The 57,671-nt window shown below is 61.7% G+C and carries 50 protein-coding genes and 1 tRNA gene (1 of these 51 running past the window's edge); 20 read left to right on the top strand and 31 right to left on the bottom strand.

The features are described 5' to 3' along the window. The 8 genes in view from bamD to NZ746_06110 are tightly spaced (at most 44 nt apart) and all read right to left on the bottom strand, a layout consistent with a single transcriptional unit that may run on beyond the window. On the bottom strand, positions 1 to 922 hold the 5' portion of the coding sequence (gene bamD / locus NZ746_06145) for an outer membrane protein assembly factor BamD (protein MCS6816945.1). It extends 239 nt beyond the left edge of the window; 922 of the gene's 1,161 nt are visible here — the first part of the coding sequence; its start codon is at positions 920 to 922; its stop codon lies off the left edge, out of view. An 8-nt stretch (positions 923 to 930) separates the two neighbouring features. Beyond that, on the bottom strand, positions 931 to 1,608 hold the full coding sequence (gene rpe / locus NZ746_06140) for a ribulose-phosphate 3-epimerase (protein MCS6816944.1): 678 nt from the start codon (positions 1,606 to 1,608) through the stop codon (positions 931 to 933). Further along, positions 1,605 to 2,135, bottom strand: a complete 531-nt coding sequence (locus tag NZ746_06135; GenBank protein ID MCS6816943.1) for a PASTA domain-containing protein — start codon at positions 2,133 to 2,135, stop codon at positions 1,605 to 1,607. The genes rpe and NZ746_06135 overlap by 4 nt, the downstream gene beginning before the upstream one ends. Before the next feature lie 35 nt (positions 2,136 to 2,170). Continuing rightward, positions 2,171 to 3,352, bottom strand: a complete 1,182-nt coding sequence (locus NZ746_06130; GenBank protein MCS6816942.1) for an endonuclease/exonuclease/phosphatase family protein — start codon at positions 3,350 to 3,352, stop codon at positions 2,171 to 2,173. A gap of 44 nt (positions 3,353 to 3,396) precedes the next feature. After that, positions 3,397 to 4,218: a TatD family hydrolase gene (locus NZ746_06125; GenBank protein MCS6816941.1), complete on the bottom strand. Its 822-nt coding sequence runs from the start codon at positions 4,216 to 4,218 to the stop codon at positions 3,397 to 3,399. Beyond that, the gene (gene metG, locus NZ746_06120) at positions 4,215 to 6,164 is read right to left on the bottom strand and encodes a methionine--tRNA ligase (GenBank protein ID MCS6816940.1); all 1,950 of its coding nucleotides are present in this window, start codon (positions 6,162 to 6,164) and stop codon (positions 4,215 to 4,217) included. The genes NZ746_06125 and metG overlap by 4 nt, the downstream gene beginning before the upstream one ends. Next, positions 6,164 to 7,372 carry a nickel pincer cofactor biosynthesis protein LarC gene (gene larC, locus NZ746_06115; protein MCS6816939.1) on the bottom strand — a complete coding sequence of 403 codons (1,209 nt, stop codon included), beginning with the start codon at positions 7,370 to 7,372 and terminating at the stop codon, positions 6,164 to 6,166. Before larC ends, metG begins: the two co-directional genes overlap by 1 nt. Next, entirely contained in the window at positions 7,372 to 8,133 is a 762-nt protein-coding gene (locus NZ746_06110; GenBank protein MCS6816938.1) for an NAD-dependent deacylase, read from the bottom strand. The genes larC and NZ746_06110 overlap by 1 nt, the downstream gene beginning before the upstream one ends. Positions 8,134 to 8,332: 199 nt before the next feature. Here NZ746_06110 and NZ746_06105 point away from each other — a divergent pair, with 199 nt between their 5' ends. From NZ746_06105 to NZ746_06070, 8 genes are read left to right on the top strand one after another with little or no spacing between them, the layout of a single operon-like run. Further along, positions 8,333 to 8,800 carry an Rrf2 family transcriptional regulator gene (locus tag NZ746_06105; protein ID MCS6816937.1) on the top strand — a complete coding sequence of 156 codons (468 nt, stop codon included), beginning with the start codon at positions 8,333 to 8,335 and terminating at the stop codon, positions 8,798 to 8,800. 51 nt (positions 8,801 to 8,851) lie between these two features. After that, positions 8,852 to 10,303 carry a Fe-S cluster assembly protein SufB gene (gene sufB, locus NZ746_06100; GenBank protein MCS6816936.1) on the top strand — a complete coding sequence of 484 codons (1,452 nt, stop codon included), beginning with the start codon at positions 8,852 to 8,854 and terminating at the stop codon, positions 10,301 to 10,303. Continuing rightward, on the top strand, positions 10,300 to 11,079 hold the full coding sequence (sufC, locus tag NZ746_06095) for a Fe-S cluster assembly ATPase SufC (protein ID MCS6816935.1): 780 nt from the start codon (positions 10,300 to 10,302) through the stop codon (positions 11,077 to 11,079). The genes sufB and sufC overlap by 4 nt, the downstream gene beginning before the upstream one ends. After that, positions 11,040 to 12,425 (top strand): Fe-S cluster assembly protein SufD, encoded by a 1,386-nt coding sequence (gene sufD / locus NZ746_06090; GenBank protein ID MCS6816934.1) that lies wholly within the window; start codon positions 11,040 to 11,042, stop codon positions 12,423 to 12,425. The genes sufC and sufD overlap by 40 nt, the downstream gene beginning before the upstream one ends. Then, on the top strand, positions 12,422 to 13,678 hold the full coding sequence (locus tag NZ746_06085) for a cysteine desulfurase (GenBank protein ID MCS6816933.1): 1,257 nt from the start codon (positions 12,422 to 12,424) through the stop codon (positions 13,676 to 13,678). The genes sufD and NZ746_06085 overlap by 4 nt, the downstream gene beginning before the upstream one ends. After that, complete coding sequence (locus tag NZ746_06080) at positions 13,675 to 14,127, top strand: SUF system NifU family Fe-S cluster assembly protein (GenBank protein ID MCS6816932.1); 453 nt, start codon at positions 13,675 to 13,677, stop codon at positions 14,125 to 14,127. The genes NZ746_06085 and NZ746_06080 overlap by 4 nt, the downstream gene beginning before the upstream one ends. A gap of 22 nt (positions 14,128 to 14,149) precedes the next feature. Beyond that, entirely contained in the window at positions 14,150 to 14,548 is a 399-nt protein-coding gene (locus tag NZ746_06075; protein MCS6816931.1) for an SUF system Fe-S cluster assembly protein, read from the top strand. Positions 14,549 to 14,568: 20 nt separating this feature from the next. Beyond that, a complete protein-coding gene (locus NZ746_06070) occupies positions 14,569 to 15,423 on the top strand; it encodes an aldo/keto reductase (protein MCS6816930.1) in 855 nt (284 codons plus the stop codon). A gap of 1 nt (position 15,424) precedes the next feature. Here the strand turns inward: NZ746_06070 and NZ746_06065 are convergent, their stop codons facing one another. The 3 genes from NZ746_06065 to NZ746_06055 all read right to left on the bottom strand — a co-directional run bounded on the left by NZ746_06065 (position 15,425) and on the right by NZ746_06055 (position 20,612). Beyond that, positions 15,425 to 16,918, bottom strand: coding sequence for a tetratricopeptide repeat protein (locus NZ746_06065; GenBank protein MCS6816929.1), 1,494 nt, complete (start codon positions 16,916 to 16,918; stop codon positions 15,425 to 15,427). Positions 16,919 to 17,019: 101 nt separating this feature from the next. Further along, complete coding sequence (locus tag NZ746_06060; protein MCS6816928.1) at positions 17,020 to 18,375, bottom strand: sigma-54 dependent transcriptional regulator; 1,356 nt, start codon at positions 18,373 to 18,375, stop codon at positions 17,020 to 17,022. Continuing rightward, positions 18,357 to 20,612 (bottom strand): ATP-binding protein, encoded by a 2,256-nt coding sequence (locus tag NZ746_06055; GenBank protein MCS6816927.1) that lies wholly within the window; start codon positions 20,610 to 20,612, stop codon positions 18,357 to 18,359. Before NZ746_06055 ends, NZ746_06060 begins: the two co-directional genes overlap by 19 nt. A gap of 283 nt (positions 20,613 to 20,895) precedes the next feature. Here NZ746_06055 and NZ746_06050 point away from each other — a divergent pair, with 283 nt between their 5' ends. Beyond that, positions 20,896 to 23,892 carry a TonB-dependent receptor gene (locus tag NZ746_06050; protein ID MCS6816926.1) on the top strand — a complete coding sequence of 999 codons (2,997 nt, stop codon included), beginning with the start codon at positions 20,896 to 20,898 and terminating at the stop codon, positions 23,890 to 23,892. A 106-nt stretch (positions 23,893 to 23,998) separates the two neighbouring features. On the opposite strand, the gene rplI is transcribed toward NZ746_06050, so the two are convergent. From rplI to NZ746_05985, 13 genes are all read right to left on the bottom strand, one after another. After that, the gene (gene rplI, locus NZ746_06045) at positions 23,999 to 24,469 is read right to left on the bottom strand and encodes a 50S ribosomal protein L9 (protein MCS6816925.1); all 471 of its coding nucleotides are present in this window, start codon (positions 24,467 to 24,469) and stop codon (positions 23,999 to 24,001) included. Positions 24,470 to 24,504: 35 nt separating this feature from the next. After that, positions 24,505 to 24,768 carry a 30S ribosomal protein S18 gene (gene rpsR / locus NZ746_06040; GenBank protein MCS6816924.1) on the bottom strand — a complete coding sequence of 88 codons (264 nt, stop codon included), beginning with the start codon at positions 24,766 to 24,768 and terminating at the stop codon, positions 24,505 to 24,507. Positions 24,769 to 24,800: 32 nt separating this feature from the next. Beyond that, positions 24,801 to 25,223, bottom strand: coding sequence for a 30S ribosomal protein S6 (gene rpsF / locus NZ746_06035; GenBank protein MCS6816923.1), 423 nt, complete (start codon positions 25,221 to 25,223; stop codon positions 24,801 to 24,803). A gap of 73 nt (positions 25,224 to 25,296) precedes the next feature. Then, positions 25,297 to 25,908: an aminoacyl-tRNA hydrolase gene (pth, locus tag NZ746_06030; protein ID MCS6816922.1), complete on the bottom strand. Its 612-nt coding sequence runs from the start codon at positions 25,906 to 25,908 to the stop codon at positions 25,297 to 25,299. Beyond that, entirely contained in the window at positions 25,905 to 26,546 is a 642-nt protein-coding gene (locus NZ746_06025) for a 50S ribosomal protein L25/general stress protein Ctc (GenBank protein ID MCS6816921.1), read from the bottom strand. Before NZ746_06025 ends, pth begins: the two co-directional genes overlap by 4 nt. A gap of 28 nt (positions 26,547 to 26,574) precedes the next feature. Then, a complete protein-coding gene (locus NZ746_06020; protein MCS6816920.1) occupies positions 26,575 to 27,513 on the bottom strand; it encodes a ribose-phosphate pyrophosphokinase in 939 nt (312 codons plus the stop codon). Between the two features lie 103 nt (positions 27,514 to 27,616). Continuing rightward, positions 27,617 to 27,691, bottom strand: a tRNA-Gln gene (locus NZ746_06015). A 35-nt stretch (positions 27,692 to 27,726) separates the two neighbouring features. Continuing rightward, entirely contained in the window at positions 27,727 to 28,674 is a 948-nt protein-coding gene (gene ispE, locus NZ746_06010) for a 4-(cytidine 5'-diphospho)-2-C-methyl-D-erythritol kinase (GenBank protein MCS6816919.1), read from the bottom strand. Then, positions 28,674 to 29,192, bottom strand: a complete 519-nt coding sequence (locus NZ746_06005; GenBank protein ID MCS6816918.1) for a CAP domain-containing protein — start codon at positions 29,190 to 29,192, stop codon at positions 28,674 to 28,676. Before NZ746_06005 ends, ispE begins: the two co-directional genes overlap by 1 nt. A gap of 38 nt (positions 29,193 to 29,230) precedes the next feature. Then, positions 29,231 to 31,255: a tetratricopeptide repeat protein gene (locus NZ746_06000; GenBank protein ID MCS6816917.1), complete on the bottom strand. Its 2,025-nt coding sequence runs from the start codon at positions 31,253 to 31,255 to the stop codon at positions 29,231 to 29,233. Positions 31,256 to 31,265: 10 nt separating this feature from the next. Then, positions 31,266 to 31,739: a hypothetical protein gene (locus NZ746_05995; protein ID MCS6816916.1), complete on the bottom strand. Its 474-nt coding sequence runs from the start codon at positions 31,737 to 31,739 to the stop codon at positions 31,266 to 31,268. Between the two features lie 12 nt (positions 31,740 to 31,751). Beyond that, positions 31,752 to 32,357, bottom strand: coding sequence for a type II secretion system protein GspG (locus NZ746_05990; GenBank protein MCS6816915.1), 606 nt, complete (start codon positions 32,355 to 32,357; stop codon positions 31,752 to 31,754). Between the two features lie 129 nt (positions 32,358 to 32,486). Continuing rightward, positions 32,487 to 33,002: a hypothetical protein gene (locus tag NZ746_05985; protein MCS6816914.1), complete on the bottom strand. Its 516-nt coding sequence runs from the start codon at positions 33,000 to 33,002 to the stop codon at positions 32,487 to 32,489. A 214-nt stretch (positions 33,003 to 33,216) separates the two neighbouring features. On the opposite strand from NZ746_05985, the gene NZ746_05980 reads away from it, so the two are divergent. From NZ746_05980 to NZ746_05960, 5 genes are all read left to right on the top strand, one after another. After that, positions 33,217 to 33,792 (top strand): hypothetical protein, encoded by a 576-nt coding sequence (locus NZ746_05980; protein MCS6816913.1) that lies wholly within the window; start codon positions 33,217 to 33,219, stop codon positions 33,790 to 33,792. A gap of 19 nt (positions 33,793 to 33,811) precedes the next feature. Further along, positions 33,812 to 37,384, top strand: a complete 3,573-nt coding sequence (locus NZ746_05975) for a DVUA0089 family protein (GenBank protein ID MCS6816912.1) — start codon at positions 33,812 to 33,814, stop codon at positions 37,382 to 37,384. A 456-nt stretch (positions 37,385 to 37,840) separates the two neighbouring features. Next, complete coding sequence (locus tag NZ746_05970) at positions 37,841 to 39,475, top strand: NAD(P)H-hydrate dehydratase (protein MCS6816911.1); 1,635 nt, start codon at positions 37,841 to 37,843, stop codon at positions 39,473 to 39,475. Beyond that, positions 39,435 to 39,917 carry a tRNA (adenosine(37)-N6)-threonylcarbamoyltransferase complex ATPase subunit type 1 TsaE gene (tsaE, locus tag NZ746_05965; GenBank protein MCS6816910.1) on the top strand — a complete coding sequence of 161 codons (483 nt, stop codon included), beginning with the start codon at positions 39,435 to 39,437 and terminating at the stop codon, positions 39,915 to 39,917. Before NZ746_05970 ends, tsaE begins: the two co-directional genes overlap by 41 nt. Positions 39,918 to 39,969: 52 nt before the next feature. Beyond that, complete coding sequence (locus tag NZ746_05960; GenBank protein MCS6816909.1) at positions 39,970 to 40,938, top strand: methylenetetrahydrofolate reductase; 969 nt, start codon at positions 39,970 to 39,972, stop codon at positions 40,936 to 40,938. 314 nt (positions 40,939 to 41,252) lie between these two features. Here the strand turns inward: NZ746_05960 and NZ746_05955 are convergent, their stop codons facing one another. From NZ746_05955 to NZ746_05945, 3 genes are read right to left on the bottom strand one after another with little or no spacing between them, the layout of a single operon-like run. Continuing rightward, positions 41,253 to 41,858, bottom strand: a complete 606-nt coding sequence (locus NZ746_05955) for a hypothetical protein (protein ID MCS6816908.1) — start codon at positions 41,856 to 41,858, stop codon at positions 41,253 to 41,255. 13 nt (positions 41,859 to 41,871) lie between these two features. Next, positions 41,872 to 42,996: a metallophosphoesterase gene (locus NZ746_05950; protein MCS6816907.1), complete on the bottom strand. Its 1,125-nt coding sequence runs from the start codon at positions 42,994 to 42,996 to the stop codon at positions 41,872 to 41,874. A 5-nt stretch (positions 42,997 to 43,001) separates the two neighbouring features. Continuing rightward, a complete protein-coding gene (locus NZ746_05945; protein MCS6816906.1) occupies positions 43,002 to 44,228 on the bottom strand; it encodes a cytochrome-c peroxidase in 1,227 nt (408 codons plus the stop codon). Positions 44,229 to 44,425: 197 nt separating this feature from the next. On the opposite strand from NZ746_05945, the gene NZ746_05940 reads away from it, so the two are divergent. The 4 genes from NZ746_05940 to argF are packed head-to-tail and all read left to right on the top strand — an operon-like array spanning position 44,426 to position 48,993. Next, the gene (locus NZ746_05940) at positions 44,426 to 45,739 is read left to right on the top strand and encodes a sugar phosphate nucleotidyltransferase (protein ID MCS6816905.1); all 1,314 of its coding nucleotides are present in this window, start codon (positions 44,426 to 44,428) and stop codon (positions 45,737 to 45,739) included. Positions 45,740 to 45,783: 44 nt separating this feature from the next. After that, positions 45,784 to 47,112, top strand: a complete 1,329-nt coding sequence (locus tag NZ746_05935; protein ID MCS6816904.1) for a cyclic 2,3-diphosphoglycerate synthase — start codon at positions 45,784 to 45,786, stop codon at positions 47,110 to 47,112. Further along, positions 47,112 to 48,053 carry a carbamate kinase gene (gene arcC / locus NZ746_05930; GenBank protein ID MCS6816903.1) on the top strand — a complete coding sequence of 314 codons (942 nt, stop codon included), beginning with the start codon at positions 47,112 to 47,114 and terminating at the stop codon, positions 48,051 to 48,053. The genes NZ746_05935 and arcC overlap by 1 nt, the downstream gene beginning before the upstream one ends. Positions 48,054 to 48,066: 13 nt before the next feature. After that, positions 48,067 to 48,993 (top strand): ornithine carbamoyltransferase, encoded by a 927-nt coding sequence (gene argF, locus NZ746_05925; GenBank protein MCS6816902.1) that lies wholly within the window; start codon positions 48,067 to 48,069, stop codon positions 48,991 to 48,993. 242 nt (positions 48,994 to 49,235) lie between these two features. On the opposite strand, the gene NZ746_05920 is transcribed toward argF, so the two are convergent. Further along, positions 49,236 to 50,933, bottom strand: coding sequence for a D-aminoacylase (locus NZ746_05920; GenBank protein MCS6816901.1), 1,698 nt, complete (start codon positions 50,931 to 50,933; stop codon positions 49,236 to 49,238). Positions 50,934 to 51,133: 200 nt separating this feature from the next. On the opposite strand from NZ746_05920, the gene NZ746_05915 reads away from it, so the two are divergent. Further along, the gene (locus NZ746_05915; GenBank protein ID MCS6816900.1) at positions 51,134 to 51,460 is read left to right on the top strand and encodes a carboxymuconolactone decarboxylase family protein; all 327 of its coding nucleotides are present in this window, start codon (positions 51,134 to 51,136) and stop codon (positions 51,458 to 51,460) included. Between the two features lie 30 nt (positions 51,461 to 51,490). On the opposite strand, the gene NZ746_05910 is transcribed toward NZ746_05915, so the two are convergent. The 3 genes from NZ746_05910 to NZ746_05900 are packed head-to-tail and all read right to left on the bottom strand — an operon-like array spanning position 51,491 to position 56,006. Then, a complete protein-coding gene (locus NZ746_05910) occupies positions 51,491 to 52,831 on the bottom strand; it encodes an amidohydrolase family protein (protein MCS6816899.1) in 1,341 nt (446 codons plus the stop codon). Further along, a complete protein-coding gene (locus tag NZ746_05905; GenBank protein MCS6816898.1) occupies positions 52,828 to 54,291 on the bottom strand; it encodes an amidohydrolase in 1,464 nt (487 codons plus the stop codon). Before NZ746_05905 ends, NZ746_05910 begins: the two co-directional genes overlap by 4 nt. After that, a complete protein-coding gene (locus NZ746_05900; protein MCS6816897.1) occupies positions 54,288 to 56,006 on the bottom strand; it encodes an amidohydrolase family protein in 1,719 nt (572 codons plus the stop codon). Before NZ746_05900 ends, NZ746_05905 begins: the two co-directional genes overlap by 4 nt. Positions 56,007 to 56,389: 383 nt before the next feature. Here NZ746_05900 and NZ746_05895 point away from each other — a divergent pair, with 383 nt between their 5' ends. Next, the gene (locus NZ746_05895) at positions 56,390 to 57,661 is read left to right on the top strand and encodes a S1 family peptidase (GenBank protein ID MCS6816896.1); all 1,272 of its coding nucleotides are present in this window, start codon (positions 56,390 to 56,392) and stop codon (positions 57,659 to 57,661) included. The last annotated feature ends 10 nt before the right edge of the window (positions 57,662 to 57,671 follow it).

Genomic DNA, 57,671 nt, shown 5'->3' with positions numbered 1-57,671 from the left:
GCCTGAGCAGCACCCCCTCTTTGGGGACATCCAAATCCACGATCCCCAACACCGTCTTCATCTTCCCCCACATCGCGCTGAGGAAGCCCTTGTTCGCCGATCCGTCGGCACGAGCGATCTCGGCTGGATCCACTTCGGGCACAGGCTTGCCGATACGCTCCAGCATCTCAGCCGCCTGACGCCGATATTCGCTGTTGGGGAACTCGCGCACCAACCACGCGAAATATTTGGCGGCTTCCTCCGGCTCCTCTTCCTGGAAGAGGACCGTACCAAGCCGGTAGAGCGCTTCGTCGAATTTCGAGTACGTGGGATAGCGCTCGATGATCGTCATCAACCGACGCTTCGCCCCGCGCGGACGCTCGCGGATCATGTAGTGGCGGGCGACGTACATCTCGTGCTCGGCGAGGACGTCTCGAACGGCCTTCAGCCACTGCTGAACCTCGTCCTTGCGATCCGTGTTCGGATAGCGCTGCAAGACGGCCAACAATCGGCGCTCGGCCTCACGCGTCGGCTTCTGATCGCGATCCGGCGGCTGAATGCGTCGCATCTTCGCCAGTGCCACCTGCAAGAGCGCGTCATCCGCCAACGGGTGCGTGGGGAAGAAATTGGCGAAATCGGTGTATTCGACTTCCGCCTGCGCGAGCGCTTCCGACGTTCCCTCCAGATAGAACGAATCGGCAATGGCGAGTTTGGCGATCGGCAGATAGGGACTATCCGGATACGTCGTGATAAGCGTTTGCAGCAGCAAACGCCCGACGATGAATTTGTTCTTGCTCAACTCCGTCAATCCCTGCTCGAACAGCTCCTTATCGCGCCCAGGTCGCGCTTCCTCCAAGACGACCTTCTTGCCACGACCGCATCCGCCAAGGAGCAGGGCGGCGGAAGCGAGCAGGATGATCAACGCAAGCCGTTTGTCCCTCATGATCCCCCTCAACACGTTGTTCGCCTCTCGAAGCGTCGAGCTAATTCTACCATCTCTGCGACGACTTGGGCAGGGTCGGGCGCCGCGAAAATCGCCGATCCGGCTACGACCATCTCGACCCCGCCTTCCAGGACCTCCATGAGGTTCTCCACACCGATCCCTCCATCCATCTCGATCCGCGTCAGAAGACCGCGCTCGCGGATCATCGCGCGTAAGCGCCGCGCGCGATCGAGCGATGCGGGGATGAATCGCTGTCCTCCCCATCCCGGATTCACCGACATGAGCAGGACGAAATCGGCATACTCCAGCGCTTCCTCGATGGCCCACAGGGGCGTGGCGGGATTCAAAGCGATGCCCGCGCGGCAACCCAGCTCGCGAATTCGCGTGAGCGTCCGATGTAAATGCGGACTCGCCTCCACATGGACCGAGATATAGTTCGCCCCAGCGCGCGCGAAGTCCTCCAGGTAACGCTCCGGCTCGACGATCATCAGATGCACGTCCAGCGGCAACGTCGTCACTCGACGAACGGCCTCCACCACCAGCGGTCCGACGGTGATGTTGGGAACGAAGCGCCCGTCCATCACATCAATGTGAATGAGAGAAGCCCCGGCTCGCTCCACCAAAGCGATCTGCTCCCCCAAACGCGCGAAATCCGCTGAGAGAATGGATGGGGCGATGTGAATCATCGCTCCGGCCTCCTCTGTGGCGAAGGCTCGGATGGCTCGCCACGCGCTTTCAACTCCGGCGAGGCGAACGGCGGGCGCTCCTCAGTCAACGGAGGAGACGAAGCGTGAGGTTGTGCCTCTCCCGCTTCGAGAGAAGCCGGCTCCGATGATGATCGTTCGCCGGAACCAGGGGCTTTTCGCTCCATGGCTTCCGGCGACGGCGCGCGATCGGAAGGACGCGGTCCCAAGCTCACGTTGACGCGCAGTGGCTGACCGCGCTTGACGCTCATCCCCGGCGGCGGCCATTGCTCAACGATGAACTGGGCCGGATAGCGCTCGTCGTAGACGGTGCCTTTCACCTGAAGCTTCAAGCCCGTGCGCTCGGCCATGCGTTCAGCTTCCGAGAGCGGCTTGCCCACCAAAGCCGGAGTCCGCACGACCGGCTGACGCAGCACAAGATACATCGCGACCGAAGCGCTCAGGACGAAGACGACGAGCGCGCTCACGACGATCGAAAGCTCGCGCCCCAGGTTCAGCAACCGCCGCATCACCCCTCCCTTGCTCGGGAAGTGTAGCACGGCCCTTACGGAAGCGCCACATCCACGACGATGGGCGCGTGATCCGAGACCGGTTGCTCCTGATACGTCAAGCCCGAGAGCGTCTGCGGACGCACGCTCGACACTCCGGACTCCCCATCTTGAACTTCTCCCTCAGCGAGCGGACGCAACGCGCGCGCGGCGAACCAATCGAGCCGAAGTCCGATCCGACAGCCATACGGCTGGTACTTGCGGATCACCCACGCGTGCGAGAATCCCGGCACGTAGTGCGCATCTTCGGCGACTTCGACCGGAAGGATGTGTGTCGGCGTTTCGTCATTCCACTCGCGGTAGTGATAGCCGCGCTGGCGCAATACGTCGAAGAGCGGCTCGCGCCCGCGATCGGGATAGCGAAGGTCGCGTTGCATGCGCTCGGCCGAACACAACAGAATGCGCAACAATTCCCGAAGCGCGCGCCATCGCGTGCCTCGCGCGAACGTGCTCGTATTCCAATCGCCAGCCAGCAGCACGGGGACGTCCGTCCCCTCCAAGGCATCGAGGATCGCCGCCATCTGTCGCGCGCGCTCGCGCGGCGTCGTGCGCGTCTCCAGGTGCGTGCAGACGGCGCGCAAAAGTTTCCCTCCCGGCAGCTCTACATCCGCGATCAGGGCGATCCGCCGACCGAAGCGCTTCTCACCAAACTCGAAATATTCGAAGCACTGCGGGAGCGAGAGAATCCGCGCCGCGCGCACGGGATAGCGCGACAAGATGGCATTGCCCTGCAACGCCGTCGTATTCTCCCCGGGCAGCTCGCGTTCGGCCCCGACGCCTTTAGTCAACTCCACATACGCGGGCGCGAAGACGCCGTGCATCCCGAGCGAGCGACTGAGCGCCTCGGTGATGTCTCGATTCCCCGATCGGTTCATACCGTGATCCACTTCGTTGAGGAAGAGCAGATCGGCCTCTCGCAAAATGGGATGCGTCTCCAGAAGATGGCGCAGACCTTCGAAGCGCTTTCCCTTCTCGATGTTCCACTGAACAGCGCGCAAGAACGCGCGCACGCGCGGCCGCACGCCATCGCGCACGTACCACTGCACGGTCTCCAGAAGCGCGCGCAGTCGCTCGGCGTGCCGACGGTAGAAGTCCGAAGCATAGAGCGCCCGCAACGTCGCGAATTGTCTCAATCCCCGAATGAGATCCGCATGCGCGATCTCCCGTTCTCCACGCATCCCCGACATCCTCGCCCGATGGAATGCGAAGAACAGCCCGAACTTCAAAACGCGCCGTCTCCCCGCAAGCGCCGCACATCGCGAGGCTGCAGACGATCGGCGAAGAGCGCGAGAAAATTCTCCGTCGTCTGCCGGGCGACAGCCTCCAGCGATTCTCCCCACACGTCGGCGAGCCGACGAGCGACCTCGCGCACAAAGAGCGGTTCGTTCCGCTTCCCGCGATAGGGGACGGGAGCCAGATAGGGGCAATCGGTCTCGATCAGGATGCGCTCGCGCGGCAATGCGCGGACCACTTCGACGAGCGCCGACGCATTCCGAAACGTGATGATGCCCGAGAACGAAATGTACAACCCCAACTCCACGCATCGGCGCGCCATCTCCAAGCTCCCCGTGAAGCAATGCATCATACCGCGCACGCGAGGCCCATGCTCCTGCAAGAGCGCGAGGGTATCGGCCTCCGCTTCGCGCGAATGGATGATGACGGGGAGCCCTCGACGTTCGGCCACCTGCAGTTGCCGACGGAAGACCTCGCGCTGCACCGGACGAGGAGAATGATCGTAGTGGTAATCGAGCCCGATCTCCCCCCAGGCGATGACCTTGGGATGAGCAGACAGCGCGAGCAATCGCTCTTCCAAGTCCGCCGTGTACGTCTTCGCATCGTGGGGATGAACGCCGAGCGCCAGATAGATCCCGTCGTGCGCCTCCGCGAGGGCGAGCGCGCGCTCGAACGTCGGCTCCGGTCCACTCAATGCGACATCGAGGATCACGGCGACGCCACCAGCGCGAGCTCGCGCGAGCACCTCGTGGCGATCAACATCGAATTCGGGAGCATTCACATGCGCGTGCGCATCCGCGAAGATGCTCATCGCAGCTTCGCCCCGCTTGGCACGTCCTCCAGGAATCCAGCGAGCACCGGACGTTCTTCCGGCCCCACGACGGCTGCCAACACCATACCCCGCGATTCGATCCCCCGGACCTTCCGTGGCTGCAAGTTCGCCACGAGGATCACCTTTCGTCCGACCAGTTCTTCCGGTCGGTAATAGGGAGCGATCCCCGCGACGACCTGTCGCGGCTCCGCTTCGCCGATGTCTACCAGCAATCGCAGGAGCTTATCCGCTCCCGCCACCTTCTCGGCGAAGACCACAGTCCCCGCGCGCAAGTCCACGCGCGCAAATTCCTCAATAGTGATCGATGACGGCGATGCCGGCGAATGACCTTGACTCTCGATCTCTGCCATAATCCTCTCCTTGTCCATCCTGGGAAAGAGTGGGCGCACCTCGCCGATGCGGGCTCCGGCCATCGGCGCCTCGAACTCGAGCGCGATCGGATTCACGTGAGCGGGCTCATCGGGAAGTCCCAGCTGCCTCCAGAGCGCGCGCATGGTCTCCGGAAGGACGGGAGCTAGCAGCACGGCCAATACCCGCAGGGCGCGCACGGCGATGGCGAGCACGGTCTCCACGCGCGCTCGCTCTTCGGGACGACGCGCCAGATCCCATGGCTTCGTGTCCGAGAGATATTTATCCACGCGGGCGATCAGCCCCCAGGCGGCTTCTAAGGCCCGGCTGAAATTGTACGCGTCGAATTCGGCGATGAATGTGCGGATCGTCGCCTCAATGGCCGCCCGAATCTCCTCCTCGTATCCCCCCAACGCGCGCGTCGAGATCGAAGGGAGACTCCCCCCGCAGAACCGCTGCACCATCGTGAGCGTGCGACTGGCGAGATTCCCCACCCCATCGGCCAGATCAGCATTCGCGCGCTCGATGAGCGCTCCGTAGGTGAAATCGGCATCCTCGCCGAAGACCATCTCGCGCAAGCAGAAGTAGCGCACGACATCGCGCGGGAAGAAGCGGCGCAGCACAGCCAGGTCAATGACGTTGCCGAGGGTCTTGGACATCTTGCGCCCCCCCGAGAGCCACATCCCGTGCGCATAGACCGTGCGCGGCAGCGGCAGTCCCGCCGCCATCAAGAACGCCGGCCAGTAGACGGCGTGGAAGCGCAGGATGTCCTTGCCCACGATGTGCACGTCGGCCGGCCAATACCGTTCGAAGATCGGGCCCTCGCTGATCCCCGCTGCCCGCAAATGTTCCCCATCGTTCCCCCAGCCCAATGCCGTGATGTAATTCGACAGGGCATCGAACCACACGTACATCGTATGCTGCGGATCCTCGGGAACCGGTACTCCCCATCGAACCGAGACACGACTGATCGAGAGGTCCTTCAACCCGCCTTTGACGAAACTCACCACCTCGTTGTAGCGCGAGGTCGGACGCACGCACTCGGGATGCTCTCGATAATAAGCCAGCAGCCGATCTTGAAACGCTGAGAGGCGGAAGAAGTAACTCTCTTCAGCCACGCGTTCCGCCGGACGATTGTGCAGCTCGCACAGCGGCGGGCGTCCCGGCTCTTCCTCCTCTTTGAATTCCGCACAGGCCGGACAGAACCAGCCCTCGTATTGTCCCTTGTAGATGTATCCGGCCTCGTGCACGCGCCGCCACAACGCTTGCGCCCCGCGGTGATGATAGGCATCCGACGTGCGAATGAAATAACTCGGCTCCAGGCCGAAATCCCGAATCATGCCCTTGAACGCTTCGGCCATCTCATCGCAATGCGCCTGTGGGGAGACGCCTCGCTCGCGCGCGATGCGTTCGATATTTTGCCCATGCTCATCCGTGCCCGTCAGGAAGAACGTGTCGTACCCGCATTGCCGCTTATAGCGGGCGAGCGTATCGGCCACCAATGTCGAGTAGAGATGTCCCAGATGCGGGAAGCTGTTGACGTAGTAGATGGGCGTGGTGACATAGAACGTCTTCATCACCCCTCCCTGTCGCGGCGCCGAAATGCCACAAGCGCCGCCAGCATGACTTCTCGCACCGGCACCCGATGGCGCTCGGCTGCCTGCCGACAGACATCGAACTCCGGGGCCGCGTTCACGATCTCACCGTCCAAGGTGGCGACCTTCACCGGGATCGGCCCATACGGCGTCTCCACCGAGACCACCTCGCGGGCCAACGCGCGCCGCTCAACCTCATAGAAGCGCACGCCGAGCGTCGGCGTCTCGCGAAAAAGGAGCGTCAAGAGCGCCTCTCGATCCTCGGGCCGACACAGGAGGGTGAGCAGCGTCCCCAATCTCCCTTTCTTCATCACGACAGGAACGGCGAAGGCCTCGAGCGCCCCTGCCTGCAACGCTCGCTCCACGACGTGGCCGAGGATCTGCGGGCTGGCATCGTCCAAGTTGGTTTCGAGCATGAGTAAGCGCTCCCGTCCCGACGCCGCACGCGTCTCCCCAAGCATCACCCGCAGGAGATTCGGAAAATCGGGGAAATCCCGGGTTCCTGCTCCATAGCCGATCCCCTCCAGACGCATCTCCGGCATCGGCCCGAAGTCCTCGCAAAACGTCGCCAGCAGCGCCGCTCCTGTCGGCGTCACCAGCTCCGCCTCAATGTCGCTCGTGTACACGCGCGCCCCTTTGAGTAACTCTGCCGTCGCTGGAACTGGAACCGGATATCGCCCATGCGCGCATCCGAGGAATCCTCGCCCCAAGTGAACCGGCGACGCGAGAAATCGCTCGATCCCCAATAGCTCGAACCCCACGCACGCGCCCACGATATCCACGATCGAATCCACGGCACCCACTTCGTGAAAGGTGACCTCCTCGACGGCACATCCGTGCGCCCGCGCCTCGGCCTGCGCCAATCGGTGGAAGACCTCCTCCGCTCGTCTCTTCACCCTCTCCGAGAGTTCTGACGCTCGAATGATTTGCACGATCTCCTCAAGCCGCCGATGCGGATGTCCCGCCCCGTGAGCGTGCGCATGATCCTCTCCCTCGATCCACACATCGAATTTCGTACCCCGCAGGTGCGCGCGGCGAACTTCGCTCCGCCGCAATTCATATCCGCGAAGCGGCAGCTTCGCTAATTCGCTTCTGAGCGCGTCGAAATCCAGACCGAGGTCGAGCAGCGCCCCCAAGATCATGTCGCCGCTCGCTCCCGCGAAACAGTCGAAGTAGAGCGTGCGCCCCATCACTCGTCCTCCACTCCACCTTCTGACGGAGAGAGCAACGGCAAGACCTCTCCTGCTCGACCGAGGATCGTGATATCCGCGATCTCCGTGATCGGCGTCGTCTCCGGGTTCACCTCGATCACCAACGCGCGATTCTGCTGGGCGAGCACAGGGAGCGCGGCTGCCGGATAAACCACGGCCGAGGTCCCAACGACGAGGAAAAGGTCGCACGTCGCCGTCGCCGCTACCGCTTGTGCGAAGATCGCCTCCGGCACAGCCTCTCCGAACAAGACGACATCAGGCCGCAAGAGCCCCCCGCACGCCGAACAGCGCGGCGGGATCTCCGGAAGCGGCACACGACGATCTTCCGCCTTCAAGTCACACCGCATGCAGCGAACCCGCCAGAGACTGCCGTGCAATTCCAGCACGTTGTGACTTCCCGCTCGTTGATGCAATCCATCCACGTTCTGCGTGATCACCGTGAGCCGCTCGAAATGTCGCTCCCAAGCGGCGATCGCTCGATGCGCCGGATTGGGCTCAGCCCGTTCGATCACTTCCCGACGATAGGCATACCATTCCCAGAACGTGACCGGATCCGCGCGAAGCATCTCTGGGGTCGCAATCTTCTCTACCGGCAGCCCCTTCCACACGGGCGCCCCTCCGCCACCGCGAAACGTCGGCACACCGCTTTCCGCTGAAACTCCTGCCCCCGTCAGCACGGCGACTGCCCACGCTTCGCGAAATCGCTCCTTGAGTTCCTCCGTAACGCGTTCGTAGATCATTACACGACCGCGCGGTATCCGCACCGCGCGAAAGCATTAATCTTATCGGCGACTCCCCGGGAAAACAAGCACACGAATGACATGGGGACGCCCGACCTCGGAGGGCCGTCCTGGCGATCACGGGGAAAGACGGTCGGCGAAACTTGACAAATTAGTCAGGTTTTGCCAGACTTGAGCGTGGTCGTTCTTGGAGGGGGCGATGCGGATTACGGCGCAAGAGGAATATGGCCTTCGCTGCCTGCTGCAACTGGCGTTGCAGCCGGAAGGGGAACCGTTGACCGTTCGGGAGATCGCCCGGCGTGAAGGGCTTTCGACGGCTTATGTGGAGAAGCTCCTGCATCTGCTCAGTCGCGCCGGTCTGACCCGCAGCGTGCGTGGACAAAGTGGTGGTTATTGCTTGAGTCGCTCGCCACAGGAGATCTCGCTCGGGGAGATCATCCGCGCGCTCGGCGGGTTCGTTTCCGACGCCGAGATCTGCAATCAGTTCACGGGGAATTTGGACTATTGCGTCCACGTGAACAATTGTGGGATTCGACCACTCTGGCGCGTGGCATTTTACATTCAAAGCATGCTCGATCGTATCCCTCTCTCGGCCTTGCTCCACGATGAGCAAAAGGTCGAGCGCGATCTCTTGGAGACGGGCCGATCGAGCTTCATCGCCGTGTGAGGTTTTTTGCGCGCAATGATGACTTTTTAGTGAGGATTCCAGGAGGTGGCTATGGCGACGCCGACGAACGTCATCGAGGAACTGGTCAACCGGGAATACCGGTATGGCTTCGTCACGCCGGTGGAGGAGGAGGTCTTCCCGCCAGGGCTGAACGAGGACATCATTCGCAGGATCTCGGCCAAGAAGAACGAGCCGGAATGGCTGCTGGAGTGGCGACTGCGCGCCTATCGGTATTGGGCGAAGCTCGTGGAAGAAGGCGCCGAGCCCCGATGGGCGAACGTTACGTATCCTCCCATTGATTATCAGGCGATCCGCTATTACGCGGCTCCCAAGCGGCGGCCGAAGAGCCTGGACGAGGTGGATCCGGAGATTCGCCGGACGTATGAGAGGCTCGGCATTCCCCTGGAAGAGCAGGAGCGGCTGGCCGGCGTGGCCGTGGATGCTGTTTTCGATAGCGTCTCGGTGGCGACGACCTTCCGTCAAAAGCTCGCCGAATTGGGCATCATCTTCTGCTCCTTCTCTGAGGCCGTACAGGAGTATCCGGAACTCGTGCGGAAATGGCTCGGCTCGGTCGTGCCCTACACGGATAACTTCTTCGCCGCGCTCAACTCGGCCGTCTTCAGCGATGGGTCTTTCGTCTATGTCCCCAAGGGGGTGCGCTGTCCGATGGAGCTTTCCACCTACTTCCGCATCAACGCCTCGCAGACGGGACAGTTCGAGCGCACGCTCATCATCGCCGATGAAGGGGCGTATGTGAGCTATCTGGAAGGTTGCACGGCCCCCATGCGCGACGAAAACCAACTCCATGCCGCCGTTGTGGAACTGATCGCCCTGGACAACGCGACGATCAAGTATTCGACCGTCCAGAACTGGTATCCGGGCGATCGTGAGGGGCGCGGCGGTATCTACAACTTCGTCACCAAGCGCGGCAAGTGCTTGGGGCGCAACTCGAAGATCTCTTGGACACAGGTCGAGGTCGGTTCGGCTATCACGTGGAAATATCCGAGCTGCATCTTGATCGGCGACAATTCGGTGGGCGAATTCTATTCGGTGGCTGTGACCAATCACTATCAACAGGCCGACACGGGAACGAAGATGATCCACATCGGGAAGAATACGCGGAGCACGATCATCTCCAAGGGGATCTCAGCGGGTCATGGGCAGAACACCTATCGCGGGATGGTGAAGATCATGAAGGGGGCTACGGGAGCGCGGAATTATTCGCAGTGCGATTCGCTGCTTCTGGGCGACAAGTGCGGCGCGCATACGTTCCCCTACATCGAGGTGCACGAGCCGACGGCGCAGTTGGAGCATGAGGCGACGACCTCGAAGATCAGCGAAGAGCAGCTCTTCTACTGTCGGCAGCGCGGGCTCTCGGCCGAAGATGCCATCTCCATGATCGTCAATGGCTTCTGCAAGGAGGTGCTGCGCGAGTTGCCGATGGAATTCGCCGTCGAAGCCCAGAAACTCCTTGGCATCAGTTTGGAGGGAAGTGTCGGATGAGCAAGCGACCACTTTTGGAGATTCGGAACCTTCGCGTTCGCGTGGACGGGCAGGAGATCCTCAAGGGGATCGCGCTGACCGTATATCCGGGAGAGGTCCATTCGATCATGGGGCCCAATGGCTCTGGCAAGAGCACTCTCGCTCAGGTATTAGCCGGACGCGAGATCTATGAGATCGTCGAAGGGGAAGTCCTCTACGACGGGGAGGACCTCTTGCTGATGCCCCCGGAGGAACGGGCGCGCCGAGGGATCTTCCTCGCCTTTCAATATCCGGTCGAGATCCCGGGCGTGAGCAACCTCTACTTCCTCAAAGCCGCCGTGAACACCATCCGCAAGCAGCGGGGGTTGCCGGAGCTGGACGCCATGGAATTTCTCACGCTCGCTCGCGAGAAGGCGAAGCTTGTCGAGCTGGACGAGAACCTGCTGCAGCGGGCGGTGAACGATGGCTTCTCCGGTGGGGAGAAGAAGCGGAACGAGATCTTCCAAATGGCGCTGCTGGAGCCGAGGCTCGCCATCTTGGATGAGACGGATTCGGGTCTGGACATTGACGCCCTTCGCATCGTCGCGCAGGGGATCAATGCCCTGCGCCATCCGGATCGCGCCATCGTCCTCATCACTCACTATCAGCGGCTGCTCAACTACGTCACCCCGGATGTCGTGCACGTCCTCTACGATGGCCGCATCGTGAAATCGGGGGGGAAGGAGCTGGCCCTGGAGCTGGAAGAGAAAGGCTACGGATGGATCGCCGAAGAGATCATCGGCTCGCTGCGCTCATGAACGACGCGATGTTCGGTCGAAGCGAAGAGAAGACGCTATATCGGGCCCATTTCGCGGAATGGAACGAAATCGTTCGTCAGCAAGAGCCGGCATGGCTGCGGGCTCGTCGAGAAGCGGCTTTTGCTCGCTTCGAGGCCTTGGGATTCCCGACGACGCGCCAAGAGGAATGGCGCTTCACGAACCTTGCGCCTATGCTGCGCGTCCCGTTTCAATTGGCCGTCGCCCGATCAGAACGCTCACTCCTGGAGGAGTGGCTCGCCCCTTATCGGGAATGGATGGCGCATCATCTCGTCTTCGTGAACGGACATTTTGTGGGAGAGATTCCGGCCGGCGATCATCCGCCGAGACTCCTCGCGCGGGGAATCCGCGCGCTCCTTCGCGAGGAACCGGATCTTGTGAAGCCCTATTTGGCCAGTCTGGAGGAAAGGACGACGAATGCCTTCGCCGCGCTGAACGCGGCTTTCCTCACTGATGGGGCGTTCGTGCGAATCCCGCGAGGTGCCATTGTGGAGACGCCTATTCATCTCCTTTTCCTCGCCCTCGACGAGGGAGCGCCCATAGTCACCCATCCTCGGAATGTGATCCTCGCCGAGGAAAATAGCCAAGCGACGATCATCGAGAGCTATGTGAGTCTCGGCGATGGCCAGTACTTCACCAACGCCGTCACGGAGATCTGGGCAGGGGAGAACGCCATCGTGCAGCATTATAAGGTGCAGCGCGAAAGCTCCGCGGCCTTCCACATCGCGAGCGTGGGCATCACGGAAGAACGCACGGCGACGGTCCTCGATTTCTCCATCGCACTCGGAGGAGCGTTGGCGCGGACGGACATCGTGGCGCTCTTGAAAGGCGAAGGCGCCGAATGCACGTTGAACGGCTTTTACTGGGCGCGGGGCCAACAGCTCGTGGATCACCATACGGTGATCGAGCATGTGGCGCCACACGGCACGAGCCGTGAATTCTACAAAGGCATCCTCGACGACGAAGCTCGTGGGGTCTTCGATGGGACGATCGTCGTGCGCCCGGGGGCGCAGAAGACCGACGCCCGACAAGTGAACAAGAACTTGCTGCTCTCGACCGAAGCGTTGGTCAACACGAATCCGCGCCTGCAGATCCTCGCCGATGATGTGAAGTGCAGTCATGGCGCGACCACCGGGCATCTGGACGAAGATGCGCTCTTCTATTGCCGCTCGCGCGGCTTGGACGCGGAGACGGCGCGCGAGATGCTCACGTATGCGTTCGCCTCGGACATCCTCAATACGATCGCCTTTGGTCCCTTGCGGCGCTCTGTCGGGGAATGGGTCTTGACGGAGTGGCCCGAAGGAGAGAAGCTCAAGGAGTTGCTATGAACGCTGTGAATCCGGCCTGTTCGTCCACGACGTCTTTTGATGTGAGGCATGTTCGAGAGGATTTCCCAGCCTTGTGGCAGCAGGTGAACGGAAAACCCCTCGTTTATTTGGATAACGCGGCCACGACGCAGAAGCCGCGCCAGGTTCTAGAAGCGGTGCGACGCTTCTACGAAGAGGACTGCTCGAATGTGCATCGGGGCGTGCACACGTTGAGTCAACGAGCGACCGAAGCTTATGAGCGCGCGCGGGAGAGCGTCCGACGATTCCTCAACGCCCGATCCGAGCAGGAGATCGTCTTCGTCCGAGGGACAACTGAAGCGATCAATCTGGTGGCCCATAGCTTCGGCCGGCGATACGTGCGAGCGGGCGATGAGATCCTCATCTCGGCCATGGAACATCACTCGAACATCGTGCCGTGGCAGATCCTCTGTGAGGAGACGGGCGCGCGGCTTCGCGTCGCTCCGATCAACGATGCGGGAGAACTGCTGCTGGAGGAATTCGAGCGACTTCTGAATCCACGCACGCGGCTCGTCGCCATCACGCACTTGTCGAATGCCCTGGGGACGATCGTTCCCGTTCGGGAGATCATCCGACTCGCCCATGAACGGGGCATCCCAGTTTTGCTCGATGGCGCGCAAGCCGTCGCCCATCTGAAAGTGGACGTGCAGGAGCTCGATTGCGACTTCTATGCGTTCTCCGGGCACAAGCTCTATGGGCCGACGGGAATCGGCGTCCTCTACGGGAAGGCGGAATGGCTGGAGGCGATGCCCCCGTATCAGGGCGGGGGGGATATGATCAGTTCGGTGACGTTCGAGAGAACGACCTACAATCGGCTGCCCTACAAGTTCGAGGCGGGGACGCCGCACATCGCAGGCGCCATTGGTCTGGGCGCCGCGATCGAATATGTGACGGCGCTCGGCCTGGAGGCCATCGCGGCTCATGAGCGCGATTTGCTCACATATGCCACGGAAGCCATCTCAGGGATCCCGGGGGTGCGCCTCATTGGCACTGCACGTGAAAAAGCGAGCATCCTTTCATTCACACTCGAAGGCATCCATCCTCACGACATCGGGACGATCTTGGATCAAGAAGGGATCGCCATTCGGGCGGGTCATCACTGCGCGCAACCGGTCATGGAGCGCTTCGGCGTGCCGGCGACGGCGCGCGCCTCTTTCGCCCTCTACAACACGAGGGAGGAAGTGGACGCGTTGGTGAGGGCTTTGGAGAAGGCGCGGGAGGTGTTCGGGCTATGACCGATCTGCGCGATCTCTATCAAGAGGTATTGCTCGATCACAGTAAGCGACCGCGAAATTTCGGTGTCCTGGAAGACGCCGATCATACGGCCGTCGGGCATAACCCGCTCTGTGGAGACAAGGTCGTCGTCTACCTGCGGATGGAAGGGGACCGGATCGCCGAGATTCGCTTTCAAGGCCAGGGATGCGCCGTCTCGCAAGCTTCGGCTTCGATGATGACCGAGAGCGTCAAGGGCAAGACGCGCGCGGAAGCGGAAGCGCTGTTCGAACGCTTCCACGAATTGCTCACGAGCAAAGATTCCGACGTCGCCGAAGCTCCCGAATTGGGGAAGCTCGCGATCTTCGCCGGCGTGCGGAAATATCCTGTTCGCGTCAAATGCGCGACGCTCGCGTGGCACACCTTGCGCGCGGCTCTCGAACAGAAGGCCGAGACGGTCTCAACTGAATGAGACCGCCGGAGGGAGGGGATCTATGGAGGAGATTCGACCGACATCGCCATCGGAACCGGTGACGACGCCTGCGGAGTCCAATGCTTCGGCGGATTCGGCCACGTCGGCAACGTCCACAGCGGAGCTGCGGGAGAAGATCATCGCGGTGCTGCGGACCTGTTACGATCCGGAGATTCCGGTCAACATCTACGATCTCGGCCTCATCTACGACATCGAGATCACGCCCGAAGGGGCGGTGACCGTGCGCATGACGCTCACGGCCCCAGGATGTCCGGTCGCCTTCTCGCTTCCCCTCGAGGTCGAGGCGAAGCTACGCGGCATCGAAGGCGTGACTGATGCTCGTGTGGAGCTCGTGTGGGATCCGCCGTGGACGCCGGATCGGATGAGCGAGACGGCGCGCTTGCAATTGGGCTGGTGGTGAACGCGCGCGAGGGCTGATCCATGCTCACGCGCGAACTGGATCGCACGGGCGTTCAGGTTCCGATCATCGGTCAAGGGACATGGCGCATGGGCGAACGCGCCGCGCGCGAGCGGGAGGAGATCGAAGCCTTGCGCTTGGGGTTGGATCTCGGCCTCACGCACATTGACACGGCCGAGATCTATGGGAACGGACGCACGGAGGAATTGGTCGGAAAAGCCATCGCGGGACGCCGTCACGAAGTCTTCCTCGTGAGCAAAGTCTATCCCGAACATGCTTCATACAAGGGAACGATTCGGGCTTGTGAGCAGAGCTTGCGTCGCTTGCGCACCGATTATCTCGACCTCTATCTCGTCCACTGGTGGAGCGATCGTCACCCGATCGAAGAGACGATGCGCGCGATGGAGGACTTGGTGGCGGCTGGGAAGATCCGCTTCATCGGGGTGAGCAACTTCACTGTCGAGCAATTGGAACGCGCTCAACGCGCGCTGGCGCGCGAGCGGATCGTGTGCGATCAAGTCTGTTACCACCTGAAGGCGCGTCACATCGAATACCGCTTGCTCCCCTATTGCGAGCAACAGGGCATCGCCATCGTCGGATATTCTCCCTTCGGGAGCGGGGATTTCCCGTCACCGAGAAGCCGCGGTGGACGCGTGCTCGCCGAGATCGGGGCGAAATATGGGAAGACCCCGCATCAGGTCGCGCTCAATTTCCTCACACGGCGACCGAACGTGTTCACGATTCCGAAAGCCAGTCGTCCCGAGCACGTTCGAGAGAACGCCGAGGCTGTCGGCTGGACGCTCGCTCCTGAGGACCTCGCAGCCCTGGATGAAGTGTTCCCCCCGCCAACGCGGGATAGCCCTCTCCCGATGATCTAGATCATCGCCGTCGAGGTCGCGGCCGCGTCTGGCGTTCCATCACGGCGAGGATGTTCTTAGCGTCCTCCAGATGCTTGGGATCCTTCCCAATTTCGACGTACTTGGTCAGGAGCACCCGCGCCCGCCCCTTGTCGGCGTTGTAGAAGTTGTAGACGCCCAATTCGTAGTAGCTCTCGGCGTGGTTCGGATTCAGCTCGAGCACGCGCTCGAAGACTTGAGCGGCCATCTCGAGCTTGTTCTCTTGAACGAGTCGTTGGCCCAACTCGAAGAGGCGCTCATCCACGGGCTCGCCCAATTGCGTGTAGGCCTCCGTGTACGCGCGAATGGCGTCGGACAAGCGCCCCTCGTTCAAATAGAGCAGCGCGAGCGCTTGATGGTATTCCGGCTTGCGCGGGTTCAGCTCGATGGCCTTGCGATAGGCGGCGATGGCCTTGTCCGTCTGCTGCAGGCCGACATAGCATCGGCCCATGGCGAACCAGATCGAAGGCTCCTCGCGCGAGATCATCTGGCGCGCCGCCTCGTACTTTTGCAACGCCTCCTGATACTTTCCATCGCGCAGCAGTTGATCGCCCTCGGCCAGGATCTCGTTCGCCTTTTGAATCGTGGCGTATTCCTTGTGTTCGAGAATTTGGCTCTTCAAGCGCTGATACTCCGCCTCTTGCGGTCGCTGCCGAATCGCCTCGTCAATGACTTCGATGGCCTTGTCGTACTGACCATCATTGGCGTAGGCGAGAGCGAGATTGTAGCGGACGTCCGTATTCTCCGGCTGCAAAGCGAGCAGCTCGGAGAACTTGGCAATAGCCGTCTTGAAATCGCGATTCTGCATCGCCCGTTGCCCCGCCTCGTGCAACTCATCGCGTTTGCGGAATTCCGGCAGTCGCTCCATCACCTCCCGATACCGGGCCTCGTTGGGATTCATCTCGACGGCCATGCGGATCTGTCGCTCGCCTTCATCCCACTTTCGCTGTTGCGCGAGCGCCACACCGTAGAAGAATCGCGCTTCGGCATTCCCCGGAGCGATTTGGAGCAGTCGTTCCAACTTCTCGGCGGCCTCGGAAAAACGTTGCTGCTGCAGGGCCTGGAAGCCCTCTTGCAAGAGCTGATTCGCTTGCTGAATGAGTGCCGGGTCCTCGAAGTAGAGCCTCTTGGTCATCTCGCCCGCTTGAAAGTGCAGGGTCACGGCCGTCTCCTTCTCTGCGATCACGGTGAGCGGTTCGCGAGAGACCGGGTCGTATCCCTTGCGTCGTCCGATCACACGATACACGCCCGGATCGAGCTTCTTGAAAACGGCCTTTCCCTCTTTATCGCTCTTGGCCTCCAGGACCCTCTGCACCTGCAAGCTCATCACCGTGACGTTCACGTCCTTGAGCGGCTGACCCGCCGCATCCACGCACGTGATGACGAGCGTCCCTGCTCCTTGCGCCAACGCCTGCGAGGCTCCCCACGCGAGGCACAAGCTCACCACAAGCCCTGCGATCTTGCCCGTCTTCCTCATAAGTCCTCCTCTTCGTCGCGAGATGTTTCGGATAAAGAGTACCCAACCCCCTCGTCGGCGAGCAAGGCGAACGGCTTCGAGGCGAACGGCGCGACAGATGTTCATGATCTTGGGGGCGAGATGCCGAGCGCGCGCATGCGCCGATAGAGATGGCTGCGATCCATTCCCATAGCTTCAGCCGCGCGCGTGACGTTGCCATGATGTTCGGCGAGCTTCTGCAAGATGTATTGGCGCTCGAAGGCCTCAACAGCTTCTTGAAAGGTCTTATACTCGGCGCGCTCGGCGAACGCCAGAGGATCGCCGAGCAGGGGAGGGAGATCGTCGGCGTCCACGACTGGGCGCGCCCACATGATGACGATGCGTTCGACGATGTTCCGCAGTTCGCGCACGTTTCCCGGCCAGTGATATTCCTGCAGTCGGGCGATGGCCGCCGGCGTGAACTCCTTCGGCGTGCGCATATAGGCGCGGGAGAATTTCCGATTGAAATGCTCCACAAGCAGCGGAATATCCTCCACGCGCTCACGCAGCGGAGGGACGACGAAGGGGATGACGTTCAACCGATAGAAGAGGTCGTCGCGAAATTCGCCGCGCTCGATGAGCCGCTGCAGGTTTTTGTTCGTTGCCGCGATGACGCGCACGTCCACGTCAATCCACACATTGCTGCCGAGCGGTTGAATCCGTCCCTCTTCGAGCACGCGCAGAATCTTCGCTTGCGTGCGAAGGCTCATGTCGCCGATCTCATCCAGAAAGAGCGTGGCGCCATCGGCCAACTCGAACTTCCCCCGGCGCGCCGTCGTCGCGCCGGTGAACGCCCCTTTGACGTGTCCGAACAATTCGGATTCCACCAACTCTTCGGGAATGGCCGAACAATTGACCTCGACGAACGGTTTCCCGACGCGCCGCGAGGCGGCATGCAGCGCGCGCGCGACCAACTCCTTCCCCGTGCCGGATTCTCCATAGATGAGCACGCGCCCGTCCGTCGGCCCCACGAGAGCGATCTGCTGCCGGAGCGCCCGCATGGGGACGCTCTCCCCGATCATCTCGTAATCCCGCACGAGACGCTCCTGCAGCTCTCGCGCCTCTCGCTCCAAGCGCTTCTGCTCGATGGCATTCTTGACCGTGAGCAACGTCCGCTCCAGCGAGAGCGGCTTCTCCAGGAAATCGAACGCGCCGAGCTTGGTCGCCTGCACGGCCATCTGAATCGTCCCGTGCCCGGAGATGATCACCACGGCCGCATCGGGCGCCACCTCGCGCAACTTCCGCAGTGTCTCCAACCCGTCCATTCCAGGGAGCCAGATGTCCAGAAGCACGCAACTGTACGGCCGACGCTCGAACGCTGCCAAACAGGCTTCGCCGCTTTCGACAGCCTCGACGGTGAAGCCCTCATCCTCGAGGATGGCGGCGAGCGACTGTCGAATTCCCTCTTCGTCGTCCACGATCAGGATCGAGTGGGCCATAGCGACGATGACGAACGGTCGAGGACGGGCAGCTCGATGACGAAGCGCGCGCCGCGCGGCTCGTTCTCCTCCACCCAAATCGTTCCCCCGTGCTCGGCGATGATCTGTCGGACGATCGCCAAGCCCAATCCCATGCCCTTCGCTTTGTTCGAGAAATAGGGCGTGAAGAGCCTCTCCCGCACGCTCGGCGCAATTCCCGGTCCAGTGTCGGCGACGCTCACGCGGACGCGTCCGCGCTCGGGCAGATAGCGCGTGCTCACGGTGATCCGCTTCTCCCCCGGCACGCCATCGAGCGCTTCCACGGCGTTCTCGATGAGATTGACGAGCGCCCGCTTGAGCTGCTCAGCATCGAATCGAAGACGCGGCACATCCGGCGCCAGATCGGCCTCCAACACAATCCCCTCGGGACGCTCATCGTAAAGCTGCAAGGCCGCTCGAATCGCATCGTTGATCTCCCCTTCGACCAAGCGTGCCTCCGGCAATCGCGCGAATTGTGCGAACTCGTTCACCAACCGTTGAAGGGTCTGCACCTCGCTCTGGATAATCGCCGTTCCCTCCCGCACGATCCGGCGATATCGCTCTTCGGCGAGCGCCTTCGGATCGCCGAGCAGATGCTTGGCGATCCGTTCGGCCGAGAGCCGAATCGGCGTGAGCGGATTCTTGATCTCATGCGCCATGCGACGGGCGACTTCGCTCCAGACGGCCTGTCGCTGCGCTTGCACGAGCTCGGTGACATCTTCCAGCATGAGGACGGCGCCGCGCATCGCGCCCTCGGGGTCCCACAACGGTGAAGCCGTGAGGATGAGATGCCGCTGTCCCATCGGCGTCGGCCAATCTATCTCTTGCACAGCCCATCCCTCTGTGGACGCGCGCGCGATCACGCCCTCGACGATCGCCGCCTGTGCCTCGCCGAAGACTGAACGAAAGAGATCCACAGCCGTCTCCGCGGGCAATGGATCGGAGAGGCGCAGCATCTCGCGCGCCGCGCGATTCACGGTCGTGATCCGCCCCGACTCCTCGAAGGAGATGACGCCCGTGCTCAAGCTCTCCAACACCGTCTCGATATATCGGCGCCGCTCTTCCAGGGCGAGATTCATCGCCTGCAGCTCGCGAGCCGAAGCTTCCAGACGACGCCGGTTCTCCGAGAGTTCCGCGATCATTCGATTGAACGAGTCCACAAGCATGGCCAGCTCGTCCTCGGCCACACAAACGACGGGTCGCGAGAAATCTCCCCGCGCGACGTGCTGCGTCGCTTCGGCCAGGGCCTGAATCGGTTCGGTGATCCCCTTGGCCAAATACATCCCCGTCCACGTCGCGGCGAAAAGGAGCAAGAACGTGATCACACCGAGCACCTGCAGCGTGACGCGCCGCGTCTGCCCCTGCCGACGATGGAGCTGCTCATACGCCTCTTGCTGCCGGGACAGCGCCGCCATGACTCGGGCGATCTGCTGCGGAACCTCCGCCAGGAGAATGATCCCAGTGACGTTCGCCCCTTCAGAGGACGCACCGATGGGACGGCCGAGAACGACGAATCGCGCTTCATCCCCTTCGACGGGGAATGCCTCATACGAGCGTTCGGCCCGCACAGCGTCAATGGCCGCAGCGAACGCCTCCTCGAGATGCGGCGATCGCACGAAGCCCGGTTTCGTCCAGGTCCGCGGCTGAGTCCCTTGAATGAGGGTGATCTCCCTCACCTTCGGATGCTCCAACTCAGCGGCGATCGCGCGCTCTCGGGATCGAGCCTCTCCGACGGCCAATTGCCGCTCCATGCGATCGAGCGTCGCTCGAAGATCGGCCACCTCATCCTCCACATAAGCCCGCGCGAGCTTCTCCGATTCCCGCACGATATTGCGATATGGCTCGCCGAACCACTTCTCCAGCGTGCGATTGATGACGAGATAAGAGAACATGGCCAGGAAGACGAGCGGCAGGATCGAGATGAGGATGAAATATCGCACGAGCCGCGCCTTCAAATGCGAGCCGAGCTGACGCGCGCGCCGCTCTCGCATCAGCCGCAGCAGATTCCGCGCCAGAATGAAGGCGAAGACTGAGAAGGCGACGAAGTTGAACGCCGTCAACAAATAGAGGATCAGCGTCTCATCAGCGCTCACCACATCCATCGGCGGGATGCGCAAGACGCCGAGCAGAAGCAACACCATGAAGGCGATGAACGTTGCCGCCGAGAGGCTCAGGATCACTACCCACGCCCGCACGGGTGTTCGCTTCGGCTCCACCATAAGCGAGGGAATTGTACCAAACCCCCAATCGGGAGTTCCACGCGCTCCCCAAGATGCTGCGACAGCATGAGCACTCAGGGCGCGAGCGGTCTCACGCCCGATTGCCCTCGCCTTGATCTGACGCGCTGCCTCTTGAGGAATCCGACGCGGAACCCCGCGCACGAGCCTTCCGCGAGTTCAGCCGGGGCGCAGCGTTCGCTTGACAAGCGACGGAGGAGATGGCATATTCCCGCTTACAAATTGAACTCGAACGAAGGCTGAAATCCAAAATGGAGGCGTTCTTATGAGCCGAGCGCGATTCCCGCAAAGCTTCATCCTCTGGATTCTTCTCTTCGGAGGATTCGCGGGGGCGGTTTTCGCCCAAGCCTCCGATGCGATCCTCAAAGGGACCATCACCGACCAAACGGGAGCGGTGATCCCAAATGCGAAGGTCACCGTGCGGAATGTGAACACGGGATTTGAACGCGCGACGATGACTAATGAGGTGGGCTACTACTACCTCTCGCTTCTGCCCGTCGGCGAGTACGAGCTGATCGCGGAAGCGCCAGGTTTCGCGACGCTCAAGCGCAGCGGGATCCGATTGATGGTCGGACAAACGCTGACGCTCGACCTCACGCTTCAAGCCGCAGCGCTCGCGGAGGTCGTGACCGTGACGGCCGAACCCCCGATGGTGGAAGTCACGCGCACGCATGTCGCGGCTTCGGTCAACGATCGAGCGGTGGCGAACTTACCGGCACAAGGTCGTAACTTCCTCGATTTCATCCTCCTGACGCCTGGGGTCACGCGCGATCATCGCGCTGGAGATCTCAGTTTCGGCGGATTGCGAGGGCCGCTCAACAGCTTACAAATTGACGGCGTGGACAATAACAACACGTTCTTCGGCCAGACGCTCGGCCGCACGGGGTCCGGGCGCGCCCCATATCAGTTCAGCATTGACGCCGTCAAAGAGTTCCAGGTCAACACGAACAGTTATTCCGCGGAATTCGGTCGCGCTGGAGGAGCCGTCATCAACGTCGTGACGAAATCGGGCACGAATGAATTTCACGGCACGGCCTTCTGGTACTATCGGGATAAGGCGCTCAATGCCAACGACTTCTTCAGCAACGCCCGCCGTTTGCCCAAGCCTCCGTTTCACATCAACCAATTCGGCGGTAATGTCGGCGGCCCCATCGTTCGCGATAAGGCGTTCTTCTTCTTCCTCTATGACGGACAGCGCCAGAAGCTCCCCAACGTTGTCATTCCGGGCGGGCCGGGATTCGTCCCTCCCTCAGATCCGGACTCACAACGCGCCTTTCAATCCCTCCTGGCCTTGGCCCAGAGCTACAATCGGACGTTCGATCAAGACGTTTTCATGGGGAAGGGGGATTGGCAGATCTCTCCCGCACATCGCCTGAGCGGACGATATAATGCCCAACGCTTCACTGGTGGAAACCTGGAGAATCCCGGGCAGACGAGCGCTCTCGAACATACGGGGGATAGTCTGGTCTGGACCGACACACTCACCCTCTCGCTCAGCTCGACGCTCACGACGCGATGGCTGAATGAATTTCGCTTCCAATTCGCCCGCGACAAACAACCCGGGAAAGCCAACAGCGATAAGCCCGAAGCGGAGATCCGCGAGCGCGGACGCGTCGTGCTGACGATCGGTCGAAATTTCTTCAGCCCGCGCGAGACGACGATCCGCCGGTATCAACTCGTCAATAACCTCTCGGCCTTGATCGGGCGTCATGGGCTGAAGTTCGGCGTGGACATCAACATTGACCGCATCAAGAACTTCTTCCCCGGCCAATTCGGTGGGCAGTATTTCTTCGACAGCCTGGCGCAATTCGCCACGGGACGCCCCTCGCGCTACGTGCAGGCCTTCGCTGGTGAGGGCACGACAGGTCCCCTGACATTTCCTCACAACAGCGAATTCGCCGGATTCTTCCAAGACGATTGGCGCGTGACGCCGCGCCTCACGCTCAATCTCGGGCTTCGCTACGACCTCCAGAACATCGCCGATCCCCCGACGCGAAATCCCGATCCGGGGCTGGCCGCGCTCGGCCTTCGGACCGACCGCATCAATCTCGACAAGAACAACTTCGCGCCGAGGTTCGGATTCGCTTGGAGTCCGTTGGCCAGCCATCGGCTGGTGATCCGAGGCGGCTACGGCATCTTTTATGCGCGAACGCCTTCGATCATGGCGGCTCAGGCTCACTCCCAGAACGCGATCAACGTGCGCGTGCTCACGTTCACGGGCGATCTCGTGCCGACGTACCCGCAACGCTTCGATCGGCCTCCAACTGGAGGCGTTCCCTCCCCACCGAGCATCTTCGTCTTCGCCCCGGATTACGTGAATCCCTATGTCCAGCAAGGAAGCCTAGGGGTGGAATACGAGCTGGCGCCCAATCTCTCGATCTCGGCGAATTATCTCGCTGTGAAGGGAACGCATTTGCAGCGCACGCGCAACATCAATCTGCTCCCTCCCGTGCTCGCTCAGATCGAGATCGTCGGAGAAGGCATCCGGACGTACCGTCGCTTCCCCGGACGCCTGCTCCCTCAGTTCGTCCGCATCAGCCTCTTCGAGAGCACGGCGAATTCGATCTATCACGGCGCGGCCTTTCAGGTCCACAAACGATTCTCGCACAACGTCCAATTCCTCCTCTCGTACACGATCTCCAAAGCGATTGACGATACGCCGGATGCGACCTCCGTCGTCGCCTTCAGCAGTGGCGATGACGCCAAGCAGGTGCAAGATCCCTTCAACCTCCGCGATGATCGAGGGATCAGCTACACGGACATTCCCCAACGCCTCGTCCTCAGTTGGATCTGGGACCTCGCCTATGCGCGGAATCTGCAGAATCGTGTGGCGCGCGCGATCCTCGGAGGATGGTCCGTGAGCGGGATTTTGACGGCACAATCCGCTCCCGCTTACTCGGCCCTGGTCGGGACCGATCTCAACAATGACACCAATGCGCGGACGGATCGCGTGCCGGGATTCGGGCGCAACACATTCCGCGGATTCAACTTCGTCAGTCTCGATCCGCGCCTGACCCGCGAGATCGCTTTAGGAGAGAAGGCGAAACTTCACTTCATCTTCGAAGGGTTCAACATCCTCAATCGGACGAACTTTCGGACGATCACCTTGGGCGGGGCCTTGCCGAGCGTGAACGCCATCATGTACACGCTCGCCACAAGTGGGCCCAACGCGGGGAAGCTCGTGCGCCGCACTGACTTCGGCACGCCGACGGAGACGTTCGACCCTCGAATCCTGCAACTCGCGGTGAAGATCGTGTTTTGAAGCTGACGAAGAGGGGAAGAGGGTCTCGGCGGCACGCCTCAGGTCGAGACCCTCTCTTCTCTCACGCGCGAGCCACTTGCCAAGCCCGCCAGGATGAGGGAGAGGGTCATCCCTGAGATTCGCCTTCTTCGCGAACGACTTGAATCCGAATTTCGGCCGTCACCTCGCGATGGAGCTTCACGGGGATTGTGTACTCGCCCAGGTACTTGATCGGGTGTTCGATGAGGATCTTGCGCCGATCCACATCAATCCCCCGCTCGGCCAACGCCGCGGCGATGTCCATCGCGGTGACGGATCCAAAGAGCATATCCTGATCCCCAACCTTGCGCGGGAATGTGAGGACCAACTCCTTGAGCCGTTCGGCCACAGCTTCGGCCTGCGTTCGCTCCCGCATTTCCCGACGCTCAAGGAGCCGTTTCTCCTGCTCGACCGCCTTTATGTTCGCCGCTGTGGCGAGCACGGCCAACCCGCGCGGCAGGAGATAATTCCGCGCATAGCCGGCCTTCACGCGCACGATCTGTCCCCTTCGTCCCAAATGCTCCACGTCTTCCCGTAGTAAGACTTCGACCGTCGCCATAGGCAATCCCCCCTTGCGCCCGAGGCCTCCGCGGCTCAATCCGTCACATATGGCAAGAGTGCGATGTTACGCGCCCGTTTGATCGCGCGCGTCAACATGCGCTGATGCGGAGCACATACGCCGGAGAGGCGGCGCGGCATGATTTTCCCTCGCTCGGGGATGAAGGCCTTCAACGTCTCGACGTCCTTGTAATCAATCCAATCCACCTTCTCCCGACAGAATCGGCATTCGCGACGACGGCGGACTCGCTGCGGAGTCATCCCGCTCATCGTCGGCGCGACACTCACATTCTCAGCCATCTTCAGTCACCTCCCTCCGTGGGGCTACGAGCTCACGATTTCGCCTCTTCTCCGCTTTTGTTCCGCGTCCCGGATTTCTGCTCGCGCGCTTGCCGCGATGCTGCGGCCTGCGCTCGACGTGCGGCCTTTCGTTGTCGGCGGCGTTTCATCCGCTCCTTCCGCCGCAGCTCATCATCAATCCGAATGATGAGGTGACGCAGAACGGCGTCCGAGACGCGCAGGCGGCGATCCAATTCCGCCACCTCCGTTCCCCGCCCCTCGAAATGCATGAGCACATATGTCCCCTCGCGCACGTGATCGATCTCATACGCGAGTTGACGACGCCCTAGGGGTTGAACGTTGGTGACAGTCGCTCCCAAATTCTCAATGTGTCCCTTCACCTGCTCGGTGAGGGCCGCCGTCTCTTGATCGGACAACGTCGGACGAGCGATGAAGAGAAGTTCGTATTTTCTCATGTCCTCCTCCTCACGGATGTTCGCGACTTCCCGAACAGCCTCGCCATTCGGCGAAGCGAGGAGTCACATTCCCTTAAACTTCAGGGCAGCCGGCGACCGGCGATGGTTCCGCGAGCGCCGACTTTCGCGCATTGAATTCAGCCATCGCTTTCTCGATTCCTTCGCGCACCCAGAGCAATGCGGCCGCGGCTGCGCGCTCGATCATAGCCTCCACGATCGGCTCCTCGTCGGGCTCGAATGGGGAGAGGACGAATGCGACCGTGTCGGCGATCGGGGCGTGCGGTCGAATCCCTAGCCGCAATCGCGGGAATGCAGTGCTGGTGAGCGCTTCGATCACCGAGAGCAATCCGCGATGGCCACCGGCGCTCCCCTTGCGGCGAATTCGGATCGTCCCCAATGGGAGATCCAAATCATCGAGCACGACCAAGAGGTCCTCCAAGGGGATCTCATATCGTCGCACCAATTCCCCGACCGCATGCCCGCTCCGGTTCATGTACGTTTGTGGCTTGGCCAGCAGAAGGGAGACGCCCTCTGCTTGGGCAGCTCCGATGAGCGCATGGGCTTCCTGCCGCTCGATGGACGCGCCGAGGATTTCCGCCAAACGATCCACCACGCGAAACCCCAGGTTATGCCGCGTGCGGGCATAGGCATGGCCGGGGTTGCCGAGCCCCACGATCAACTTCACGCTTCTTCCTCCTCTTCGGCTTTCCCCTTCTTGATGACCTCGGGTTCGACCGGCATCGTCGGCGCAGCCTCTTCTGCGATCACCCGTGGCGCGAGCACGCTCACGATCACGCGTTCCGGATCATCGAGGACGCGAACCCGGTCGCCAAGCTGCAGGTCTTTCACAGCGATGTGATCCCCGATCTCCAACGCGCTCACGTCCACCTGCAGACGCGCGGGGATCTCCGTCGGTAAGCACTCGATCTCCAATTCATGCGTCGCGAAATCGAGCAATCCACCCTGTCGGACGCCGACGGCCTCACCGACGAGCTCGACGGGGACTTTCACGCGGGTGGGCTTGCCGAGATCCACGCGCAGGAAATCCACATGCAGGAGCACGCCCGTGATGGGGTCTAATTGCCAATCCTTGATGATCACTGGCACCGTGTTCCCATCCACGGCGAGCGTGAAGATGCTCGTGTGCCCATACTTTCGGAAGATCTCCAGCACTCGCGCTTTCTCCACAGCGATCGGGACCGGCGGCTCCGCGCCTCCATAGAGGATCGCCGGAATTTTCCCGGCGCGGCGCAACTGCCGCGCTCCTCCTTTGCCCAAGCGCGTCCGAATGTTGGCTGACACGGTCACGTCCAAAAGACTCATAGACGCCCTCCTCCCCTGGCGACACACTCTAGATGAACAATCGGCTGACGGAGGTCTCCTCGTGAATCGAGCGGATCGCTTCGCCCAAGAGGGGAGCGACACTCAAGTAGGTGATCTTCGAGACCTGTTGGCCGCGCGGGGAGAGCGGAATCGTATTGGTCACGACGACTTCCCGCAGCGGCGCGCGCTCGATCCGCTCGATGGCTGGTCCAGAGAAGATGGCGTGCGTACAGCACGCATAGACCTCGCGAGCCCCCCCCTCCAACAGCGCTTCGGTCACCTCCGTCAACGTGCCCGCCGTATCAATCATGTCATCCACGATGAGCGCCGTGCGCCCCTTGACCTCTCCGATGATGTGGAGGACCTCAGCCACGTTGGCTCGTTCCCGCCGTTTGTCAATGATGGCCAATTCCGCGTCCAAGCGTTTCGCATAGGCGCGCGCGCGCTCGACTCCCCCGGCATCCGGAGAGACGACGACCAAATCCGGAATTCCCTTTCGGCGGAAATACTCGACCAGCACCGGAGCGGCGAAGAGGTGATCCACCGGAATACTGAAGAATCCTTGGATCTGGCCCGCGTGCAGATCCATCGTCAAGATGCGCGAGGCCCCCGCTGTCGTCAGCAAATCGGCCACGAGTTTGGCTGAGATGGGCACGCGCGGTTTGTCCTTGCGGTCCTGCCGCGCGTAGCCGAAGTATGGGATCACGGCCGTGATCCGCTGCGCCGACGCGCGCCGAAAGGCGTCCAGCATGATGAGCAGCTCCATTAGATTGGAATCCACCGGAGGACAGGTGGATTGGATGACGAAGACATCGGCGCCACGCACATTCTCCAGGATCTGAAACTGGATCTCGCCATCGCTGAAGCGTCCGAGGAACGCATTCCCCAAAGGGACCTTCAGGTATTGACAGATCTCTTCGGCTAAGGCTCGGTTCGAGTTCCCGGAGAAAATCTTCATCCCGTTCATCCGTTTCGCCCTCGCCCTGCTGAGAGTCCTTCACCGCCGCGATGGCAGTGCTTCCAGCCTCGCGGGGGCACACATCGTGAGCGCTGAGCCTTCGGGAGGGGAATGGCTGGAGGGGAAGGACTCGAACCTTCAAACCCGGCTCCAAAGGCCGGTGTGATGCCAGTTTCACCACCCTCCAGCATCGCCAATCATCCGAAACCGCAGTGAGATCTCTCAAGGGCCGTTCGCTTCGCCCGAAAGGCCGGCTGTAAGGCGCGCCCAATATTCGGACCGATCCACCGTCCGCGTTCGCGCCCACCACCAACCGAGCGTCGCGAAAGCAGCTTCCGCCTGCTCGGCTTCGCGCTCGCTTTCAAAGACCCCGAAGATCGTTGGTCCGCTTCCCGAGAGCCCGACGGCGAGCGCCCCGCACTCTCGCAACCGCTCGAGCCCGCGCGTCAGCTCCGGGTATCGCTCCCGCACAACCGCCTCGAAGTCATTTCCTGCGACGATCGCAGTGAGGGGCCGCGTCGCCTCACCCCCCTCACCCGGTCCAATCGCAGGCCATGCCCGCACAGCGCGATGCCAAGCCCTTGAGCAAACCGAAATGTTACCCGGGGCAGCTCGCTTTGTCAATTGCCCATAAGCCCAAGACGTTGAGAGGGCGAAGCCGGGATTGGCGAGCACCAACACCTCTGCTCGCACATCCGGGAGCGGATAAACCTCATCTCCACGCCCGATTCCTAATGCCGTCCCACCGATGAAGAAGAAGGGGACATCGGCACCAAGCTCTCGTCCCAGACCGAGCAGCTCCTCGGGCCCGAGCGGGATCTCCCAGAGTCGCGCCAGCGCCAAGAGCGCAACGGCGGCATTGCTGCTGCCTCCCCCAAGTCCTGCGGCGACGGGAATGCGCTTCTCGATCCGAATTCGCGCTCCCACCTTCACGCCTTTCGCGCTGCGTAACCGTTCGGCTGCCCGAAAGACGAGATTCTCCGGTCCCTTCGGGACCTGCGGATGTGTGCATGCGACTTCGATCCCGTCTTCCATCCACTCGAAATGGAGCACGTCCGCGAGCGCAATCGTCTGCAGCACCGTGCGAATCTCGTGATACCCATCTGGGCGCAGATCCAGCACTTCCAGCATCCAGTTGATCTTCGCGAAAGCGGGAACGCTCAGGCGCATCACGGATCCAGGAAAATTTGCGTGACGTAGTGTGCTCCGGTCGCCGCGATGGCCACGCCGACGCCCGTAGATCGGAACGGTCCGAGGAGGTTTCGTCGATGCCACGGACTCACCATCCACTGATGGATCGTCGTGCCCACGGGATAGATGGGGTCGAAGTTGAGGGCGATATTTTCCGCCACCGCGCGGTAACGGGTCAGGCCTATCTGCCGCACGCGCATGCTGAGATCTTCCCCCTCGGGCGTGATGTGCCCGAAGAATCGGCGCGCCGCCATATCCTCGCTATGCCGACGCGCGGCCTCGGCCAACCGCGCATCCCACTCAAGAAGAGGAAGACGGCGCAGCGCGCGCTCTCGATTCACCCCTTCGAAGATCCACATCTCCAGTTGCGCCGGAGAGAATCGAACGAAATCGTGCGGCACTCCGACGCCCTCACTCCTGGCCCGCGGATGCGCGAGGAGAGTCAAGCTGATGAGGGCCACGCCCAGCGTGAGGCTGTTGATGCGGCTCCGTCTCATCGGCTCTCCTGACCCAGATGGCGGCATTTCAGGGCATCTTATTTCCGTCCCATCGCTTGGCGCAGTTTCTCCAACTTCTGATGGATGCGCTCGCGCTCGCGCGACTCGGTCGCCAACTGCAGCGCGCGCTCGTAGGCCTGAAGCGCTTGCTCGAGCCGGCCCCGACGCTGATGGAGATCTCCCAGATGCTCGTGGATCGTGGCATCGCGCGGTTGATAGAGCACGGCTTGCTCGAGATACCGTTCGGCTTCGTCCAGATTCCCCATCTGGAAGTAAACCCACCCGAGGCTGTCCAAGAACGCACCGTTATTCGGCTCAATGTTCACCGCACGACGGATCAGCTCCAGGGCTTCCTCCAACCGTTCCCCTCGCTCCGCCAAGTAATAGCCGAGGTTGTTGAGGGCCGTCGCATTATCGGCATCGCGTTCGAGCACCTGCCGCAGCGTCGCCTCGGCTTCGGCGAAGCGCCCCAATCGCTCCTGAATCAGGCTCAATTGGATGAGCAACCCATTATTGCGGGGATCGCGCTGCAGAGCCTCCCGCACCACGGCCTCGGCTTCCGCGTAGCGTTCGGCATCGCTGAGCACGAGGGCTTTCATCGAGAGCACTTCGATGTCCTCGCTGAGTCCGGTGAGCAAGCCATCGAGTAGCCGCAGCGCTTCGTCCACGCGCCCCAAGCGTCCGAGGGCTTGTGCCTGCAGGAGTCGAAAGCGACGCTCCTCGGGATATCGCGCGGCCGCCTCCTGCGCATGCGCGAGCATAGCCTCGAAATTCCGCTCCTCGCGGAAGGTGTCCACGATCAAGAGGTCCGCTCGCGGATTCTTCTCCCCCAATACGCGCCGCATGCGCTCGAACACGCGAAAAGCATCCTCGCGTCGTCCCGCCTGCCGATAGGCGAGCGCCATGTTTGTCAGCACCATCTCGATAGCCTCGCGATGGCGCTCGGGCGCTGTCCCATCGGGGGCGAGCAAGGCCTTGAGGATCTCCTCGTAAGTCGCAATCGCCTCATCCACCTGCCCGATCTCCTCGTATGTCTGCGCGAGCACAAAGCGCACGTTCAGCCCCTCACCCGGAGGGCTCTCCCTGAGCGCGTTCTTCAACGTCTGGATGGCCTCGGCGCGACGCCCCGCGCGGCGATGGGCTTGCGCCGTCAAGCGCAAAGCCTCTAAGTTCCGCGGCTGTTCGGTCAGAATGCGCCGCAGGATCTCGATGGCCTCGTCGTACTTCCCGGAGAAGATGAGGGCCTCGGCATAGTTGATTCGCAGCTCACTATTGCTCGGGTCGCGCTCGAGCGCCTCGCGATACGCCTGAAGCGCCTCGGTCGTGTGCCCCTGATAGAGGAGCGATTTCGCCAGCAAGATGGCGTACTCAGATTCCGGCTGATTCATTAGCGCGCGCGCCGCATTCTCGGCAGCTTGCCGATACTGCCGCCGATCGAAATAGATCAACGCCAATCGGTAGAATGCTTCGTCAGCCGTCGGATCACTCCCGGTCCATCGCTCGAGAGCCTCCTTCAACCCATCCGTGTCTTCCAAAAACGCATAGAGTTGCGCGAGCGATTGCCACGCTTCGACGTCCAAATCGTCCTCGACCACGACCTTCCGGAAGGCCTCGATCGCGCGACGGGCTTTCTCCCGATCCCGCGCCGTGAGCGCTTCTTCGCGAAGGAGGCGTCCCAAAATACGGTGCGCGCCGATCTCCTTCGGATCGAGCTTCAACGCCGCTTCCGCCTCGCGTTGCGCCTGGGCGAAATTCCGAAGCTGATAATACAGCTCCGCCATGGCGACGTGCGGCTGAGGAGCTGTGGGATCGAGCGCAGCCACTTTCCGAAACAACTCCAGGGCGCGAATATAATCGCCCCGCATGGCCGCTCGCATCGCTTCGCCATAGATCAACAATGCTTCGACCCGCGGCTTGCGTTTGGGCTCCTCGCGTCGTTCCGCCGATGCCTCCGGCCTCCTTTGGAGAATCACCGGTGCTCCCGCTGGCGCTTCGTTTCCCAGCAGAAGCAAAACGCCGAATGTGCTTATGAGAATCCGCGCTCGTTTTCCGACTTCGCGCATCTTCGCCTCCCTATGGCTGTGCGCGCTCGATGGCGCGAGCCCACATCGAGCGCCAGGGGTACGTGTACAGCAGGAGGACCATGCCGATCCCTCCCAAGCGCCACATGTCTTCGAACACGCGCGTGAGCATGCTCAACACGAACCCCACAAGTACCACCGATTCGCTGATCGCCCCCAAGATGATCGTCGACTTCAGCAGATGCTCGATGACGCCCACGATCCCGTGTCGCTGCGCCACGCGCCCTACGCGCCCGATGCCGAACAGCCAACGACGCAGCACGATCACCCCAATGCTCATGACGAAGGCGGCGCCATAGAGCGCTTGCCGGAGCGCCCTATGCTCAGCGGCCGAGGCGATCGAAACGCCCATCGTCTGGCTGAAGAGATAACTCACCAAAAACGCGACGAGCCCACTGGACACCATGGCCAGATGCAGAAACACCGCAAGCCGATGGCGCATCTCGAAAGACGTCCGCTCGTCCATTCCTTGCTCCCCTCACAATACGGGACGCGGCGCGACGAGTTCTCCGTTCTCCAGGATGATCTCATCGCCCGTGCCCGGTTTGCCATCCGGCCCGAGGGATTCCAACCGATAGCCTCTCGCCGTGACCGCGTAGAGGAACGGGCGGTGCCACCAATCCTCGCGAATCACCCGCTTGAGATAGGTCGGCGTGAGCTGATCCACGAGGGCGACGAAATCGGCGACCGAGGGGTAAAAGCCGCGCTCCTTGCGGAAGGCCTCGACGGCGGCCGCCACCTCGCGCAAGTCGGCGATCGTGCGTCGCGTCTTCTCCGCGCGCACAGCCGTCGTCACCAGCTCAACGCTCTCCCATTGCCGATCGCCGACGCGCACTTCGGTGACCTCCCACTCGTTGTCCCGCCGCGTGAATTTGAAGGCCGTCAGGACAAACGCTTCGACGACGGCATCGCGCCCGCCTAGGCGATCAATCCGACGAACGTGCACGTTTTCCTTGGGGAGTTGAATCCCCCCGACCGTCGCGATTAAGCGGCGCGCTTCGCCAGGCGAAAGCTCCCCGCGCGCCCACGCGCCCATCAGGAACGCTCCAACAAGCGCTAGAGCCACGCCGCCTTTCTTCCACATATCCCCTTCCCCTCGAGCGCACCAGACGCCGTTCACTCAAGAGGGAAATGGTACCAGAGGGAATGCCTCTTTATCTACTGGCGAACCGATCGGAGAACGCGGCCGTGATGGATCGTCCGCTGACACGCCTCATCGCACGATGAGAATCTCCTCAAATGGTGAGCTGGCCACCTCGTTCTCGCTCGCATCGAAGCCCCGCACCTGCCAGAGATAACGTTCGCCGCGATGCAATTGCCGACGCACGGCCTCGGGCAGTCGCAGCTCGACCTCTTTCACTGGCGGACTCCGCCAAATCAGCCGATAGCTCACATCGCTCACCTCGACGACATAGCGATCAACAAGCGGTGACGGCCGCCAGACGAACTCGATGATCTCCTCGCGCACTTCGCTCACCGGACTGATGAGTTGGATGACCCGCCCACGCTCTCGCTGGCGTCGTATCTCCTCTCGGCGCTCGAGCCAATCGAGAAGCTCACCGAATGCGATCCCCATCAGGACGAGCACGAGACCAATCATCCCCCACCGCCGCGCGCGCTGCTTCCAACGGGGCCACTCCGGGAATTCTTCCTCGATCTCGCGTTCGATCGCCTGCGCTCGCTCGCGCACGCGCCCGAAGCTTCGTTTGGAGGAGACATCCGGCTCCATCGCCCTTGATCATAAAAGTCACTCCCGATGCCACGCAAGCGGCCGCGCTCGCCGTGCCATTACTTGCCCCTCTTGCCGACGCTCGATGCCTGGTCTACGATGTCGGTCGAAAATGGGGGAGATGATCACTACGATGAAGCGAATCCGTGGGCAAAATGAAACTTTCACGCACCGGCGCGCCACGCGCGACAATCTTTGCATGGGAGGAAAGGTCATGAGACGCGCTCTCATCGTTCTTCTTCTCCTGGGATGCCTCGCGCCCTCAGCGCGAGCCCAACACGCCCCGGCGACGCTTGCGGAGCTGGTCGAGAGCGCGGGCACGATCCTCGTCGGACGTGTTCTCAAGGTTCGCGAAGAACCACACCCACAATATCCCTTCCTGACCATCACGCGCGTCACGCTCGCCGTCGAGCGCGCGTTCAAAGGGAGCCTCGAGGGAGATTCGTTCACGTTCCTCCAGATCGGCGGTTCGAAGACCTTTCGTCCATTTCATTTGCCCAGCTATCGGGAAGGCGAGGAGGTCATGCTCTTCCTCTATCCGAAGAGCCGTTATGGCCTGACCAGCCCCGTTGCTGGAATGGCTGGGAAATTCCGCCTCTTCCGAGATCCGCAGACGAAACGACGGATGGCTGTCAACGGCTTCGATAACCGAGGGCTCTTCGACGACTCGTCCGCCCGCTTGGCACTCTCGTCCGCCGAGCGGGCGCTCGTCAGTCGCCATGAGCATGGCCCCATCGAGTATGAGGTGCTCGCCGCACTCATCGCGCGAGGGGCGAACGCATCCCGCTAGTGATGGAGGTCCTTTTGCCATGACTCGTCGAATCGCTCTCATCCTCAGCGCAATGGTCCTCCTTGGGCCCTTTCACTCCTTCCGCCTTTGGGCCGGCGGCCCCATAGCCTTTACCCGAGGGGGTCTGCCGTTCCGCTGGAACCCGACGCGGCCGATCACATACACGCTCGATCAAGGGTCGCTCGGCTCACTCTCTCACGCAGATGCCGCAGCGCTCGTCAGAGCGGCCTTCGAGACCTGGGCGAGTGTCCCTACAGCGCGCCTTCGATTCCAAATGGTCGGCCTCACGAGCGTAGATGTGACCGGCATGAACGTGCTCTCCTTCATGAACGAGATCATCCGCCAGTGCACCGAGCAACGCCTCTGCACGAACCCAGTGATCCTGGATTCCGATGGGAGCGCCATGGACGCTCTCCTTGGACGGGGCAGCAGCACTCGTTTGGGAGCGTGGGCCGCCCCACTCACAATGACGGATGCTGAAATCCTCCAAGGCGTCATCCTCATCAACGGGCGCTTCGCCACAACGCCGGATCGGCTTCGCGGCTTCCTCACCCACGAGATCGGTCATTTCCTCGGCCTCGATCATTCCCAGCTCAACTCGGAAGCCGTCTTCGACGCTGACCCGACCAACGATCACACGGTTCCCACGATGTTTCCCTTCTTCACCGCGCAATTTCGCGTCGAGGAGTGGGCCACGCTGCATCTCGATGATCGAGTGGCGATCTCCAACCTCTATCCCGCGCCCGACTTCGGGCTGACGACCGGGACGATCCGCGGACGCATCCGCTACGCCGACGGCCATGGCTTCATGGGGGCGAACGTCATCGCGCGGAAAGTGGATGATCCGCGACTGACGGCTGTCTCCACTATCTCCGGATACCGCTACATTGGCACCGTTCCGAAGTCGGACAAATCGTTTCGCCTGGGATACGTGGGCTCGGACGATCCCGATCTGTTCGGATACTACGAGCTTCGAGGGCTTCCTCCCGGCACCTATACGGTCGAGATCGAGCCTATTGATCCGCGCTTCACTGATGCCTCACGTGTCGGCCCGTTGGATCCCCCTTCCCCTTTGCCGGCGCCCCCCGAATTCTACAGTGGCCCTGGAGAATCTGATCGCGATGATCCGAACGATCGCGCGCTCATCACTGTCTTCCCCGGGATGGTCGTCGAGAATGCGGACATCATCTTGAACACTTCGGTCGCGCGCCCGTCGAACGACGACTGCGCTTCGGCGACACCGATCTCTGGCACATCGTTCGTGGATCGAGTGAACGTCTGGACGGCGACCTCGGTGGCGACTGACCCCCTGCAATCCTGCACAGGAGGAAGGCGCGGCAGCCAAAGCGTATGGTATAGCTTCACCCCTCCGAGCAACGGGACGATCACGCTGAGCACACTCGGAAGTAGCTACGATACGACCATCGCCGTCTACACGGGCTCATGCCCCGCGCTCCGGGAGATCGCCTGCAACGACGATTGGGGCTTCCTGGCCACTTCTCAGCTCACAGTGAACGTGAGAGCAGCAACGACTTACCTCATCGCGATCACGAGCGCTGGGGGGCCGGTCCCTCGGCCGCAAGACGCCACGCTCGCGTTCACCTTCCGCTTCAGCAGCACGAGCGCGCCGTTCTCCACATCGGCGACGTCTGCTGTTGAGAGGATGAGCGAAGGAATGGTGAACGAGACGGAGCCGAACAACACGCTCGCGACGGCGAATTCGATCGTCCCCGATACCACCATTGTGGGCACCTTGGATCCAGCCAATGACGTGGATTTCTTCGCCTTCGAAGCCAGTGCCGGACAGCAGGTGATCATTGACGTGGATGCGCAATCGCTCACGCCGAAATCTCCGGCTGATACGGTCGTCACGCTCTACGACAGCAGCGGGCGACAATTGGCCGAGAACGACGACGAATCCTCGGACACGCGGGATTCGCTCTTACGCTTCACCGTGCCCGCAGCAGGCCGATACATCTTTCGCATTCGCGATTTCTCGCAACGTGGCGGGCCGAACTTCGCCTATCGAGTGCGCGTGGCCCTCACGGGCGGCGTTCCCCCCGGTCGCTTCACTGAAGCCGAGCCGAATAATTCCGTCGCGCAAGCGAATCCGATCACACCGAATGTAACGATCCGCGGCGTGCTCGATCCTCAGGGCGACGTGGACTTCTTCGCCTTCCAAGCGAGCGCCGGACAACGCGTGCGGATTGATGTCGCGGCCAAGCGGCTCACTCCTCCTTCGGCGGCTGATACGATCGTCGCGCTTTTCGACAGCAGCGGGCGAAAACTGGCCGAGAACGATGATCGCGCGCCCGGACAGCTCGATTCTCTGCTCGAGTTCACGTTCACCGCCGCCGGACGCTATGTCTTCAGCATCCGGGACTTCGGGAACAAAGGCGGACGAGACTTCACCTACGAAGCTTCCGTCACCCTCACTGGAGGCGCGCCCGCGCGAGTGAACGAATCCGAACCCAATAACGCCTTCGCCCAAGCTCAGGCGATCACGCCCGATGTCCTCATCGTGGGAAGGCTTGATCCAGCTGGCGACGTGGACTTCTTCTCATTCACGGCCAATCCCGGTCAGCGCCTGACGGTGGATATCAATGCGCGCTCGCTCACGCCGCCGTCCGAGGCGGATACCATTGTCACGCTCTTCGATAGCAACGGGCAACAGCTCGCGGAGAACGATGACGCCGAAGGCGCGCTCGACTCGCTCCTCACATTTGAAATCCCCCGTTCGGGGCAGTACTTCGTGCGCATCCGCAACTTCAGCCCGAAAGGCGGTCCCTCTTACACGTATGAGGCGCTCGTCACGCTGACGGGAGCCGCTCCCCCTCCTCCCGGCATGGCGATGGAATCGGAGCCGAATAATTCGCTGACTCAGGCGAATGCGATCACGCCGAATGTGACCGTAAGCGGGACGATCAACCCAGCGGGCGACGTGGACTTCTTCGCCTTCGAAGCCAGACGCGGCCAACAGCTCGTCATTGATCTGGACGCGCGCTCGCTCATGCCGCCTTCGCCTTTGGATACGGTCGTCACGCTCTTTGACAGTCGCGGCCAGCAATTGGCCGAGAACGATGATGCCGAAGGTTCGACCGATTCGCGGCTCAGCTTCACGATTCCCGCTGACGGTCGCTATTTCTTCCGCGTGCGCAGCTTCGACGGGAAGGGCGGGCCGAACTATATCTACCGAGCTACGGTGACGCTCACGGGCGCCGCACGCCCGCAGGAGACGGAGCCCAATAATGAATTCGCACAAGCGAATCAACTCCCACCAGAGACGCCGATCACGGGGACGATCAATCCCGCCGGAGACGCAGACGTTTTCTTCTTCGACAGCGAGCGCAGTGATGTGGTGACGATCACGGTCAGAGCGAAGACGCTCACGCCTCCTTCTCCAGCGACGCTCAAGCTCGAGCTTTTCTTCGGGATGGTGAAGCTCGCAGAGAGCGTCGCCTCAGATACGCGCGATCCTTCGCTGACTTTCGTCACCCTGCCCCTTTTCGGACGCTATTTCGTGCGCCTCACCGAAGCCCAAGGCCGCGGCGGCCCGACTTTCACCTATGAGCTCACTCTCACCATCCGATGAGAATTCGACGCCATAGAAAATCGGGAGCGCTTCTTCAGACCCGCTGGACGCAAGCGCTCCTAGATTCCCCCGTCTTCACGGCGAGCAGAATCCCATACGCAGAGGATGTGTGACGTCGCAGGCGCGACGTCATCAGGGCTCCGCTCCCGACAATGGCCCGCCCTCTATCGGCGCATGACCGCGCCCGCCACAAAACCGATGATGTGCCGCAATTCTCATAGCGCTTACCCCCAATCAGTGCTCCCACTTGAAGAGATCGAACGCCACATTTGGCAGCGACGCGAATCTCCGTAGGGCTGCGGCGCACGCGCCGTTCATTGGCTCGCCCCCTATCGCATGGCTTCGCGCTCTGAGAGGAAGTCGTCGCTCTCCCGAGCTGGACTTCCCTATCGGGAGAGCGAAATGGCCGATCCGCGATTCGTCACCCCTCACCTTCGTGCTACACTTATGAAGCCTATGAAAGTGCTGACGGCCGCCGAAGTGCGCGAGGTGGATCGGTTGACGACGGAGCGGTATGGGATTCCGAGCCTCCTCCTGATGGAGAATGCCGCCGCGCAGACGCTTCGCGCGCTCGAACAGAGGTTCGGAGCAGTCGCCGATCGGCATATTCTCGTCCTGTGCGGCAAAGGGAACAATGGCGGAGATGGCGCCGCCTTCGCGCGTCAAGCTTGGATGCGGCGTGCGCGCGTGGACGTCCTCCTCTTCGCACGCGTTGAGAATGCTTCGGGAGATGCGCGCGTTAATTTTGAGATCGTTCGAAATCTGGCCGCGCACTCGGACGCATTGCGCTTTTTCGAGGACGTCGGACAGCCGGTATGGCATGCGTTTCGAGAGCGACTGGCGCACTATGATCTCCTCGTGGATGGCCTTTTGGGGACGGGACTGGAGCGACCGGCCGAAGGGCTCTATGGAGAAGTCATTGCGGATCTCGCGCGATTCGCCGAGACCCCGCGCGCGACGCGCATCATCGCAATTGATCTACCATCAGGATTAGCCGCCGATCGTGAGCATGTGATCGGGCCAACGGTGCGCGCTGATCTGACGGTGACCTTCACGGCCCCGAAGCCCGCCTTGGTGCTTCCACCCGCGTACTTGTATGCTGGGGAAGTTGTCGTCGCGCCCATTGGGTCCCCGGATGAATTGATCCATTCGGTGGGAGCGAAGCTGAATGTGATCGAAGCCTCGGACGTGCGCCGCTGGCTGGAGCGGACGCGCCGACAGCCTCTCAGCCACAAGGGGACTTACGGGCATGTCCTATTGATCGCGGGATCGCGTGGCAAGCCGGGCGCGGCCTGTCTGGCGGCGCGCGCGGCGCTCGCTGCAGGAGCGGGATTGGTCACAGTCGCTACTGCACCAAGTAGTCAATCGGTCATCGTCGCGCAGGTCGCCGAAGCGATGACCGAAGCGCTTGAGGAAACAGCGGAAGGGACAATCGCTGAGCACGCGCTGGCTCGCGCGTTGGACTTGGCGGCCGAGCGCGATGTGGTCGCTCTTGGTCCAGGGCTCACGACGCATCAGAGTACGCAGCGCTTTGTGCGCGAGCTTCTCCCGCGCGTGCGGTGCCCGATCATCGTGGATGCCGATGGCCTCAACAACTTGGCACCTTGGCCCGAGGAGCTTCACGGGCGAGAGCGTCCCGTGATCGCGACGCCACATCCGGGCGAGATGGCGCGCTTGATCGGAGCCACGAATCAGTACGTCCTGGAGAATCGCGTCTCGGTCGCGCGCGAGTTCGCCACAGCGCATCACGTTTGGCTCGTGCTCAAAGGTCATCGGACGCTCATCGCCGCTCCGAATGGACAGGTCTATGTAAATCCCACGGGAAATGCGGGATTGGCGACGGCGGGATCGGGCGACGTCCTGACGGGAATTCTTGCCGGATGTTTGGCGCAAGATCGAGGGGAAGATCCCACGGATGCGGTGCTCGCGGCTGTATATCTGCACGGGTTGGCGGGCGATCTGGCGGCTCAGCGCGTGGGCACTCGCGCGATGCTCGCTTCAGATGTGACAGCGCACCTGGGCGAAGCCCTCGCACAGGTGGGAGGAGAAGATGAGCGGCGTTCAGGGAGTCTTCCTCACGCACTCGGCTGAAGAGACGCGCGCATTGGCTGAAGGCCTCGCGCGTTCCCTCCAGACGCCAGCGGTTTTCCTCCTTATCGGAGAGCTGGGCGCGGGGAAGACGGTCTTCGCGAAAGGTTTGGCCGCAGGATTGGATATCGATCCCGACGAGGTCACCAGCCCCTCGTTCACCCTCGTCAATCTCCATCATGGGCGATGGCCTTTCTACCACATTGACCTCTATCGCATCGATGATCCACGCGCGGTCATTGAGCATCTAGGTTTGGCGGAGATCCTGGCCGCTCCGGCAGTGGTCGCCATCGAATGGGGAGAGAAAGTGCCGATCCAATGGCTCGAACAAAAGGCGGGAACGCCACGCCTTATTTACCGCGTCGAATTCCTTTGGCTGGACGAGACGACACGCCAAGTGACGATCCGCTGTGATGCGCCCCACTCGGCGCCGTCGGATACTTGAATCCCCCACGGCGCTTCTGCTATAACCGACAAACAGTCGGCGAGGGAGAACGATGGCATTGCTCAGCACACTGCGCGCGAAAGCTGACGCCGGTGAGAAGACCTTCACCGTCGAAATCAGTCCGCCCGCGAATTACAAGACCATGGTGAAGACCGACGAGATGGTGCGCGCCCTGAAGGACTTCGATATCGCGGGCATCGCCGTGACCAACAGCACGGGCGGCAGCTTTCGCATGAATCCGCTCTCGGTCGTGGAGACGATTCGCGCCTGGAGACCGGAGACGCCGATCGTCATTCATCTGACGGCGCGCGATGAAGGCTCGATCCGCAGCGTCTACAGCCGCGCCGATGAGATGAATCGAAAGGCGGTCTCCGATGTCCTCATCCTTCGCGGCGATCCGACACCTCATCGTTCGCGCGAAGTGGACGCCTTCAAATTCTCCACGGTCGAATTGGTCCGACTCATTCGGGACTATCGCGATGAGCAGGGGTACGCGATCGACATCTTCGTCGCCGGACATCCGGAATATCCCGCGCATGCGCTCTCAAAGCACATGGCCTATCAACGACAAAAGGTCGAGTCCGGCGCGGATGGCATCATCGCCAACATCATCACCGATCCCACGAACTACGTCCGCTATGTGGAGGCGGCGCTCGCGCAGGGGATCGCGGTCCCAATCCTCCCCTCTGTGATTCCGCTCACGAGCGTGCGTCGCTGTCTCTTCTTACAAACGAGCTTGCACATTCCGGTTCCTCGCTGGATTTTGGAGCGATTGGATGGGGCCAAGAGCAAGGAAGAAGTCGTGCGCCTCGGCATAGAGCTCACTATCGGGATCGTCGAGCATCTGCTGCGCGCGGGAGCTCCCGGAGTGAACTTCAACCTCATCTTCCCGCAGGACATCGCGTCGGTCGCTGAGATCTTGCGCGCTGTTCGCGGCTATGCCACGATCTGGGAGAAATACAAGATCGAGGACCCCGAGGAAATCGAGTATTACAGCCTATTGCGTGGCCGCCTTTCTTAACCTGTCCGACATCCACGTCTCGCGCTTCATCGCCCCCTCAGAGCACCGAACGCCAGCCACAGGCGAACGAATTTCGGCGTCAAGCGCACCACGGAGCGGACGATTCGCGTTCGGCGTGGGATAACAAAGCGGTTCCTCTACGAAGATCAAGTCTGTTCTGCATCGCGAGCTTGCGAGCGATCTAATCCTGGACTCCGGTCACGCTCGTGTCACTCGCCTCGCTCGGACTCATCTCGCGGTTCGTCGGCGGCTTTGCTCGGTCGCTCACACGAAGAAGGGCTCCACGCGCACGCGCGCGGAGCCCCCCGAGTTCATCAATGTTTCCCCGGTTCAAGCGGAACGCCCTTACGCGTGCTCGTGATATAAGCTTCGAGCGCGATCATGCGCGGATCATCAGCCGCCAAGGGCTTCCCCTTCATCGGATTCTCGATGCACCAGTTGATCATATCGCGCAGCGTGGCGATGCGCTTGAGCTGCGTCTGGAATTTCGGGTAGGTCTCCGGATGCGTCGCCGCCGCGTCGGGATGGCACATATCGCAGGAGATCCCGATGGTTCCGCCGAGCGCTCGCCAATCGTGGAAGAGCTTATATCCCTCCTCGATGGTGCGCTTCAGCTCGCGCTCCCAGATCATGCGATCGCGCGCCGTCCACTTGGAGGCCTGCTTCGCCTGCTGTTCGGTATAAGCGGCCATCATGCGTCGCGCGACTTCGCGCGCTTTCTCCGGCGGCAGGACTTCACCAGCGCGGGCATCAGCGATCTCCAGCTTCGTCTCTCCGTCGCACAACTGCACGACGAGGCGATCGGAACCGCCAGACGCCTTCGGCTCTTGGGCGCCCACCGTTCGCCGTTCAAGCGATGTCGCCACGAGCGCCAGTCCAACGATCCCGAGAACCAGAACGAACAATTTCATCGTCCTCATTGCCGCCTCCTCCCTAGTAGGGTGGTAATTCGGGAGCCGGAGGGATCGCCTCCTTCCCCCACGATTCCAGATAGGCCTTGGCGACCGTGATCGGGTTTCGGCTCCAGAGGTTGTAATGCTTGTCCACGTAGCCGTCGCGATGCACGTCCACGGTCCCCCATCCTGTCCCATCGGCTTCGTCGAAAGGATCCGGACGATTCATCGGCACGGTCAACTTCGGCAAGCCCTCTGGAGCGTAGGGCCACGGCCAGGCCGTCGCGAGCATCCCGTGGAAGTGGATGTTCTGGATCCGATTCGTCAGCAACTGATGCGTGTGCCCATGGATCACCGTCACCGACTTGAACGGAGCGAGCATCTTGTGAATCTCCTCCGCATCCTCGGTCCAGAAGTTCCACGGGCGATAGTACTTGTAGAGTGGCGAGTGCGAGAAGATGATGATGGGCGTGTCCTTGGAGACTTTTGCCAGATCGCGCCGCAACCACTCACGTCCTGCCTCGCCCACCTCGAACGGGCTCTGGAGGGGATTATCAAGCTGCGCGACCGTGAGCATGCGCTCCATGGGCGTCATCCCTCGCGCGGTCCAGAAGTCCTTCTCGTGCACGCTCATCAGGACGATGAAGTGCACGCCCTTATGATCGAAGGAGTAATTCTCGGGCCCGAACAACTCGCGCCATTTCTCGCCCATGTCGAGGAACCAATCGTGCTCGCCGACCATCATCTTCACCGGCACCTTCAGCTCGCTCAGGATCTGCTTCCCCAGCTCCAACTCTTTCGCCTGCCCGAGCTGCGCCAAATCGCCGCCGAAGATCACGAAATCCGGAGGCGGATTCAGGGCATTGACATCGCGCACGGCGCGCAAGGCCGCATTCACGAAGCGTTCGTTCAGCTCCCGCTCATACAGGTGCGTATCGGAGATGTAAGCGAAGCGGAAGAGTGGCTTCTCCTGCGGATCGGCCCGCACGACGTCCACGACTTGGAACGAATGGGGTGGGACAACGTGTTTCGCCGTGAAGACGGCCGCCGAGAGACTCGCGATTTTCAGGAAGTCCCGACGGTTGAGCCGCTTCACAGCCTCGAAGAATTCTTCACGCTGCCGACGATACTCCTGTTCGCGTTTCTTCCATTTCAAAGGCCACATAGCGGTCACCTCCTCGAAGACCGAGAACCACGCGCCAGGTTCGGCGTCGGATTCTCGGAAGTGGGTCCGGCGGCCAGCTTGATCTCCCCACGAGCGACCCGCCGCACCCAATCGCTCGTCAGACTTTTCAGGAACTCCTCTAGATCCGCCTTCTCTTGCTCGGTGAGATTGAGCTTCACGATCCCACCGTCGAGATTCGGATTGGGCTCGCCGCCCCTGTCGTAGAAATCAATCACTTCGCGGAGCGTCTTCAAACTCCCATCGTGCATGTAGGGGGCCGTTAGCTCGATGTCGCGCAAGGGGGAGGTCTTGAACGCCCCCAAGTCTTTCGGCTGACGGGTCACGAGAAAGCGCCCGAGCTCGGAGAATCCTTCGGTGAGCGCGAGCCGATCGAGCGCTTCCGCCGTCAGGCGATTCTCCTGGGCCATTTGCTGAATCTGCCGCACGAGCGGTTCGAAATTCTGCGTGGCTTTCATGCCGATGCCGATGTTGTGATACTTGAAATCGGTGAAGAAGGGCGAGGATGGATTGAACTCATGACAGGTGATGCAGCGAGCTTTCCCCTTGAATAACTCCCACCCACGGCGAGCGGCCTCGCTGATGGCGTTCGGATTGCCCGCTATGAAGCGATCAAAGGGCGAATCCCCCGAAAGGAGCGTGCGCTCGAAGGCAGCGATCGCCTTGGCGATGTTCTCGATGGTCACCGGATTGCGCCCGCCGAAGACTTCTTGGAAGCGCCGGACGTATTCCGGGATGCCACGGACCTTCGCCACGACGGCATCATGCGAGGGCATGGCCATCTCGACGGGATTGATGAGCGGTTGCAAGACTTGTTCTTCGAGCGTCTTCGCTCGTCCATCCCAGAATTGCTCCTCATTGAACATCGCGTTCAGCACCGTCGGCGCATTCCGCGCGCCCTTTTTGCCCCCAACTCCTTCGGAGACGGGCTTCCCATCAGTGAACGCGAAGCGCGGGTCGTGACAGGTCGCGCAGCTGACGGTATTGTCTACGGAAAGCCGCTTATCGAAATAGAGATCGCGACCGAGGGCGACCTTGGCTTCGGTCATTGGATTATCGGCTGGAATCATCATCTCCCAGAGATCGGCAGGGATCCCCAAGGGGATCTGGATCTGAAACTTCTGGGGGCTAGGAGCACTCGTGCGTGTTCCCCCCATCCCAATGCCGAACCCGACGAGGATGAGTCCCAGGACGAGCAGCTTCGTGCATCTCATCCTTCTTCCCTCCATACGGTTTCCCTCCTTATGGCCTCGATCCTCTCTCGAAAATCTTCCATAGGGGAATACACACCGGTAGCGGGAATTTATTCCCACCGTGCGAAGCGATCCTCCCCGGGTCCCCCGTGCGCTCACGGAGCGCGTGAGATGTCCATAGCGTCCGAGCGCGCGGCTGCGCTACAATGAAAGGCGCCATGAACGGGGTGGCGGTCACACGCGGGCTCGCGCACCAGGTTTTGACCATCGTGTTGGGATTTGGACAAGGAGCGCGCCTTTTCCCTCTGACGGCGGAGCGGGCGAAAGCCGCATTGCCCTTCATCGGACAGTATCGGCTCATTGATCTAGCCCTCAGCCAATGTTTGAATGCCGGGCTGCGGCGCATTTACGTCCTCACGCAATTCAACTCGCTTTCGCTCAATCGGCACGTGATGCAGACGTATCGGTTCGGGCGGCTCTCCGAATCGGTGGAATTCGTCGAGGTCATCGCGGCTGAGCAAACCTTGGAGAGCCAACAATGGTATCGCAGTCCCACTGATGCCATCCGCCGCGCCTGGCGACATTTCGAGCCGTGGCCGGCGCGACATATCCTAATCCTTCCTGGAGACTGCGTTGGCTGGATCGCCTTGCAAGACGTCATCGCCTTCCACGTAGAGACAGAGGCGGATCTCACGCTGGTCGTCGTCGCAGCCGATGAAACGGTAGCACGCACGCGGGGAGTCGTGAGGGTCGCAGGCGCGCGCGTGGATTCTCCTCGGCCATCGGACTGGCGTGTCCTTCGGTATCAGGAAGAGCCGCGCCAGGATACTTTGCGAGAATTTCGCATGGCGGATGGGAACGCGCCGTACTTGATCGCTACGGGAATTTACCTTTTTCGGCGAGAGGCACTCGCGTCGCTTTTGGAACAGGCTTTGGGACCCTTCGACTTCGGATTGGAGCTGCTTCCACTGGCTGTCGCTCAATCTCGAGTCTACGCCTATTGGCATCGTGGGTATTGGGAAGAGATGAGCACCATCAGCGCCTACTACGATGCGCATATGCGGATGCTCGACGCAGAGCCGCCGCTCTCTTTCTACGATCCGAACGCGCCGCTTTGCACGCGCCCGCGCTATCTTCCCCCGGCCAAGATCCGCGAGAGCGAGATCGTGAACTCCATGATCGCCAACGGCTCTTTAGTGACGGGCGCGCGGATAGAGCGCTCAATGCTCGGGCTCCGCAGCCGCGTGGAGAAAGGTGCTCATTTGGACGGCGTGATCGCTTTCGGCGCGGAATACTTCCCCTCGCCAGAAGAGCAGGAGCGGGATCGTGCCCTTGGTCTCCCGCCGATCGGCATTGGAGAAGGCGCTGTCATTCGCCGCGCGATCCTCGATCGGAACGTGCGTATCGGTGCTGGCGCGCGCATCGTGAACGAAGCTGGACTTCAACACGCCGACGGGCCGAATTACTACATTCGGGAAGGCATTGTGATCGTCCCCAAAAATAGCGTCATCCCAGAGGGGCAGGTGATTTGACGGAGGATACGGCGATCATGAGACGGCTGCAGGAGGGCGAATATATGAAGCGCACGCGCGTGTTGATCATGGGAGCGGCCGGTCGAGACTTCCACAACTTCAACGTCGTCTTTCGCGACAATCCGCAGTATGAAGTGATCGCGTTCACGGCGACGCAGATCCCCAACATCGAGGGACGGCGCTATCCGCCGGAGCTAGCTGGTGCGCTGTATCCCGAAGGCCTCCCCATCTACCCGGAAGAGGAGCTGGAACGATTGATCGAAGAGTACGAGATTGATCAGGTCGTCTTCTCCTACAGCGATGTCTCGCACGAGCACGTCATGCATGAGGCGGCGCGGGCGCTGGCGCGAGGCGCTGATTTCCGGCTGCTCGGGGCGCGGGCGACGATGCTGCGAGCGCAGCGGCCCGTCATCTCCGTCTGCGCCGTGCGCACGGGTTGCGGCAAGAGCCCGGCGAGTCGCAAAATTGCCCGGCTGCTCCGCGAGATGGGTCGCCGCGTCGTCGTCGTGCGTCATCCCATGCCCTATGGCGATCTCTCCCAGCAGATCGTGCAACGATTCGAGACGGTCGAGGATCTCCGCCGCTACAACTGCACCATCGAAGAGATGGAGGAGTACGAACCGCATTTGCGCAATGGCGTCATCGTCTATGCGGGCGTGGATTACGAACGCATCTTGCGCCAAGCGGAGGCGGAGGCCGACGTCCTGGTCTGGGACGGAGGGAATAACGATCTCCCCTTCTTCGTCCCCGATTTGGAGATCGTGCTCGTGGACCCACATCGGCCCGGACACGAGCGGGCGTACTTTCCGGGCGAAGTGAACTTCCTGCGGGCCGATGTCCTCATCATCAGCAAGGTCAATACGGCGCGCCCCGAAGATGTGGAGGCCGTTCGGCAGAACATTCGCGCGTTCAATCCGAAGGCGCTCGTCATCGAGGCGAATTTGCCGATCGTCGTGGACGCGCCCGAGGCGATTCGCCATCGGCGTGTGCTCGTCGTCGAGGACGGACCGACGCTGACGCACGGTGAGATGAGCTATGGCGCGGGCGTGCTCGCCGCTCGACAGTACGGCGCGCGCGAGCTGATTGACCCGCGTCCCTACGCCGTCGGCAGCATCCGCGAGACCTTCGCCGAATATCCGCACATCGGGCCGTTGCTCCCGGCGATGGGCTACGGCGCGGAGCAAATGCGCGAGCTGGAGGAGACGATCAATCGCACGCCCTGCGATGTCGTGCTCGTGGCGACGCCGGTGGATTTGCGTCGCGTCCTGCAGATTCGACATCCGACCTGTCGCGTCGCGTATGAGCTGGAAGAAGTCGGCCCACCGACGCTCGGCGATGTCCTTCGAGACTTCCTCGCGAGGATGAACGCTTGATGAGCGAACGACTCGTCATCGCCCTTGGCGGCAACGCTTTGATCAAACCGGGGCAAGCCGGGACGATCCCCGAGCAGCTCGCCAATTTGGAAGAATCGCTCGGCGGCGTGGTGGAATTGATCCGCGAAGGACATCGGATCGCGCTCACGCACGGCAACGGCCCACAGGTCGGCAATATCGTCATTCGCGTCGAAGAAGCGCGCGGGAAAGCTTACGATCTGCCGCTCGACGTCTGCGTCGCAGAGTCGCAAGGCGAGATGGGGTATCTCATTCAACGCACCTTACAGAACCTGCTCCATCGGAGGGGCATCGCTCGTTCGGTGGTGACCGTTCTCACGCAGGTCGTCGTAGATCGCCATGATCCACGCCTGCATTCGCCGACCAAACCCATCGGCCCGTTCTACACGGCAGCGCAAGCCGACGAGTTGCGACGCAAGGGATACACGCTCATGGAAGACGCGCATCGAGGCTATCGGCGCGTCGTCCCGTCGCCGCTGCCGCTTCGCCTGGTCGAGCAGGAGGTGATCCTTCAGCTTTTCGAGAGCGGCGTGATCGTCATCGTCGCTGGCGGCGGAGGCATTCCCGTCGCGCTCGCTGAGGATGGGACGCTCGTGGGCATCGAAGCCGTTGTGGATAAGGACCTGGCGTCGAGTCTTCTGGCGACGGCTCTGAAAGCTGACCGGTTGCTCGATCTCACGGCCGTCGAGAAGGTGAAACTCTACTTCGGCACGCCTCAGGAGCAGGACATCGAGCGGATGACGCTTGACGAAGCGCGACGGTACCTGGCCGAAGGGCATTTCGCTCCCGGAAGCATGGGGCCGAAGATCGAAGCCGCCATCGCGTTTCTCGAGCGCGGTGGGCGCGAGGTCATCATCACGCGACCGGATGTCGTGCTCGCGGCTTTTCGCGGTCACACGGGCACACACATTTATCCCGATTGAGAGGAGGCCAGCGATGAAGCATCTCCTTTCCCTCGCCGATTGGCCACGCGAATGGATCGAGGAGACAATTGAACATGCCGTGCAAATCAAACGCGATCCCGCTCGCGTTGCGCGCGCGCTTGAAGGGCGCGTGTTGCTCATGCTCTTCGAGAAGCCGTCGTTGCGCACGCGGCTGTCGTTCGAGGTCGCCATGCTGCAAATGGGCGGGCACGCGATCTACTACGACCTCGGCGCGTCGCCGCTGGGGAAAGGGAAAGAGAGCATCGCCGATACGGCGCGCACGGCCTCGCGTTACGTGGACGCGATCATGGCGCGACTCTTCCGGCAAGCGGATCTGGAAGAGCTGGCCGCGCACGCGAGCGTGCCCGTCATCAACGGTCTGACCGATCACGAGCATCCCTGCCAGGTGCTTGGCGATTTGATGACCATCCGGGAGAAGAAAGGCCGACTTCAGGGCGTGAAGCTCGCCTATGTGGGCGATGGGCACAATAACGTGACGCATTCGTTGCTTCTCGGTGGCGCGGCTGTGGGAATGCACGTGAGCGTGGGTTGCCCCGAGGGTCAAGAGTACGAGCCGGATGCGACCGTTCTCCAACGGGCTCGGGCGATGGCCCGCGAGACAGGAGCTGCGATTGAGATCGTGCACAATGCATCTGCAGCGGTCGCCTCGGCCGACATCGTCTACACGGACACGTGGATGAGCTACCACATTCCGCCCGAACAGCGCGCCGAACGCGAGCGACGTCTCCGATCTTTTCAAGTGACGACGGACCTCATGCGGCAGGCTCGCCCCGACGCGCTCTTCATGCATTGCCTTCCGGCCGAGCGCGGGGCCGAGATGACCGACGAGGTCATTGACGGACCGCAGAGCATCGTCTTCGATCAAGCGGAGAACCGCCTCCACATTCAAAAGGCCATCTTGCTCCGCTTGCTCGGATGATGGCGGTCAGGAGCGCGAGGCGGCTTCACGCGGAATAGACCTTGTGCCTCCCTCATCGTTGGTGCTCGCTCATAACGTGGATGCGGATTCGGACCTTCAATCAGGTATCTCCTCACGCTCTTCGTGAGCGAGCCGTTCAAACGAAGGACAAACCGTCGTCCCCTTTGGAGGCGCGCCGAAAATTCAGACCTTATGATGCGCGCACTTTGAGCCCGCGATTCCTTCGACGAATTCGCACGCGATCAGCGTCGCGGGGGCGTCAGGACTCGGCCCGCCAGTTTCCCCGTGAGCTTCCCCCCATCAACCGCGAATTCGCCATTGACCAGCACGTAGAGGATCCCTTCGGCGTACTGATGCGGATTCGTGTACGTCGCGCGGTCGGCGATCTTCTCGGGATCGAAGATGGTGATGTCCGCCCAATAGCCTTCGCGCAAGAGGCCACGGTCGCGCAGGCCGATGATTTGTGCCGGCAGCGATGTCATTGAGCGAATGGCGAAGGGTAAGGAGATGACGCCGCGCTCGAAGACGTAGCGCCGAATCTTACGAGGGAAAGCGCCGTAGTAGCGTGGATGTGGGATTCCCTCGCCGAAAGCCACAGTGCCGGCATCGCTGCAGGTCGCCGTGAACTCCTGCCGCATGATGTGCTCGATGTCCAGCTCTGAGAGCGAGAAGCCTCGCATGCGCGCTCCCCCGGGACGATCCAATCCGTTCAGTTGGAGCCACAGCGCCGTGTCCACTGGATCCTCGCCGCGCCGACGCGCGACCTCGCCGAGCGATTTCCCAATCAGCTCCGGATCCGGGAACTCGTAGATGATGATGCGCTCCGGCCCGCCGCGCCGATCGATCTCATGGACGATGTCCCGACGGATCTTCTCCCGCTGCTTCGGATCGTTCAATCGCCGTCGCAGATTTTCTTTCATCCGCGCGAACGGTTCGGCTCGTCCGCGCACGAGTTGTCCCAATTGCCCACCGACTTCGACGCCCTCTTCAGCGAGGGCCCACAAGGGGATGAGCACCGTTTGCCCATCTGTCCCCGTCGTATCGTAGGGGTATTGATCGGCGTAGACCGGCAGGCCTCGCTCCCGTGCTTCGGCGATCAACCGCACGGCGGCATAGCTGCTCCCCCAATACGAAGCTCCCTTCGCCTTCAAGTGCGAGGCGACGGCGACGACGCCCGTCTTCGCGCTGATTTCGATCGTCTCCTGCACCGCTTGCAGCAGATCCACCGACGGCGTCTCATCGGAAGCATTCTTCCACAAGGGATCGCGCCCTTCGCTCCGCTGATGAGCGATGTAGAATCCGCCATAAGCCGCGACGACCTTCGCCAACTCGATCAACTCTTCGGTCGTGCTCCAGCGACCGGGCACATACTCCAACCCAGCGCTCAGACCGAAAGCGCCTTCCTCCAGTCCTTGCTTGAGGAGCGCCTTCATCCGCTCGATCTCTTCGCGCGTCGCCGGCCGCCGAATGTCCTCTCCCATGACGCGGCTGCGCAAGGTTCCATGCCCGACCAGGAGCACGACATTCGTTCCGATCCCCTGTCGCTCATAGAGAGCCTTCTGTTCAGCGATCGGCCATGGCGAGCGCCCATCCTGATTGACGACGACCGTCGTCACCCCCTGCATGAGCATGTTCGGGTTCACATTGGTGCGCGGTGAGCCCAACCCTTCGTCCGCATGCGAATGGAGGTCAATGAACCCCGGAACGACGTAGAGTCCGCGCGCATCGATGATGCGCGTGGCCGTCGCCCCCTCCAGTCGCCCGATGGCCACAATCCGCCCATCTTTGATGGCCACGTCAGCCGAAAACCACGGATTCCCCGTCCCATCCACGATGCGTCCTCCGCGAATGAGCACATCATACAAGGGCGTTTGCCCGCGAACCGGCCAGACCGATAGCGAAGCAAGAAGCATCACTAGGGCAGCGATCGGCTTCATCATCCCCCTCCTCATTGAGCGATCACGCGCAGCGGGAAAATAGCAAAGACCCGTCCCTCCTGTCTAGGGACATCCCTTCCCGACCGCTAGCTACCGAGCGTCTCGCCGAGAGCTGGTGAAGCGAACTTTCCCGCGAGAGACGGCATGGCGCGCTTGACTCATTCAATTGAGCGCTCACAATTGGGAATTCGGAGGAGGGAGCTATGGCGAATACGGAATTGCCAGATGTCTTGCGAGAGTTCGCGGCGAAATATCCGCAAGTCTGGGAGGCATACAACCGACTGGGGGAGGCGACCACGCAAGCTGGCCCCCTCGATGAGCGAACGCAGCGCTTGGTGAAGCTGGCTATCGCGATTGGCGCCGGTCGCGAGGGCGCGGTTCACTCGCACGCGCGCCGCGCTTTGAAGGCCGGGATCACTCCGGAAGAGCTGATTCACGTCGGCTTGCTCGCCATCACAACGATTGGCTGGTCCGGCGCCTTCGCCGCGATCACCTGGATCATGGACGTGCTGCCGAAGGAACAGGCGTAGGGGCGCTGCTCGTTGCGCCCCCACGCCCGATCAGGGCCGATTCCGATAGCGCTCGTAGAGCTGCGTGTGCCTGGTCTCCAGCGACACGAGCCGACCGTTGATGAAGAGATAGCGCACCTGCGAGCGAATTTCGAGCGGATCGCCGTCCCAGACGACGAGGTTGGCCATTTTGCCCACCTCGATGCTCCCCAGCCGATCGGCGACTCCGAAGATCTCAGCCGGAGAGATCGTCAACGCGCGCAACGCCTCATCGCGAGGCAAGCCGAAGGCTACGGCCATCGCCGCATGATAGGGGAGATTCCTCACGTTCGAGGCGTCGTTGGTCAGGAAAGCGAACTTCACTCCCGCCTCATACAATTGCTTAGCGGCCGTGAATGTGCTGTCATAGGGATCGTCCTCGTTCCGCGGAAGGCTCAGCACAGGACCGAGCAGCACGGGGATGTTCTTCTCCTTGAGAAGTCGCGCGACTTTCGGAGCCTCGAGCCCACCACTGATGATGATCTTGACCTTCTGCTCCTCGGCGAACTCGACGGCGGCCTTGATGTCCCGATCATCGTTGGCGGCGACGATCAGCGGCAGTGTCCCCTCGACCACCGGCACCAGGGCCTCGAGGACGGGATTGATCAGGAAGGGCTGCCGATCCCGAGCATTCGCGGCATTCCCTTCAGGCACGCCAGCTTCGGCGGCGCGCTTCGCCTTCGCATAGGCGCGCGCGTCATCCAGAAGCCGTCGCACGCGCTGCAATCGCTCCTCGCGTTGCCGTCGAGCTTCCTCGAAGCTGCGCTCGCGCGGCTGGAACGTCTCCGGATCGAAGAAGCGGCCCGCGGCGATCGTGGGGAAGTTGAAGTAGATGCCAATGGGAGCCTTGACGAGCATCTCCTCCCACGTCCAGCCATCCAGGTTGATGAGCGCGGCCTGCCCCGAGAGAATGCCTCCCCGCGGAGTCGTGAGCACCGTCGTGATGCCATTGACGCGCGCTACTGGAATAAGCTCGCTCGCCGGATTGACGGCCACGATCGCCTTCAGCTGCGGATTGAAATCCCCGATCTCGTTGACGTCCACGGTCGCCGGGACCTGACCGATCTCGGTCAATCCGATGGTCGTCCCCGAATCAATGAAGCCGGGATAGACCCACATCCCTTGCGCATTGATGACGCGCGCGCCCGCCGGAATGGAGACGTTCCGACCGACGGCGGCGATCTTCCCGTCCCGAATCACAACGGTGCCGCGTTCGATCACCGGCCCAGTGATCGGCACGATGCGCGCGTTCGTGATGGCATAGATCTCTCCGCGCTGCGCCCGCGCGCTCGAAAGTGAGAGCACGGGCCAAAGCCCAAAAGCCACGATGAGCACAAACGCTCTCTTCCTCATGGCCGCACCTCCTTGCCCGGTCCGGGCGGTAGCGGATGCTCCGCGTTTCCTTCAGTGCCCTCATCGGGCGGACGATTGCGCGGCCCCGGACGACGTTCCGCGCCACGCTCGCGAGCCCGGAGCGCTTCCTTCTCCTTCTGGATCTCCGCGCGTCGAGCCAAATCGGCCTCGCGATCGAAGTAGAGCTGACCGTCAATGAACACCTTCTCGACGATCGAATAGACGCTGAGCGGATGTCCGCTGTAGATCACCAGATCTGCATCTTTGCCGACTTCGATCGAGCCGACGCGATGATCAATGCGCAGTTGCTTGGCCGGATTGATCGTGATGAGCGCCAAGGCCTCGTCCTCGCTCAGGCCGCCATATTTCATGGCCTTGGCCGCTTCCAAGTTCAAGCGGCGGGCCAATTCGGCGCTGTCGGAATTGAAGGAGACGAGGACGCCCTTGCGGGCCATGAGCGCCCCATTGTACGGGATGGCGTCATAGGCTTCGACCTTGTACGCCCACCAGTCGGAGAATGTCGAGGCGCCCGCGCCGTGAGCGGCAAGCTCTCGGGCGACCTTGTATCCTTCCAGCACGTGTTGGAACGTGGCGATCTTGAAGCCGAACTCCTCGGCCAGGCGAATGAGCATGAGGATCTCATCGGCGCGATAGGCGTGCGCATGCACCAAGCGCTTTCCCTGCAGGATCTCGACGAGCGGCTCCAACTTCAAATCCCGACGCGGGGGAACGACGTTCTCGCCAGCTCGCTTGCGGCGTTCGTACTCTTCCCACTGGAGCATGTAGTTCCGCGCTTGCGTGAACGCCTCGCGGATCGTGTACTCGACCCCCAGGCGCGTGGCCGGATAGCGGCGCGGCGTTCCCGGCGGCGGCGTGAAATTCGAGCGCTTCGGATTCTCCCCGAGCGCGAACTTGATGCCCGGCATCGCCCCTTCAAACAGCATCTCCGACGCCGTCTTCCCCCAGCGAAGCTTGATCACCGCGTTCAACCCGCCGATGGCGTTCGCGCTCCCGTGCAGGATATTGGCCGTCGTCACCCCTCCGGCCAAGTCGCGATAGATGTTGATATCGGTCGGATCGAGCACATCCTCGATGCGCACCATCGAGGTGACCGAGAGGGTGCCCTCGTTCACCCCTCCATCTATGGCGATGTGCGAATGGCAATCAATGATGCCGGGCATGATGTATTTGCCCGTAGCATCAATGACCTTCGCTCCCGGCGGCGCGTCAATGTTTCGGCCAACGGCCGCGATCTTCCCTCCGCGAATGAGGATCGAACCGTTCTCGATCCGTCCGCGCGTCACGGTCAAGATCGTCCCCCCGCGGATGAGCGTCACCTCCTCGCGCGCGCCGCTTGAAGGAGCCTGGGCGGAAACCGATCCGCCGAGCGAAGCTCCGAGCAGACACGCGCTCACAGCAAGACCCCACATTCGTGCGGCGAATGCTCGTGCGTCTCTCATGGCTGCTGACCTCCTGATGAGAGTCTCGGCCGTGTCCCCGAGAAGGGGAATGATCCCATGCCTTCGACCGTCACCGTTCCACTCATGCGATCGCCTTCGACGCGACCGGCGAACGTGACCAGCATGGGTGTTCCTTGGATCTCCACCGAGAGCGTGAAGCGCACTTCATTTCCGGAGACCGACCCGCTGGAGATCGTGGATTGTCCGAACGGGCTGGTCACCGCGCCAGAGATCGTCTCTCCCTCATGCCGGAGGTCCGCCGTGATGGCGACCGCTCCCTGTGGCGATTCGACCGTGAGATTCCACGTCCCCGTCACCGTGACAGGCGGCGAGGGCGGTGCCGAAGGCCGTTCGGGCTCCGGCGTCCTCAGCTCAATCTGACGTCCGTCAATGAACAGATACCGGATCCGCGTGCGCTCCTCGAAGAGGTTCCCGTCGGTGACGATGAGATTGGCGATCTTGCCGACTTCGATGCTCCCTAATTGTTCGCCCACTCCCAAAATCTCCGCCGCATGAATGGTCAGAGCGCGAAGCGCGACCTCCTCAGGAAGCCCCGCTTGAACAGCCCGTGCGACGTTCCGAATGTAGTCTCTGGGATTCGACAGACCTCCCGAATGGAACGCGAACTTCAACCCGGCCCGATGCAATCGCGCAGCGTTCTGAGGCGCTTCCGCCCGCAATCGAAGAACGCGCAACGGTTCATCCGCTTCCGGATCGGCATCGCGCGGTCGCTCGGGGAAATTCACGCTCACCAGAAGCGGCACGCGCTTCTCGCGGAGCACATCCACAGCCTTGTAGGCCTCGATCGCCCCGCTCAGGATGAACTTCAGATTGAACTCTTCCGCCAGACGAATGGCCCGCCGAATCTCCGACTCCGAATTGACGTGGAAGACGACAGGCAGCTCACCGCGCACAACCGGTTGTAAGGCTTCCAACACCTCGTTGTATTCGGGTCGTTCTAATCCACGAGGATTTCGCCGATAGGCCTCCCAGTGCTGCCCATAATGCTGCGCATCGAGCAATGTCTGGCGAATGTGCGCGAACACGCCCATGAGGGAGCCGGGGAATCGCCCCCCTAATCCGCCTCCCATTGGCGTGAACCCAATGTGCAGGGCGACGGGCGATTTCACAACGGCGCGTTGCGGCGTCTCGCCCGCCATGTTGATCAATGCGCTCTGGCCAATGAAGATTCCCCTCGGCGGGATAACGAGCGCGGTCGTGATGCCCGCGCTGCGCACGCTCTCAAAGCGCTGCCCACCCAGTTGAAGGTGTCGCGCAGCCGACCACTCCGGTTGCGTGTGAGGGATCGCCGGTTGCTGAGCTTGCGCTTGAGCCTGAGCCGGTTGGGTCGGCGCCGCTCCTGGCCGCGCTCCAGGCGCTTGAGATGCCGAGGGCAGGCCGAGATCCGTCTGCGTGTCAAACAAGCCAGGATACACGGTCAAGCCACTGCCTTCGATCACGCGCGCTTCAGGCGGGATCGGAACATTCTCGCCGACCGCCGTGATGATCCCATCGCGAAAGACGACTGTGCCCTTAGAGATCACCGGGCCCGTCACCGTGACGATGCGCGCGTCCTTGATGGCGTAGACTGAAGGCGTTTGACCGAAGCTGCTCTTCCCTACGCTGCCAAGCAGAAGCGCGATCCCCAGGATACTACTGATGCGCTCCTGCCACGAACGAAACCGCTTCCTCCGTTGGTTGGTGCCCCACCTCATAGCTCCTCCTTCGAAGCAGTCTGCCCAGATCATGCGCCCGAAATTTATCAAGAAGACGCTCCCGTTGGCAATACCAACGGCGCACGAGCCCTCATTCGCAGGGAATCGCCGATCGAAGCGGAGTGCGAGATCCCTCCTGCGGAGGAGGTACGGGCCCTCCAAAGCAGAGAACTGGCAGGACAGCTCCATGAGGCCATGAAAGAGCATTTCCCCACGCTCCTCGTCGCGTCACATGTGAGTGATGGCCGGAGCTATTCTGAAGAACCGCGATCTTGTCCTCCTCGCGCGGTTCCTCTTGACTTCGAGCAAGGAAAGAGATAGAGTACGGGCCGGTCGTTTGATCCGCCAGCATGGCGGGGGACAAGACGAGCGGAGAAAGGATGATGGCACGAGCATCGAAACGTTTCGCCCTGGTCCTAAGCGTCCTTCTCGGGTTGGTCCTCGCCTCGGGCTTCGGCGCTTGGAGTGCGACGCTCACGTCCCGAATGCCGCAAGTGAACCCGCTGGAAGAGACGCTTGACGATCGTCTGGTTCGCCTCGCCGAACAGATACCAGGGTTCGGTGGGCTATTCCTCGACGAGAATGGACAGATCGCCGTGTATTTGGTCAAGGGCGAGCTCACGACGCTCTCAGTTCGAGAGATCGGTGCGGCGATCGCCCGCGTGCTCGATTGGGAGGAGCCCCGACTTCACGCCGGAGCTATGCGCATTCTGCCTGGCCAGTACGACTTTCGACAACTCAAGGAGTGGCATGATCAACTCTCCCCAAAAATCTTCGAGCTCGAAGGGGTGACGTTGACCGACATTGATGAAGCGCGGAATCGGGTGCGGATCGGCGTAGAGGACGAAGCGGCGGCCGACGCAGTCATCGAGACGCTCATATCCCTTGGCATTCCCCGCGAGGCCATCCTCGTGGAAGAAGTCGCCCCCATTCTCCCCATGACGACGCTGCGGGATAAGGTACGGCCTTTGGTCGGAGGACTGCAGATCAATTTCCCGGGGTATCTCTGCACCTTGGGATTCAACGCCGTGCGCTCGGGCGTCGCAGGATTTGTCACGAACTCGCATTGCACGAGCGTGCAAGGTGGTGTGGAAAACACTCCGTATTGGCAACCGCTTGAGGCGACGGACACGTTCATCGGCACAGAGATCGCTGATCCACTGTACACCCGGCGGCTGAGCTGCCCAAGCGGACGACTCTGCCGCTACAGCGATAGCGCCTTCGCTCAATTCGCCGTTGGCGTCACGGCCAGTCTCGGCTATTTGGCTCGAACCGAGAGTTTGGACTCGCTCACGATCACGGGCAGCTTTCAAATTACAGCGGAAGCTACGCGACGCATCTCCGGAGAAGTCCTCAATAAGGTCGGGCGCACGACGGGATGGTCCCAAGGTCCGATCACACAGACGTGCGTGAACGTAAGCGTCACCGGTACGCGGATCGTGTTGCTTTGCCAAGACTTCGTCCAGGCGACGGTGGCCCCAGGGGATAGCGGCTCCCCCGTCTTCAAAATCACGAACAACGGGAGCGTCACGCTCTACGGGTTGCTCTGGGGAGGCAATTCCTCCGGCACGAGCTTCGTCTACAGCCCGATTGGGAATATCCAACGCAGCGATGAACTCGGCCCATTGACGACGTGCGCCAACGGAAGTTGCTGAACGAGACCTT

It is taken from the genome of Blastocatellia bacterium, from assembly GCA_025055075.1.
Lineage (GTDB): Bacteria > Acidobacteriota > Blastocatellia > HR10 > HR10 > HR10.
Note: the sequence above shows the minus strand (reverse complement) of the source record. Positions and strands in the feature narration are given on the sequence as shown.

Bases quoted from the DNA above. Each gene is read 5' to 3' on its own strand.
- rpsF (MCS6816923.1), bottom strand. From the start codon at position 25,223: ATGAGAAAATACGAACTTCTCTTCATCGCTCGTCCGACGTTGTCCGAT.
- NZ746_06135 (MCS6816943.1), bottom strand. From the start codon at position 2,135: ATGCGGCGGTTGCTGAACCTGGGGCGCGAGCTTTCGATCGTCGTGAGC.
- NZ746_06020 (MCS6816920.1), bottom strand. From the start codon at position 27,513: ATGAACGGGATGAAGATTTTCTCCGGGAACTCGAACCGAGCCTTAGCC.
- NZ746_06005 (MCS6816918.1), bottom strand. From the start codon at position 29,192: ATGAGACGGAGCCGCATCAACAGCCTCACGCTGGGCGTGGCCCTCATC.
- NZ746_05955 (MCS6816908.1), bottom strand. From the start codon at position 41,858: ATGAGGACGATGAAATTGTTCGTTCTGGTTCTCGGGATCGTTGGACTG.
- NZ746_05905 (MCS6816898.1), bottom strand. From the start codon at position 54,291: ATGAGAGACGCACGAGCATTCGCCGCACGAATGTGGGGTCTTGCTGTG.
- NZ746_06075 (MCS6816931.1), top strand. From the start codon at position 14,150: ATGGAGGAGATTCGACCGACATCGCCATCGGAACCGGTGACGACGCCT.
- NZ746_06070 (MCS6816930.1), top strand. From the start codon at position 14,569: ATGCTCACGCGCGAACTGGATCGCACGGGCGTTCAGGTTCCGATCATC.
- NZ746_05945 (MCS6816906.1), bottom strand. From the start codon at position 44,228: ATGAGATGCACGAAGCTGCTCGTCCTGGGACTCATCCTCGTCGGGTTC.
- sufC (MCS6816935.1), top strand. From the start codon at position 10,300: ATGAGCAAGCGACCACTTTTGGAGATTCGGAACCTTCGCGTTCGCGTG.
- NZ746_06055 (MCS6816927.1), bottom strand. From the start codon at position 20,612: ATGGTGGAGCCGAAGCGAACACCCGTGCGGGCGTGGGTAGTGATCCTG.
- larC (MCS6816939.1), bottom strand. From the start codon at position 7,372: ATGGGGCGCACGCTCTACTTCGACTGTTTCGCGGGAGCGAGCGGCGAC.
- NZ746_05900 (MCS6816897.1), bottom strand. From the start codon at position 56,006: ATGAGGTGGGGCACCAACCAACGGAGGAAGCGGTTTCGTTCGTGGCAG.
- NZ746_05970 (MCS6816911.1), top strand. From the start codon at position 37,841: ATGAAAGTGCTGACGGCCGCCGAAGTGCGCGAGGTGGATCGGTTGACG.
- NZ746_05910 (MCS6816899.1), bottom strand. From the start codon at position 52,831: ATGAGGAAGAGAGCGTTTGTGCTCATCGTGGCTTTTGGGCTTTGGCCC.
- NZ746_05935 (MCS6816904.1), top strand. From the start codon at position 45,784: ATGAAGCGCACGCGCGTGTTGATCATGGGAGCGGCCGGTCGAGACTTC.
- NZ746_06025 (MCS6816921.1), bottom strand. From the start codon at position 26,546: ATGAGTCTTTTGGACGTGACCGTGTCAGCCAACATTCGGACGCGCTTG.
- NZ746_05940 (MCS6816905.1), top strand. From the start codon at position 44,426: ATGAACGGGGTGGCGGTCACACGCGGGCTCGCGCACCAGGTTTTGACC.
- NZ746_06000 (MCS6816917.1), bottom strand. From the start codon at position 31,255: ATGCGCGAAGTCGGAAAACGAGCGCGGATTCTCATAAGCACATTCGGC.
- arcC (MCS6816903.1), top strand. From the start codon at position 47,112: ATGAGCGAACGACTCGTCATCGCCCTTGGCGGCAACGCTTTGATCAAA.
- NZ746_06050 (MCS6816926.1), top strand. From the start codon at position 20,896: ATGAGCCGAGCGCGATTCCCGCAAAGCTTCATCCTCTGGATTCTTCTC.
- NZ746_06130 (MCS6816942.1), bottom strand. From the start codon at position 3,352: ATGCGTGGAGAACGGGAGATCGCGCATGCGGATCTCATTCGGGGATTG.
- NZ746_05950 (MCS6816907.1), bottom strand. From the start codon at position 42,996: ATGTGGCCTTTGAAATGGAAGAAACGCGAACAGGAGTATCGTCGGCAG.
- sufD (MCS6816934.1), top strand. From the start codon at position 11,040: ATGGATCGCCGAAGAGATCATCGGCTCGCTGCGCTCATGAACGACGCG.
- NZ746_06110 (MCS6816938.1), bottom strand. From the start codon at position 8,133: ATGATCTACGAACGCGTTACGGAGGAACTCAAGGAGCGATTTCGCGAA.
- NZ746_06060 (MCS6816928.1), bottom strand. From the start codon at position 18,375: ATGGCCCACTCGATCCTGATCGTGGACGACGAAGAGGGAATTCGACAG.
- NZ746_06085 (MCS6816933.1), top strand. From the start codon at position 12,422: ATGAACGCTGTGAATCCGGCCTGTTCGTCCACGACGTCTTTTGATGTG.
- NZ746_05960 (MCS6816909.1), top strand. From the start codon at position 39,970: ATGGCATTGCTCAGCACACTGCGCGCGAAAGCTGACGCCGGTGAGAAG.
- NZ746_06065 (MCS6816929.1), bottom strand. From the start codon at position 16,918: ATGAGGAAGACGGGCAAGATCGCAGGGCTTGTGGTGAGCTTGTGCCTC.
- NZ746_06125 (MCS6816941.1), bottom strand. From the start codon at position 4,218: ATGAGCATCTTCGCGGATGCGCACGCGCATGTGAATGCTCCCGAATTC.
- NZ746_05920 (MCS6816901.1), bottom strand. From the start codon at position 50,933: ATGATGAAGCCGATCGCTGCCCTAGTGATGCTTCTTGCTTCGCTATCG.
- sufB (MCS6816936.1), top strand. From the start codon at position 8,852: ATGGCGACGCCGACGAACGTCATCGAGGAACTGGTCAACCGGGAATAC.
- argF (MCS6816902.1), top strand. From the start codon at position 48,067: ATGAAGCATCTCCTTTCCCTCGCCGATTGGCCACGCGAATGGATCGAG.
- NZ746_06105 (MCS6816937.1), top strand. From the start codon at position 8,333: ATGCGGATTACGGCGCAAGAGGAATATGGCCTTCGCTGCCTGCTGCAA.
- NZ746_05895 (MCS6816896.1), top strand. From the start codon at position 56,390: ATGGCACGAGCATCGAAACGTTTCGCCCTGGTCCTAAGCGTCCTTCTC.
- ispE (MCS6816919.1), bottom strand. From the start codon at position 28,674: ATGCGCCTGAGCGTTCCCGCTTTCGCGAAGATCAACTGGATGCTGGAA.
- tsaE (MCS6816910.1), top strand. From the start codon at position 39,435: ATGAGCGGCGTTCAGGGAGTCTTCCTCACGCACTCGGCTGAAGAGACG.
- NZ746_06080 (MCS6816932.1), top strand. From the start codon at position 13,675: ATGACCGATCTGCGCGATCTCTATCAAGAGGTATTGCTCGATCACAGT.
- NZ746_05980 (MCS6816913.1), top strand. From the start codon at position 33,217: ATGAGACGCGCTCTCATCGTTCTTCTTCTCCTGGGATGCCTCGCGCCC.
- rpsR (MCS6816924.1), bottom strand. From the start codon at position 24,768: ATGGCTGAGAATGTGAGTGTCGCGCCGACGATGAGCGGGATGACTCCG.
- NZ746_05990 (MCS6816915.1), bottom strand. From the start codon at position 32,357: ATGTGGAAGAAAGGCGGCGTGGCTCTAGCGCTTGTTGGAGCGTTCCTG.
- NZ746_05975 (MCS6816912.1), top strand. From the start codon at position 33,812: ATGACTCGTCGAATCGCTCTCATCCTCAGCGCAATGGTCCTCCTTGGG.
- rpe (MCS6816944.1), bottom strand. From the start codon at position 1,608: ATGATTCACATCGCCCCATCCATTCTCTCAGCGGATTTCGCGCGTTTG.
- rplI (MCS6816925.1), bottom strand. From the start codon at position 24,469: ATGGCGACGGTCGAAGTCTTACTACGGGAAGACGTGGAGCATTTGGGA.
- metG (MCS6816940.1), bottom strand. From the start codon at position 6,164: ATGAAGACGTTCTATGTCACCACGCCCATCTACTACGTCAACAGCTTC.
- NZ746_05995 (MCS6816916.1), bottom strand. From the start codon at position 31,739: ATGGACGAGCGGACGTCTTTCGAGATGCGCCATCGGCTTGCGGTGTTT.
- NZ746_05915 (MCS6816900.1), top strand. From the start codon at position 51,134: ATGGCGAATACGGAATTGCCAGATGTCTTGCGAGAGTTCGCGGCGAAA.
- NZ746_05985 (MCS6816914.1), bottom strand. From the start codon at position 33,002: ATGGAGCCGGATGTCTCCTCCAAACGAAGCTTCGGGCGCGTGCGCGAG.